Source organism: Nonomuraea rhodomycinica, from assembly GCF_013363995.1.
Lineage (GTDB): Bacteria > Actinomycetota > Actinomycetes > Streptosporangiales > Streptosporangiaceae > Nonomuraea > Nonomuraea rhodomycinica.
The window spans coordinates 1-55,389 of sequence record NZ_JABWGO010000005.1 but is presented as its reverse complement, the minus strand read 5'-3'; the positions used below and the strand labels follow the sequence as shown (position 1 = coordinate 55,389).

Here is a 55,389-nt window from a genome sequence, read left to right as displayed (position 1 = left end):
AGTCGGCGGGCTCGAACATGGCGTCCGCGACGCCCAGCTCGTACGCCTGCGCGCCCTTGATCATGCGGTTCTGCGACAGCGGGTTCTCGATGATCAGCTTGATCGCGTTGGCCGGGCCGACCAGGCGCGGCAGGAGCTGCGTGCCGCCCCAGCCCGGCACCAGGCCGAGGAAGCACTCCGGCAGCGCGACCGCCGGGACGCCCGAGGAGATCGTCCGGTACGCGCAGTGCAGCGCGATCTCCAGGCCGCCGCCCATGGCCGCGCCGTTGACGAACGCGAACGACGGGATCCCCAGCTCGCCCAGCCGCCGGAACACGTGGTGGCCGAGCGCGCCGATCGCGTGCGCCTCTTCCCGCGAGGCCACCGAGGCGGCGCCCTTGAGGTCGGCGCCGACGGCGAAGATGAACGGCTTGCCCGTCACGCCCACCGCCACCAGGTCGTTGCGGGCGGCGATCTCCGACAGCGCGCCGTTGAGGGCGAACAGGCCGTGCGGGCCGAACGTGTTGGGCCTGGTGTGGTCGAAGCCGTTGTCCAGCGTGATGAGCGCCATCGTGCCGGCGCCGTACGGCAGCTCGACGTCGCGCACCAGCGCCTTGGTGACCACCTCGTCGGTGCTGCGCTCGCTCAGCAGGGCGCGCCAGGTGTCGATGTTCGTCATGCCAGGTTCTCCCAGATCACGGTGCCGCCCATGCCCATGCCGACGCACATGGTGGTGATGCCGTAGCGCACGTCGGGACGCTCGGCGAACTGGCGGGCGAGCTGCGTCATCAGCCGCACGCCCGAGGAGGCCAGCGGGTGGCCGAAGGCGATCGCGCCGCCGTACGGGTTGACCCGGGGGTCGTCGTCGGCGATGCCGAAGTGCTCCAGGAACGCGAGCACCTGCACCGCGAACGCCTCGTTGATCTCGAACAGCCCGATGTCGGAGATCGACAGCCCGGCCAGCCGCAGCGCCCGCTCCGTGGACGGGATCGGTCCGACGCCCATGACCTCGGGGTCCACACCGGCGAACGCGTACGACACCAGCCGCATCTTGGCCGTCAGCCCCAGCTCCTCGGCGACGTCGCGGGCCGCCACGAGACAGCCGGTGGCGCCGTCGTTGATGCCGGAGGAGTTGCCCGCCGTCACATGCCCGTGCGGCCGGAACGGCGTCTTCAGTCCGGCCAGGCCCTCCAGGGTGGTGCCGGGGCGCGGCGCCTCGTCCTCCACCGCCAGGCCCCAGCCCTTCTCGGCCGTCCTGATCGCGGTCGGCACCAGGTCGGGCTGGATCTTGCCGTCCGCGTACGCCTTGGCCACCTTCTCCTGCGACAGCACCGCGTACGCGTCGGCGCGCTGCTTGCTGATCGCCGGGTAGCGGTCGTGCAGGTTCTCAGCCGTCATGCCCATGACCAGCGCGCTCGGGTCGACGAGCTTCTCCGACAGGAAGCGCGGGTTGGGGTCGACGCCCTCGCCCATCGGGTGGCGGCCCATGTGCTCGACGCCGCCCGCGATGGCCACGTCGTACGCGCCGAACGCGATGCCGCCCGCGACCGTGGTGACGGCGGTCATCGCGCCCGCGCACATGCGGTCGATCGCGTAGCCCGGCACGGACTTCGGCAGCCCGGCCAGCACCGCCGCCGAACGGCCGATGGTCAGGCCCTGGTCGCCGATCTGGGTGGTCGCGGCGATCGCGACCTCGTCCACGCGTTCCGGCGGCAGGGCGGGGTTGCGCCGCATGAGCTCGCGGATGACGCGGACGACCAGGTCGTCGGCGCGGGTCTCCGCGTACAGCCCCTTCGGCCCCGACCGGCCGAAGGGGGTGCGCACGCCGTCGACGAACACGACGTCACGAGAGGAAGGCACGGGGTTCGCTCCTCGTTGCTGGACTGCTGTCGCGCCTATGCTACTCGTCGGTAACTAGGACGTGGACGCGGGCGGGCGAGAGCCGTGAAACTCCTGGTGCCTATGAGGTTGAGAACAATCTACGAGCATGCTGTGAAATTTCCGGACAAAGGCGGGTCGAGTCTGTTAGGAAAGGTCGCGCACAGTTATGCACTAGAGAGGTCACAGAGTGTCGCGCGACGAGAACGATAGGTCGTACGAGGACGGTCAGGCACGGCCGATGAACCCGGAGCTGACCGGCGACGTGCTGTCACCTCGGTGGAGCACCGACGACACGGATGAGCAGCCCGCCATCGTGGTCTCGGGCAACGAGACGTACATCATGCCGTCGGAAGCCTCCCAGGACGCCTCCGCCGCGTACGCGTCGCAGGACGGCACGTCCTCGCCCGGCGGGCAGGAGGGTCCGTCCGCGTTCACCTCCCAGGATCCCGCGTCCGTGTACGCCCCGCAGGAGGGGACGGCGGCCACGTACGCCGACCTCCAGCACGCCGACGACCGCTACGCGGACGCCGAGAGCGGCGCCCACCGGTACGCGGACGCCGACAGCGGCGCCCACCGGTACGCGGACGCCGAGAGCGGCGCCCACCGCTACACCGAGGCCGACAGCGGCGCGCACCGCGTCCGCGACGCGGACGACCACGACGACCCCGACTACCTTCCCCTCGACCAGGGCTACGAGGGGGCTCACGGCGAGGAGGGCGGCGACTCGCGGCGCGGGTTCCTGGGCTCCGGCTGGACCGACACGAGCGGGGACGCCGGCGCCGGGGACAAGGAGGTGCGCCGCCGTACCAAGGTGCTGGTGGCCGCCGCGGCCGCCGTCGTCGTGCTCGGCGCGGGCGCCGGATGGATGCTGACCGGCACCTCCTCCGACGACCCCTGCGCGACGGAGCGCTGCGCCAGCGCCGGCCGCGTCAGCGCGCCGCCCGCCGAGACGGCCACCCCCGAGTCCGAGGAGACCGGCGAGGCCACGGAGGAGCCCGAGGGCTCCCCGACGCCCGAGCGGACCACGTCCCGCACCGCCGCCCCCACGCCGACCGCGGTGAAGGTCCGCGTCACGCGCACGCCCGAGCCGCGCGTCACGCGCACCCGCGTGAGCCAGCCGACGACCCGCGCCACCACCAGGGCCACCCGGCAGCCGACGACCGTCGACGACGGCGACACGACGCGCGACGACGAGGTGCGCACGAAGACCTCCGAACAGCCGCGCCAGCAGCCGACCGGCGAGGCGACGACCCAGGCGCCCGCCACCACCCAGGCGCCCGCCCCGGCCCCGTCGGAGACCCAGAAGGGGATATTCGACATCCTCTTCCCGTGGGCCTGACACCGCCGTCCCGCTGAGCCGACCGGCCTGTCGCGCCGACCGGCCTGTCGCGCCGACCGGCCTGTCGCGCCGACCGGCCTGTCGCGCCGACCGGCCTGTCGCGCCGACCGGTTCACGGAGAGGGCCGGCCCGTGAAGAGGATGGCTGTGGAGGGTCGGGGCGCGGAGAGGGAGTCCGGCCCGTGGAGGGGATCGGCCTGCCGGTCGACCGGCCGGGAGGGTAGGATCCGGGGCCGCCGGGGGCTGTAGGGTCCCGATCTGGCCTTACGGGGCCGGGCATGTAAGGATGCGGACCCGGGGACCGGTCTGCAAGACTGGGCAACCGCTTTCCGGGGAGGTCTCGTCGTGGTCACACTGGAGGACGTCGCCAGGCAGGCGGGTGTCTCGCTCGCGACCGCCTCGCGGGTGCTGAACGGCAGCACCCGCCAGGTGGGCGCCGACCTGCGGGCGCGGGTCGAGCGAGCCGCCGACGAGCTGGGCTACCGGGCCAACATGGCCGCCCAGACCCTGGCCAGGGGCGCCAGCAACGTCATCGGCATCGTCGTCCACGACCTGACCGACCCCTACTTCGCCGCCCTCGCCGACGGCGCCATGCGCGCCGCGGCCGGCGAGGGCCTGCTCGTCATGGTCGGCACGACGCACCGCGACCCCGAGCAGGAGATCGCCTACGTCGCCACCATGAACGCCCAGCGCGTACGGGCCGTCCTCCTGGCCGGCTCCCGCGTCAGCGACCCCGAGGTGACCGGCCGGCTCCGCCGCGAGCTGGACCGCTACCGCGCCAGCGGCGGCCGGGTGGCCTGCGTCGGCCAGGACCTGCTCGGGGTCGACACCGTGGCGCCCGCCAACTACGAGGGCGGCGCCGCCCTGGCCCGCTCGCTGGCCGGGCTCGGCCACACCCGCTTCGCCGTCCTTGCCGGGCCGCCGCACCTGATGACCGCCCGCGACCGGTGCGCCGGGTTCGTCGCCGCCGTCGAGGAGCTCGGGCTGCCCGAGCCGCGCGTCGTCCACGGCCCGTTCGACCGCGACGGCGGCTACGCGGCGGCCGCCGAGACGGGCGACGCGACCTGCGTGTTCGCCGTCAACGACGTGATGGCCGTCGGGGCGCTCGCCTCCTACCGCGACCGGGGGGTGCGCGTGCCGGACGACGTCTCCGTGGCGGGCTTCGACGACATCGCCACGCTGCGCGACCACGTCCCGGCGCTGACGACCGTGCGGCTGCCGCTGGCCGACATGGGCTCCCGCGCGCTGGAGCTGGCGCTGGCCGCGGGGGAGACGCCGACCGTGGACCACGTCCAGGGCGAGGTGGTCCTGCGGGAGAGCGTCCGGGACGTCCGGTGACGCCGCCGGACGTCGCATCCTGGTGCGCTGGAACTCGTCCTCGCCCGGGTGGCGCCCCGCTGCGACCGTGCCGGGGCGCCTCTGGTGACTCGGCGTCCGATGGCGCGGGACCAGGTGACCGGGGCCGATGGCACGGCCTCCGGCGGGCCCGCCGGCGCGGTGACCGGTGGGACGGCTGGCGCGGCGTCCGGCGAAACGGCGGTCAGTGACACGGCGACCGGTGGCGCGGCGACTGACGCTGTGGCGCGCACCCGCGCACCCGCGCACCCGCGTATCCGCGTGCCGGCGACGCACGTACACCAACGACATCTGCCACAGATGACGACATATCAAAACGGCACATGAGGGGGACGCGGTGAAGCTCGCGGTCAGCACGCTGGGAATGCCCGGGGACGGGCTCGACAGGGCGATCGAGGTGGCGACCGCGCACCGGTGCGACGGCCTCGAACTGCGCCTCCACCCCGACACCGGAGTCCACGGCGGGCTCACCCCCGAGGAGCGGCGCTCGGCCCGCGAGCGCGTGGAACGGGCGGGGCTGGAGATCTCCGCGCTGGCCGGGTACGTGCGGGTGTGCGAGCCGGGTCCGGACGAGCCCGTCGTGGAGGCGTTGCGCGCGGACCTGGAACTGGCCGCCGAACTGGGCGCGCCCGGCGTCCGGGTGTTCCCGCGCGGCGAGGACCCGGCCGTGGGCGCGCGCCGGCTCCGCGCGGTCTCCGGCACGGCCGCCGACCTGGGCGTCACGGTGCTGGTCGAGACCCACGACGCGATGGCGACCGGCGCCGCCCTGGCGCGGCTGCTGGAGACGGCCGACCGGCCCGGGACGACCGGCGCCGTGTGGGACCTCCTGCACCCGTGGCGCCACGGTGAGGCGCCGGCCGACACGCTGGCCGCGCTCGGGCCGTGGCTGCGTTACGTGCAGGTCAAGGACGCCGTCTCGGCCGAGGACACGACGCCGGTGCCGATGGGGACGGGCTCGGTCCCGCTGGAGGAGTGCGGCGAGCTGCTGCGCGCGGCGGGCTACGACGGGTGGGTGTCGCTGGAGTGGGAGCGCACCTGGTATCCGCAGGTGGCCCCGGTGGAGGAGATCCTGCCGGGCGCCGCGGACTGGGTCGCCCGCTTCGCCCCTGCCGGTGACGACCGGGCGAGGGACGCCGTATGAGGGACAAGGTGCTGGTCGTCGGGATGGACGGTCTGCGCTTCGACCGCCTGGTCGCCATCCGGCCGCCGGTGCTGTCGGCGCTGATGTCGACGGGCGCGTACGGGACCAGCACGCTCCCGTACGGTGAGCCGGAGGCGCCGCGGACCGAGTCGCCGGGCCAGGTCGTCCCCGAGGACCCCGCCGCGTCCCCGACGTCCGCTCCGCCGGAGGCCACGGCGACGCAGTACATCCAGGCGGCCGACGAGGAGTCGGTGCGGGTGATCCGGGCGCGGACGGACTCCGGGCCGGGGTGGGCGTCGATCGCGACCGGCGTGTGGCCGGACAAGCACGGCGTCGTGGACAACGGCTTCGCCGCCCCGCAGTTCACGAAATATCCGGACTTCCTGACGCGGGCCCAGGAGGCCCGCCCCGACCTCGTCACCGCCGCGTTCTTCTCGTGGGCCGCCCTCGCCGAGCACGGCGCGTTCGGCCCCGCCATCGGCACCCGGTTCGTGCTCGACGGCTACGCCCTCACCTGGAGCGTCGCCGACCGCCAGGTCGCCGACGCGGCCCGCGACCACCTCGCGAGCGCCGGCCCCGACCTGTCGTTCGTCTACCTGGGCGACACCGACGAGGTGGCCCACGCCCTCGGCCCGCTCTGCCCCGAGTACGCCGACGCGCTCCTGCTCCAGGACGCGTACCTCGGCGGCCTGCTCGACGCGATCCGCGCGAGGCCCTCGTTCGGGCACGAGCGCTGGACGGTCCTGGTCACCACCGACCACGGCCACGTGGACGCGGGCGGCCACGGCGGCGTGTCGGGCGAGGAGCGGACGGTGTTCGTGATCGGCGCGCGGCTGGGGGAGGACCTCGGCGGCGTGCGCCTGCAGGGTCCCCGGCCGGTGGACGTGGCGCCCACGGCGCTCGACCGGCTCGGCATCGCCGTGGACCCGGCCTGGGACCTGGACGGAGCGCCCCTGGCATTCTGACCCCTGCCCTGACCGGCCGAGACGTGCCCCGGCCGCGCCTCGCTCCACCCATGTTTCATCAGGTGTTGAATTTCTCGCCGCGAGGAGTGACACTCGTGTCGAGAAGCTGAACGCGAGGGTGATGCGCATGAGCACGGCACTGGAGTTCTCCGAGATCGACGCCTCCATGCTGGCCGAGGTGGGCGGAAAGGCCGCCAACCTGGGCGAGATGACCAGGGCCGGGCTGCCGGTGCCGCCGGGATGGGTGCTGACGACCGACGCGTACCGCCAGGTCGCCGAGGCCGCCGCGCTGGACGAGGTGATCGCCGAGGGCGGTCCCGGGCTGGCGTCGGCGGCCAGAGAGCGCGTGCTCGGGACCCCGGTGCCGGAGCCGGTGGCCAAGGCGGTCACCGCCGCGTACGAGCGGCTCGGCGGCGGGCCCGTCGCGGTGCGCTCCTCGGCCACGGCGGAGGACCTGCCGTTCGCCAGCTTCGCCGGGCAGCAGGACACGTACCTCAACGTCGTCGGCGTGGACGACGTGCTCGACGCGATCCGGCGCTGCTGGGCGTCGCTGTGGACCGACCGCGCCGTCGCCTACCGCGCCTCCAACGGCATCGACCACGCGTCGGTACGGCTCGCGGTGGTCGTCCAGGCGATGGTGCGGGCGGAGGTCGCCGGGGTGATGTTCACGGCCGACCCGCTGACCGGACGGCGGCACCGGGCGGTCATCGACGCGAGCCCCGGCCTGGGCGAGGCCGTCGTCTCCGGAGCCGTGAACCCGGACCGGTTCGTCGCCGACCCGGCCACCGGCGAGATCCTCGAACGCCGCGCCGGGGACAAACGCGTGGTGATCCGCCCCCTGCCCGGCGGCGGCACGGAGCGCCTGGACCGTGCCGGCTCGGCCGGGTTCTGCCTGACGGACGCGCAGGTGCGGGAGCTGGCCGCGCTCGGCGCGCGCGTCGAGCGGCACTACGGAGCCCCGCAGGACACCGAGTGGGCCGTCGACGCGTCCGGCACGCTCTGGCTCACCCAGGCGCGGCCCATCACCACGCTGTTCCCGCTGCCCGTGCCCGCCTGCGACGGGCTGCGGGTCTACTTCAGCGTCAACGTCGCCCAGGGCGTCATGGGCCCGCTGACGCCGATGGGCCTGGCGGGGTTCCAGCTCAGCGCGTCCGGCGCGGCGGGCCTGTTCGGATACGCGCCGGACGACCCGCGCCGGGGGCCGGCGTTCCTGTCCGTCGCGGGGGAGCGGCTGTGGCTCGACCTGACCACGGCCGTGCGCAGCCGGGCGGGCCGGGCCATCCTGCCCAGGGCGCTGACCCTGGGTGAGGCCCGCACCGCCGCCGTCCTGGACGGCCTGTTCGACGACCCCCGGCTGTCGGTCGTCCACCCCTCCCGCCGTCCGTTCCTGAGAGGACTGACCCGCTTCGCCCGGACCGTCCGCGCGCCGGTCCGGGTGCTGGAGGCGCTGTTCAGCCCGCGCGCCGCCCTCGCGTACACGCGGCGGCTGGGCGACGAGCTCGACCGGAGGCTGCGCGTGCCGGACGACGCCACCCCCGTCCAGCGCGTCGAGCACGCCGAGCGCATGCTGCGCGGCGCCTTCCCCGTGATCGTCTCGATCATGCCGATCGTGATCACCGGGTACGGGCTGTTCGCGCTGGCGTCGCGGCTGTCGGGGGTGCCGATCGCCGACCTGCAGGACGTCCTGCGCAGCCTCCCCGGCAACCCCACGACCGAGATGGACCTGGAGCTGTGGGACCTGGCCACGCGGATCGAACCCGGACCGTTCCGGGAGCTCCCGGTCGGGGAGCTGGTGCGCCGCTACCGGGCGGGCGAGCTGCCGCCGGAGGCCCAGCGGGGCGTCGAGGACTTCCTGCGGCGCTACGGCCACCGGGGCGTCGCCGAGATCGACCTGGGCGTGCCCCGCTGGTCGGAGGAGCCGGCGCACATCCTCGGCGTGCTGGCCAACTACCTGCGCATGGACGACCCCGGCGACCTCGCCCCGTCCGTCCTGTTCGCCCGGGGCGACGCGGCGGCGCGGCGCGCCGTCGAGGAGATCGCCGCCCGCGCCCGCCGCCGGGGCGTCCTGCGAGGGGCGCTCACGCGCTTCGCGCTGCGCCGCACGAGGCGGTTCGGCGGGCTGCGGGAACTGCCCAAGTTCTACCTGGTCAAGATCCTCGCCGGGGTACGGCGGAGCATGCTCGTGGTGGGGGAGCGGCTGGTGGCGGCGGCGCTGCTGGACGAGGCGGGGGACGTCTTCTTCCTGCGCTTCGAGGAGGTACGGGAGGCCTTGGCCGCCGTGGCAGGCGAGCCGGCCGACCCGGCCGTGCCCTCCCGGCTGCGCGACCTGGTGGCGGCCCGCCGGTCGGCGTACGAGCAGGAGGCGCGGCGCCGCCACGTGCCCCGGGTCATGCTGTCGGACGGCACCGAGCCCGAGGCCGTCGCCGCCGCCCTGTCCGGCTCGGCCGCCCCGTCGGACGCGCTCACGGGCACGGCCGCCTCGGCCGGCACGGTCACGGGCCGGGCCCGCGTCGTCCTCGACCCGGTCGGCGCGCACCTGGAGCCCGGCGAGATCCTGGTCTGCCCGTCCACCGACCCGGGCTGGACCCCGCTGTTCCTCACGGCGGGCGGCCTGGTCATGGAGATGGGCGGCGCGATGTCCCACGGCGCGGTGGTGGCCAGGGAGTACGGCATCCCGGCGGTGGTCGGGGTGGCCGATGCCACGCACCGCATCACCACCGGCCGGCAGCTGACCGTGAACGGCGCCTCCGGCACCATCACCCTCGGCTGACCCCGAGGAGGCTCTCGCGTGTCCCGAGTGCGGCTCTCCGGCCCGATGGACCAGGGCACCGAGCTCGCACGAAGCGGTGGGTTGGCAACGCGAGAGCCTCCCGGTAAGAAGGCAGGTGATCGACGACTTCCCTCGGCGTGATCACGAGCGCCTTCGCCGGATCCCAGGTGAGCCCATGAGCCGCATCGAAACACCCGGCGCCACCGGGTCTGGGTTCCCTTCGTCCTGGCCGCGCTCCTGGGCATCGCGGCCCTGGCCTGCGCTCTCCTCCTGCCGCGCTACGTGCTGGCGTGGGATCTGGGAACGGCGAAGCCGCCGGCGGACCACGCGACCGCCGTGAACAACATCCGCGCCACCTTCCTCCAGGCGGTCGGGGGCCTGGCGCTCCTGGTCGGCGCCTTTCTCACCTGGCGTCAGCTCCAGCTCAGCCGCCACGGACAGGTCACCGAGTCCTTCGCCGCCGCGATCGCGCATCTGGGCGACACCAGCGTGGACGTCCGGCTGGGTGGCGTCTACGCCCTGGAGCGCATCGCGCGCTCCTCCGCGGCCGACCGCCGGACCATCGGGGAGGTCCTCGCCGCGTTCATCGGCAACCGAGCCCGCGATCCACGGCGAGAGGCGCCCCACGCGCGTCGCGTGACCACGGCGCCCGGAGCGTCCGTCAACCTCTCCCTCCGCGCCCCTGACGTCCACGCGGCCCTGACGGTTCTCGGCCGCCGGGAACCGGTCCGAGGTCAGGTGCTCCGCCTCGATCGCGTGGCCCTGCCCAAGGCCGACCTCGCCTCCGCCCGGCTCGGCGATGTGGACCTGCACTTCAGCGACCTGACCGAAGCCTCCCTCGTCGGGGCCGATCTGACTCGTGCGGATCTCACCGGAGCACGGCTGACGAGGGCCATCCTCGCTGACGCGGTCCTCTACCAGGCCGATCTACGCGACGCGGTCCTGACCGGCGCCGTCGCCGAGGGCGTCGACCTCCGCGGCACCGATCTGAGCAGGGCGGATCTGCGCAACGCCAACCTGCGCGGCGCTCGCCTGGACTACAGCGATCTCCGCGGAGCCACGCTGAGCGGCGCCGTTCTGACCGGGGCCGCTCTGAGACGGGTCGTCTTCGACGAGAGCACCGTCTGGCCCGAGGGCTTCGACCCCTCCCTGATCGGACCACCACAGGCGCGCGAGTTGCCGCCCGTCCGCCCCCGGAGCTACGACCGATTCACCGTCGAGGCGGTTACCGCCGAGATCGACCCACCGGGCCAGCGCGAGTAGGTCTCGTCTCACCGGGGAGGCGGCGGCTGAGCACGGCGTCGTTCCGGGCCCAGACCAGGGGCCGCAGGTCGGCCGGCTCGGCGGGGGCGTCCCCGCTCGCGAGCACCTCCCGGCGGGAGACCCGCGCGACGGACACACGCCGGTGGTAGTCGAGGAACGTCTGCACCTCGCCCTCCCCGCGGCAGGTCCGCCACCCGCCCGTGCTGTCCAGTTCGGTGTACGACATGCCGTGCCAGACGTCCTCGCCCATCGTGGCGGTGTAGACCGCCCAGCGGCGCAGCAGGGACGGGGCGGCCCGCAGGCTGAGCACCCCGCCCAGGTGGCGCACGTCCGCGGCGCGCTCGTCGTCGCGGGCCCGGCTCGTCCGCGACCAGTCGGGGTCGGCGTACCGGCCGTGCCACGCCTCGACCGCGGCGGCCAGGCCCCAGGTCCGCCACAGGACGGTGCCGGACTGGCTGCCCGGTTCGGTGACGCGCCGGCTGAGGGCGCGGGCGGTGCGCGCGGGGAGATGCGTCAGGAGGGCGGGGACGAGGGCGATGGGATCGCCGGGGTCGGCGTCGAACGGGTTCGGGCCGATGAAGCGCCGGTCGAGGAGCACGACCGTGCCGGGCCGCCGCTGGAAGGACAGGCCCCACAGCAGGCGGCTCAGCAGCAGCGCGCCGTGCGGGTCGGACAGGATGTGCCAGGTCTGGTGGTGGTGGTTGGTGGAGAAGCGGGCCCTGGTGCCGGGCCGGAGGGTGATCACCGTGTAGTCGCGGCCGTCGGCCCGCACGTGGTGCCGGTGGAGCTTGAGGCGCTCCGCGATCGCGCGCGTGCCGGCCGGTCGGGGGTGCTTGCGTTCAGGCACCGCGCACCATGGTCTCTCCTCCCGCGCGTTTTGGTGATCTCCATGAGAGCGCGTCGGCTGCTCCGTCCTCAAGCGGATTTCCGGCGGGGCCGGAGCCGGGGAGGCCGCCCCAAGTCGCTCCGCGGGTTCAGGGGGACCCGCTCCAGGACCAGCCCGAAATCCTCCTGTTCCAGCCGGCGCCGCTGCTGCGACGAGCGGTCGAACGTCATGAGATCGAGGTCCCCCAGCATGGCGCGGGTGAAGGTGAGCGGCTCACTCGCCGTGTAGCGCTCGGCGATATGCGTGGCGCGGTCTCCCCTGTAAGATTAGTTAGGGGCATAACGTTATGCGCATAACGATCACTGAGGCAAGGGGGCCTGGTGGACTTCGAGCGTGCCGACGCACTGAATGGAGCAATCCGGACAATCGCCCTGAAGCACCGCGCCCGGGCCGCGGCGAAGCTCGCGGAGCTGGGTCTGCACCCGGGGCATGAGGCCGTCCTGCTGCTGCTCAGCGCCAAAGGCCCGCAGACCCAGCGGCAACTGGCCGCGGGAGCGGACTGCGAACCGCCCAGCATCACCCTCATGGTGCGCAAACTGGAGGCGGGCGGACTGGTCAGCCGCGTCCCCGCGGCCCGGGACGCCCGCGCGAACGTCGTACGCCTGACGGACGAAGGCCGCGAAGCCGTCGTGCGCGTGAAGGAGCTGTGGCGAGACCTCGCGGACGAGACCGTCGCCGGGCTGGCCGGCACCTCGGTGGACCAGCTCATCGAGGCTCTCACCGACCTCGCCCGCAGCCTCCAGGGCCAGGCTCCCGGAGCCGGCGCGAGCTAGGGCATGTCCGCTGAGGCCCATCGACACGCTGGGGGTGCTCCCCGCGAATCGCCGCCTGCTGACCTGCCGATGAAGGGCGCCGTTCAGATCGTGGAACGGGCGCGCTTGCATGCCATAGCGAGATTCTGTATTCAGTTCATATGAACTGTGTGCAAGAGGTCGACGTCGAGCGGGCTCGGACGGAGACGCCGGGATGCGCCCGGGTGACTCATCTGGACAACGCGGGCGCCTCGCTGCCGCCCGCCGTCGTGACCGACACGGTCATCGCCCACCTGCGCGCGGAGGCCCTGCGCGGCGGCTACCGGGCCGCGGCCGAGGCCGCGCCGCGCCTGGAGGCGGTGCGCGCGTCCATCGCCACCCTGCTCAACGCGGACGCCGGCGACATCGCGCTGACCGACAACGCCACCCGCGGCTGGCAGGCGGTCTTCTACGCGCTCCCGTTCGGGCCCGGCGACCGCATCCTGACCAGCCGCGCCGAGTACGCCAGCAACGCCATCGCCTTCCTCCAGGTGGCCGGGCGGACCGGGGCGCGCGTCGAGGTCGTCGAGGACGACCCGAGCGGGCAGCTCGACGTCGAGGACCTGCGGCGCCGCATGGACGAGCGGGTACGCCTGATCGCCATCACCCACGTCCCCACCCAGGGCGGCCTGGTCAACCCGGCCGAGGAGGTGGGCGGGATCGCCGAGAGCGCCGGCGTCCCGTACCTGCTGGACGCCTGCCAGTCGGCCGGGCAGCTCGACCTCGACGTCGAACGGCTGCGCTGTGACGCCCTCAGCGCCCCCGGCCGCAAGTACCTGCGCGGCCCCCGCGGCACCGGCCTGCTCTACGTCCGGCCGCGGCTGCGCGAGCGGATCACCCCGGCCGTGCTCGACCTGCACGCCGCCACCTGGACCGCCCCCGACCGGTACGAGGTGGAGGGCACGGCGCGGATGTTCGAGACGTGGGAGCGCGACGTCGCCGCCGTCCTCGGGCTCGGTGCCGCCGTCGACTACGCGCTGGCGTGGGGGCTGCCCGCCATCGAGGCGAGAGTGGTCGCGCTGGCGGCCCGGCTGCGCGACGCCCTCCGCGAGGTCCCCGGCGTGCGCGTCCACGACCAGGGGGTACGGCGGTGCGGCATCGTCACGTTCACCGTGGCGGGACGGCCGGCGGCCGAGGTCCACGGCCGGCTGGCGGAGATCGGCGTCAACACGTCGGTCTCGCTGTCCCGCTACGCCCAGTACGACCTGCCCGCGCGCGGGCTGCCCGACCTGGTGCGGGCCTCCGTCCACTACTACAACACCGACGAGGAGCTGCACCGGCTCGTCGAGGCGGTCCGGGAGATGGCCGGGTGACGATCGACGGCCGTCACGGCGCCGGTGTCGACGGCGGCCTTCGGCTCGTCCCGGGTGAGGAGCGCGGTCCGGATTCCGCCTCCGAGAGAAACGGACTATAGTCCGGCTATGGCCAAGGACGACATCGGACCGAAGTCCGCTTCTGCGAGGTCGCTCGAACTGCTCATGACCCGCCCGCCCAAGGAGCGGGCCGACGCCTCGCGCAACCGCGCCGCCGTGCTGGACGCCGCCGCCCGGCTGTTCGCGGAGCACGGGGTGGAGGGGGTGTCCATGGACCAGATCGCCGCCGCGGCCGGTGTCGGCAAGGGCACGTTGTTCCGCCGCTTCGGCGACAAGGCGGGGCTGGCCGTGGCGCTGCTGGACGCCCGGGAGCGGGTGCTCCAGGAAGGGATCCTGCACGGGCCGCCCCCGCTGGGGCCGGGCGCGGAGCCCGCCGAGCGGCTGGCGGCCTTCGTCAGCGCGTACCTGGACTACCTGCTGGAGCACCTGGCCGTGATCCGCATGTCGGAGTCGAGCTCGCCGGGGGCCCGCTACCGGCTGGGCGCGTACCGGTTCTGGCACCGGCACGTGGCGATCCTGCTCGACGGCTCACCCGACCCCGACCACGCCGCCCACGCGCTGCTGGCCGCGCTGTCCGCCGTGCACGTGACGGCGCTCCTGCCCGAGCTCGGCGAGCGCCGCATCCGGGAGGGTGTGCTCCGCCTGGCCCGCGTCCTGCGGTGACCTGAACCCCTCAGCGGGCCCTCGGCAACCCCTCAGCCCAGGGCGGAGAAAGTGGCCTCCGGCTGCCTCCGCTCGGTCAGCAGGCCCCAGGCGGCCTCGGCGATCTCGTCGGGGTCGAGGGTCCTCGCCGCGAGGTCGCCGAACGTGCCGGGGCTGGAGGTGATCATCCGGTGGATGTCGCCGCGCTCGACCAGCCCGCCGATGGTCAGCAGACCCGCGTACACGCCGGTGCCCGCGAGCCCCGCGTTCAGGGTCAGGACGTAGCCGCGCAGCGCCGCCGAGGAGACGGCCAGCGCCCCGAGCGGCGGCATGGGGACGGCGCCGCTCAGCCCGCCCGCGAACAGCAGCCCGCCGCGCCCCCGTTCGAGCATGCCCGGCAGCACCTCGCCGACCGCGGCGACGGCCGGGTACACCCAGCCCTCCACCGCCTCCCGGACCCCTTCGACGTCGGCCCGCGTGATCGGCTCGGGCATGGCGGCCGGGTCGGCCGCGCCGGGGCCGAAGTAGAGCACCTCGACGGGCCCGTGCCGGTCGGCGACCGCGTCCAGGGCGGCGGAGAGGGCGTCGAGGTCGCGCGCGTCGGCGGCGTGCGCCGAGGCGTCCACGCCCTCGGCTGCCAGCTCGGCCACGTATCCCGGATGCCGGGCGGCGTTGCGCGACACCAGTGCCACGGTGTGGCCCGCGCGACCGAGCCGCCGGGCGACGGACATGCCGAGCCCGGGGCCGGCTCCGACGACGACGGCCGGGCCGGGGGAGGGGGATGTGGACATGGGGTGTCCTTTCTGCGCGTCTGTGGCCACACGGGATAAGTTGAGGAGTGCCTCAAATTGAGTGGCATGCGGACGCTAACACGAACTTGAGGACATCCTCAAGTTTTTCGGCGAACCACACCCCGAGGCCCCGGCTCCGAGGAGTGTCAGGCGAGCGTGAAGTGCAGGCGCGTCGAGGTGCCGCCCGCGTGGGAGTGCCGGCGCACCAGGTCGGTGATCTCGTCCACGAGCATCAGCCCGTGCCCGCGCGACTCCAGACCGGGCGGCGGCACCCGGGCCGCCTCGCCGAGCCGCCCGTCGCCGCCGAGCCGCCCGTCGTCGAGCCGCCCGCCGCCGAGCTGCCCGTCGTCGAGCCGCCCGTCGTCGTCGATCTGGCACACCAGCGTGCCGGACTCGACCCACATGGTGATCTCGCAGCCGCCCGTGGCGTGCTCGAAGGAGTTGGTCGCCACCTCGTTGGCCGCGAGGACCACGCGTTCGACGCGCAGGCCGGGCAGACCGGCCGACCGGGCGACGGCCGTGACGAAGGCCCGGACGTCCACCAGCTCGCCGACGGTCTCGAAGGCGCGCCTGCGCGCGGCGGCGGGAGGCGGGGGGAGGGGCCGGCCGGACCTCGCCGCCGTCGTCCCGGGGATCGGGTTCACGCCGGGCTCCTGGTGACGCAGGCCGCGCGGGCCCGGGCCGGGTCGATCATCGCCAGCAGCTCGGCCAGCGCCGGGCGCGCCCCGCGCAGCACGAGCCGCCCCGGCGCGGCGGCGGCGGAGCCGGCCAGCAGGCGGGCGACGGCGATGTCGGCGAACGTCAGCTCCGCCAGGTCCACGACGAGGGGCGCGGCCCCGTCCGGCAGGAACCCGGCGTCGGACACGAGGGCCTGCAGCACGCTCGCCAGCGCCTCGCTGTTGCTGCGGTCGGCGGCCCCGGCCAGCCTCAGCCCCTCGGGATCGCGGCGGACGCGCAGCATCGGCGCCCACTCCTCGTGGGCGCCCGCCCCCGCCCGCGCGGTGGCCGGGTGCGCGGCGCTGATGCGGTCCAGCTCGGCGCTGGTGAACAGCCGCCGGTCGTAGCAGCACAACGCCATCACGTAGCCGTCGGCGAAGATCCGGTTGGCCTGCGCCTCGTACCAGGCCAGCCGCTCGACGCCGGGAGCGGCGCGGACCGTCCAGCCCATGTCGGCGGCGACCCGCAGCGCGCTGTAGCCCTGCCCGCGCGCCCGCGCGATCGCGGCCCGCCAGCCGTCCAGGGCCCGCTCCGCCTGGAACGCGCCGCCCGCGAGGTAGGACCGTTCGGCGGTCGTCACCTGGAGCTGGCCGGTGCGCTCGGGCTCGCGCACCTCCACGCCGTACGCCTGCGCCGCCGCCAGGAACGCGTCGGGCAGGAAGGTGTCGGTGAGGTACAGGACCTGCTCGCCCCGCGCGAGACCTCCGCGCAGGAAACGGACCAGGGCCGACAGATGCCGCTCGTGGTCGTCGAACGTCCAGCAGACGTGATCTCCGGGGAGGAGACTGTCGACCGTTGTGGGATGTGCCATGAACCGCGTCTCGCCTTCGGGGGTGCGGCAGGACGCTCAGGCGTCAGGGGAGCCTGGCGGCCGCAGCGGGTTCCTGCCCGCCCACACCCTAACAACTCCTCCCGGCCCTCCACCCTCCTCGTTCCCGCGCGTCACGACGTCGCCGGCGCCGCCCCTGAGCGGGACGGCGCCCCGGACGGACGGGCCGTCAGGACCGCAGGACGACCTCGGCGTACCGCGCCTTCATGGTGGACAGCACCTCGTCCGGGTCGGCCGCCCAGACGTCGGCGTTGAAGATCTCGACCTCCACGTCACCCGTGTAGCCGGCCTCCAGCACGGCCCGCGTGATCGGCGCGAAGTCGATCACGCCGTCGCCCATCATGCCGCGTCCGAGCAGCACGTCGGCCGGCAGCGGGTGCAGGAAGTCGCACACCTGGTACGAGGCGATCCGCTCGCCGGCGCGGGCGATCTGCTCGAACAGCCGCGGATCCCACCACACGTGGAAGGTGTCGACCACCACCCCGACCTGCTCCACCGGGTACGGCAGGCACAGGTCCACGGCCTGCTCCAGGGTGGACAGGACGGCCCGGTCGGCGCAGTACATCGGGTGCAGCGGCTCCAGCGCCAGCTTCACGCCCCGCTCGCCCGCGTACGGCGCGAGCTCGGCCAGCCCCTCGGCCACCCGCTCCCGGGCGCCAGCGACGTCCCGGGACACCGGGCCGGACAGCGGCTCGCCCGGCACCACCCCGGGCAGCCCGCCCACCACCATCACCAGGCAGGCCGCGCCCAGCTCCGCCGCCTCGTCCACGGCCCGCCGGTTGTCGTCCAGCGCCGCGGCGAAGGCCCGGCGGCCCTGCTCGCCCGGCAGCCCGCCGGCCGTGAGGAAACCGCCCCGGCACAGCGACGAGACCCGCAGCCCGGCCGCGCGCACGAGCTTGACCGACTCGGCCAGGCCCTGTGCGGCGACCTCCTGCCGCCACAGGCCGATGGCCTCCAGGCCGTGCCGCACGCACCCGTCGACGGCCTCGGCCACCGTCCAGCGCCGGGTGGTCCACTGGTTGAGGGAGAGGTTCACCGCCCGTTCACCGCCAGCAGCGCCGTCATGCGGCGCACGGCCAGCTCCGGATAGGCCAGCAGCCCGGCCCGATCGGCCAGCCGGAACACCTCCGACAGGTGCGTCAGCGAGCGGGCCGACTGGGCGCCGTTGACCATGGCGAACGCGTCCTGGTGGCCGTTCAGCCAGGCCAGGAAGACGATGCCGGTCTTGTAGTGGTACGTCGGCGTCTCGAAGATCTTGCGCGACAGCGGGACCGTCGGCTCCAGGATCTCGTCGTAGCGGGCCAGCAGCCGCTCACGCTCCTCGCCGGTCGCCGCCTCGGCGGCGTCCAGCGCCCGCAGCGCCGCGGCGGCGGCCGGGGCGATCGCGTCGAAGATGCCGAGCAGCGCGTGCGAGCCCGACTTGATCAGCGACGGGTAGTTGAAGTCGTCGCCGGTGTAGAGGCGCACGCCCTCCGGCAGCGCGGCCCGCAGCCCGACCTCGTGCTCCTCGTCCAGCAGCGACACCTTCACCCCGTCCACCTTGTCCGGGTGGGCGTGGATCAGCTCCAGGAACGCGCGCGTGGCCTCGGCCACGTCGCGCGAGCCCCAGTAGCCGGCCAGCTGCGGGTCGAACATCTCGCCGAGCCAGTGCAGGATCACCGGCCGCTCGGCCAGGCCGAGCAGCTCGCCGTACACCTGGTGGTAGTCCTCGGGGCCGGCCGCCGCGCGGGCGAGCTGGCGCGAGGCCATGACGATCACCCCGGCGCCGGCCGCCTGCACGGTCTCGATCTGCTCGGCGTACGCGGCGGTGATGGCCTTCAGGTCGTCCGCGCCGGGGGCGTGGTCCGTGCCCGCGCCGCAGGCCACCAGCTCGGCCGGGTCGCCGAACGCGCGCGCCTCCTCGGCGCTGCGCCGGATGAGCTCCTTCGTCGCGGCCCAGTCGAGGCCCATGTTGCGCTGCGCGGTGTCCATCGCGTCGGCGACGCGCAGGCCGTGCGACCACAGGTGGCGGCGGAAGCGCAGCGTGGCGTCCCAGTCGACGGCGGCGGGGGAGCCGGGCGTGTTGTCGCCGAGGGGGTCGGCCACCACGTGCGCCGCCGCGTACACGACGCGGCTCGCCGCCGGGCCGTCCGGCACGGGCCAGGTGACCGGCTCGCGCAGCTCGTACGCGCCCCCGGGCAGGTCGATCCTCACAGCTGCGGCACCTCGATCCGGCGGCCCTCGGCCGACGAGCGCAGGCCCAGCTCGGCGAGCTGCACGCCGCGCGCGCCGGCGGCGAAGTCGTACGGGAACGGCGCGTCCTCCAGGACGTGCCGGATGAACAGCTCCCACTGGATCTTGAAGCCGTTGTCGAACTCGGCGTTGTCCGGCACCTCCTGCCAGCCGTCGCGGAAGCGGGCCGTGACGGGCAGGTCGGGGTTCCAGACGGGCTTGGGCGTGGCGGCGCGGTGCTGGACCCGGCAGTTGCGCAGCCCGGCGACCGCGCTGCCCTCCGTGCCGTCCACCTGGAACTCCACCAGCTCGTCCCGGTTCACGCGCACGGTCCAGGAGGAGTTGATCTGCGCGATCACGCCGCCCTCCAGCTCGAACACGCCGTACGCGGCGTCGTCGGCCGTGGCCTGGTACGGGTGGCCCTTCTCGTCCACCCGCCGCGGCACGTGCGTCACGGCCTGGGCGTAGACCGAGCGGACCTTGCCGAACAGGTTCTCCATGACGTAGTGCCAGTGCGGGAACATGTCGAGCACGATGCCGCCGCCGTCCTCGGCCCGGTAGTTCCACGACGGGCGCTGCGCCTCCTGCCAGTCACCCTCGAACACCCAGTAGCCGAACTCCCCGCGCACCGACAGGATCCGGCCGAAGAAGCCGCCGTCGATCAGCCGCTTCAGCTTGAGCAGGCCCGGCAGGAACAGCTTGTCCTGGACCACGCCGTTCTTCACGCCCCGCGCCGTGGCGGCCTCGGCCAGCGCCACGGCCTCCTCCACCGACTCGGCCGTGGGCTTCTCGGCGTAGATGTGCTTGCCGGCCTCGATCGCCTTCAGCACGGCCTTGACCCGGGCCGAGGTGACCTGGGCGTCGAAGTAGACGAGGTTGTCGGGGTCGGCCAGCGCGGCGTCCAGCTCGGTCGTGTGGTCGGGGATGCCGTGCCGCTCGGCCAGCTCGGCCAGCTTGGCGGCGTTGCGGCCGACGAGGACCGGGCGCAGCTTGACCCGGCTGCCGTCCGAGAGCGTGACGCCGCCCTGCTCGTTGATGGCCAGCACGGACCGGACCAGGTGCTGGCGGTATCCCATCCGTCCGGTGACGCCGTTCATCACGACGCCGATCGTGCGCACGCTCATGGGGATCCTTTCGGGGAAAGCGCTTTCCCGAACGGTAAGGCCGAGCCGCCGGAGGCGTCAAGTGCCGTCGGCGGCCGGTGTTGGAGCTGTCCCGGTGTTAGAGCTCGCCCTTGGTCTCCAGCCGGGCCAGGGACCGGGCCAGCGGCCGGGCGGTGAGGGAGAGCTGCCACTCGCGGGCGCCGAGCTCGCGCAGCCGCTCGGCCACGCTCTCCTCGGTGATCTGCTTCGGCGGCTCCCAGGTGAGCCGGCGGACCGCGTCGGGCTGCAGGAGGTTCTCCGTCGGCATGCGGTGCTCGTCGGCCAGCGCGGCGACCACGGCGCGGGCCGCGGCCAGCCGCTTGGCGGCGGCCGGGTCGCGGTCGGGCCAGCGGTTGGCCGGCGGCGGGCCGTCGCCCGGCGTGCTCGGCTGCGGGAGCTGCCCGTCGGGCAGCGCCCGCGCCCGGCTGACCGCGCTCAGCCACTCGCTCATGTAGCGGCGGGCGCTGCGGCCGGTGAACGGCGCGATCTCCGTCAGCGCCTTCTTCGTACGCGGCACGTCGAGGGCGGCGGCCACGATCGCCGAGTCGGGCAGCACCCGGCCGGGCGCCAGGTCGTTCTCGCGGGCGATCCGGTCGCGCATCGTCCACAGCTCGCGCACGATCGCCAGCGCGCGCACGTTGCGCACCTTGTGGATGCCGGACGTGCGCCGCCACGGATCGGAACGTGGGACGGCGGGCGGCGTGCGCAGCACGGCGGCGAACTCCTCGCGCGCCCACTCCAGCTTGCCCGCCTCCTCCAGCTCGGCGTGCAACCGGTCACGCAGCTCGACGAGGACCTCCACGTCGAGCGCGGCGTAGCGCAGCCAGTCCTCCGGCAGCGGCCTGGTCGACCAGTCGGCGGCCGAGTGGCCCTTCTCCAGCCGCAGCCCCAGCACCATCTCCACCATCGTGCCGAGCCCCACCCGCTCGTAGCCGAGCAGCCGGCCGGCCAGCTCGGTGTCGAACAGCGCCCGCGGCCGGAACCCGACCTCCAGCAGGCACGGCAGGTCCTGCGATGCGGCGTGCAGCACGACCTCGGCGTCCGCCACGGCCTCGTCCAGGCCCGACAGGTCGGGGCAGGCGATCGGGTCGATCAGCGCGGTGCCCGCCCCGGCCCGGCGCAGCTGCACCAGGTAGGCGCGGTTGCCGTAGCGGTAGCCGGAGGCGCGCTCGGCGTCGACGGCCACCGGCCCGCTGCCGCGCGCGACCGCCGCGACCACCTCGGCCAGCGCGGACGCGTCCGACACGACCGGCGGTATGCCCTCGCGCGGCTCCAGCAGCGGCACGACCGGGCGCTCCGCGCCGGTGGCGAGGCCGCCGCTGTCCACGGTTCTTTCTTCTGTCATGAGTTCACCGCTCTCATGACGCGGATGACGTGTCGACTGGTGCCCTCACTTCGTACGGTCACTCTCCGGATCTTCGCGCCTGCGGGGGAGGGGCGCCACATCGGGCGGGAGCGGCGGGATCCCCGCGGCCACGCACATGAGGTCGCACCAGGCGGCCACGTGGCCGGAGAGGTCTTCCTGGGTGGGGGACCAGGAGGCCCGCAGCTCCAGCTCGGTGGTGACCGGATCATCGGCCTTGTTGCCGAACCCCTCGGACACTGCTCTTGTCACCGTACCGCCGGCCGCCGAGTAGTCGGCGTGATGGGCGTCCAGGGCCTCGGTCAGCCAGCTCCACGCCACCGGGCCGAGCAACGGGTCGGAGGTGATCTCCGGCTCCATGTCGGCGCGCACGTAGGCCACCAGCCGGAACGGGCCGTCCCAGCCGCGCTGCCCGTCGGGGTCGTAGAGCAGGATCAGCCGGCCCACGGCCAGCTCGTCGTCGTCGCGGTAGACCGACGCGCCGACGGCGGCGGACCAGGGCGCCAGCCGCTGGGGCGCGGGCAGGTCCTCCAGCTCGATCTCCGGCCTGACCTCGACCTGGCGCAGGCTCTCGGCCGCGCGCCTGAACGCCGGGGGAGCCGGCGGCCGGTCACTCGAGGTCATGGTCGCAGCGTAGGCCGGGGCCTGGGGGAACGGGACCACGGGGGTGCTCATCGTGCCTGCTCAACCCGCTGCCGCAACCCGCTGGCGGGCGGACGCGGACGGGGTGCGCCACGACCCGGCGGCGGCGCCGGTCACAGGCCGGGGCGTGGCATGGGGGACGGCACTGGGGACGGCGCCTGCGGCGGCGCCGGTCATCGCACCTGTCATCGCAACGGGGCCTTTCTTCGGATCGTGGCTCCGACGTTGGCACGCCTGACCGACAATTCCCCGCAACGCGCTCGGCGTGTCCCGAAAGTGGATGCTGAATCGGTGCCGCGCGGTCGCTTGGCGAACATTTGGTCCAGTCAAGACCGGCATTCTGGTCGCCCATGGGGTGTGTTCGACCCGCGTGAGCGGCCAGGGCCCGGTCGGCCGGTAAACCTCCATCTGACTATTCGATCATGATTTGGGGTGTTCAATGCATACTTTTCCGACAGCTCATGCCGATGCGGGGACCGGCCCGAGGCCGTGGCACCCTTGGAGGGTGAATCTCGCCGACTCAGCGTTCCTGCGCGCCTGCCGCCGCCAGCCCGTCCCGCACACCCCGGTGTGGTTCATGCGGCAGGCCGGCCGGTCGCTGCCCGAATACCACAAGGTCCGCGGGGGCGTGCCGATGCTCCAGGCGTGCGCCACGCCCGACCTCGTCGTCGAGATCACCATGCAGCCGGTCCGCCGCTACGGCGTCGACGCGGCCGTCTTCTACAGCGACATCGTCGTGCCGCTCAAGGCCATCGGCGTCGACCTCGACATCAAGCCCGGCGTCGGGCCGGTCGTCGCCCAGCCGATCCGCGACGAGGCGGGCCTCGGCGCGCTGCGCCCGCTGGAGCCCGACGACGTCCCCTACGTCACCGAGGCGATCCGGGCGCTGACCGGCGAGCTCGGCGGCACGCCGCTCATCGGCTTCGCCGGCGCGCCGTTCACGCTCGGCTCCTACCTCATCGAGGGCGGCCCGTCCCGCCACCACGACCACACCAAGGCCATGATGTACGGCGAGCCGCGCCTGTGGCACGCGCTGATGGACCGCCTGGCCGGCATCGTCCTCGCCCACCTGCGCCTCCAGGTCGAGGCGGGCGCCTCGGCCGTCCAGCTCTTCGACTCCTGGGTGGGCGCCGTCGCCCCCGCCGACTACCGCGAGTACGTGCTGCCCTACACGCGCCGCATCTTCGAGGGCCTGGCCGACCTCGGCGTGCCCCGCATCCACTTCGGCGTCGGCACCGGCGAGCTGCTCGGCCTGCTCGGCGAGGCGGGCGCCGACGTGGTCGGCGTCGACTGGCGGGTGCCGCTCGACGAGGCGGCCCGCCGGGTCGGGCCCGGCAAGGCGCTGCAGGGCAACCTCGACCCGGCGATCCTGCTCGCCCCGTGGGAGGCGGTCGAGCGCAAGGCCCGCGAGGTGCTGCGGGAGGGGCGGCAGGCCGAGGGGCACGTGTTCAACCTCGGGCACGGCGTGCTGCCCTCCACCGACCCCGACCAGCTCAAGCGGCTGACCGACCTGGTCCACGAGTCCTGACCGGCGCTCACGACTCCGCGGGCGCCTCGGGCCCCGCGGGCGGTGCGGCGTCCTCCGGCCGGGCGGACGGGGCGGCGTCCTCCGGCCGGGCGGACGGTGCGGCGCCTTCCGGCCGGGCGGGCGGGGTGGCACGTCGGCGGCCGGCGCGGCGCGCCAGGAGGACGACCAGCGCGACCACCGGCGCCACGAGCAGCAGCCAGGGCAGCAGCACGCCCAGCACGGTGAGCGCCACCTTCGCGAACGACACCAGCGCCCGCCAGCCCGTCGCCAGCCCGCCGAGGAAGCCCGGCGGGTCCTCCGACGGCGGCTCGACCACCGTGACCGGGCCGACCACGGCGAGCGTGAGCGTGGCCATGCTCACCTGAGCCGCCAGCTCCTTCTGCTGCGCCTGCAGCGACTCCAGGTCCGCCTCGCGGGCCGCGATCTCCCGCTCCACCTCCAGCACCTGGCCGATCGTGTTCGCCTTCTTCAGCAGCGTGCGCAGCGAGTCCAGCGCCTGCTGGGCCGACCTGAGGCGGCTGTTGACGTCGGCCACCTGCATGGTGACGTCCTCGGTGCCCTGGTTGAGCGAGAGCTGCTTGCCGAGGTCCCGGCCCAGGCTCGCCAGCACCTCCGCGTACCGCGCCGGCGGGATCTTGAACTCCAGTTCGGCGCTGCCGTCGCCGCCGTCGGACGCGTTCGTCTGCTCCTTCGCCAGGTAGCCGCCCGCGCCGGTGACGATCTGCTTGGCCTTCTGGACGGCGGCCGTGACCTCCTTGGCCCGCACCGTCATCCTGGCGACGTAGACGACCTGCCGCTCCTGGGCGGTGACTGTGACGTCCGAGGCGATGTTCTTGCCGGCCGTCCGGCCGCCCTCGTCGCGGGCCCCCTCCTGGGCCCCGTCCAGGGCCTTGGCCCGGACACTCGACTTCGCGGCGCCGTCCGCGGCCACGGCCGGGGCGTCCGCCGGGGCCTGGAGGGACTGCGTGCTCGCCGTCCCGCCGCCGCCACAGCCCGTCAGGCCGGTCAGCAACAGGGCCGCGCACGCGGCCGACAGCGCCGTGCCGTACTGGAATCTCCTCATGCCCTTGTGACGGATCGCGTCCGGGAGGGGTTTGATCGGATCCGTCACGGTACGGTCACGTGCTCGCGTCGGCGACGAACCTCCCCAGGAGCCGGCGACCGGGCCGGAGCCGGCGGCGCCCGGCCGCATCGGTCCGCGCCCCGGGCGGCCGGGCGGACCGCGGAGACGGTACCGTCTGGAGGCGTGGAACGGAATCGGGCGCACGTGGTCGTCGTCGGCGGCGGGATCTCCGGTCTGGCCGCGGCCTGGCACCTTGGCCAGGCGGGCGGCGATCGCATCAGGGTGACGGTCCTCGAAGGCGGCCCCCGCGTCGGCGGCAAGCTGCACGCCTCCGAGGTCGCCGGGATCAGCGTCGACGCGGGAGCCGAGGCCGTCCTGGCCCGGCGGCCCGAGGGCACGGAGCTGGCCAAGGCGGTGGGGCTCGGCGACGACCTGGTCAGCCCCAGCTCGGCGCGGGCCGCCGTGCTCAGCCGGGGCTCGCTGCGGACCATGCCCAAGGCCCAGGTCATGGGCGTGCCCGCCGACCTCACCGAGCTGGCGAAGTCCGGCATCGTCTCGCCCGGCGGGCTGCTGCGGGTGCCGATGGACCAGATCCTGCCGCCCACCCTCGTCCGCACCGACGTGTCCGTGGCCGCCTACATCCGCGCCCGCATGGGCGGCGAGGTGCTCGACCGGCTCGTCGAGCCGCTGCTCGGCGGCGTCTACGCGGGCCGCTCCGACCGGCTGTCGCTGGAGGCGACCATGCCCCGGGTGGCCGCCGCCGCCCGTTCCGAGCGGTCGCTGCTCAACGCCGCCCGGCAGATCGTCGAGGAGGCGCCCAGCGCCGGCGGGCCCGTGTTCGCCACCCTGCGCGGCGGCCTCGGCAGCCTGCCCGAGGCGGTCGCCAAGGCGTCGGAGGCGGAGATCCGCACCGGCGTGACCGTGCGCGAGCTGCACCGCACCGCCGAGGGCTGGCGGCTGGTGACCGGCCCCGTGCCGCGGCCCGAGGTGGTCGAGGCCGACGCCGTGATCGTCGCCACGCCCGCCACCGCTGCCGCCCGCCTGCTCAAGACCGAGGTGCCCAAGGCGGCGGCCGAGCTGTCGCGCATCGAGTACGCCAGCATGGCCATCGTCACGCTCGCCTACGCCGCCGAGGCGTTCCCCGAGCCGCCCGGCCGGAGCGGCTACCTGGTGCCGCCCGTCGAGGGCAGGCCGGTCAAGGCCGTCACGTTCAGCTCCGTCAAGTGGCCCCACCTGGCCGGTGACGGCCTCGTGCTGCTGCGCTGCTCCATCGGCCGCGTCGGCGAGGAGCACCTGCTCCAGCGCGACGACACCGAGCTGGTCGCGCTCGCCATGGCCGAGATGGCCGAGGTCATGGGCGTGCGCGGGCTTCCCCTCGACACCCGGGTCACCCGCTGGGGCGGCTCCCTGCCCCAGTACAACGTGGGCCACCTCGACCGGGTCGCCCGCGTCCGCGCCGCCGTCGCCGTGCAGCCCGGGCTCGCGGTGTGCGGGGCCGCCTACGACGGTCTCGGCGTCCCGGCCTGCGTGGCCACGGCCCGCACGGCCGCCGCCCGGATTCTGGACCACCTGTCCCTGCGGGGAGAATAGGGGCATGACAGAGGGCGCACCGCGGCTCAAGGCCCGCGATCTCAACCAGGTGATCCGCTACACGATGTGGTCCGTCTTCAAGGCGTCCGGGCCCCTGCCCGCCGACCGCGAGGGCATCGGCGCGGAGGTCGGCGAACTGCTGGAGCAGGCTGCGCTGAAGGACGTGGTCACCCGCGGCGTCTACGACGTGGCCGGGTTCCGCGCCGACGCCGACTACATGTTCTGGTGGCACGCCCCCACCCCCGAGGACCTGCAGGACGTCTACTCCCGCTTCCGCCGCACCGAGCTCGGCCGCCACAGCGAGCCGGTCTGGTCGGCCATGGCGCTGCACCGTCCGGCCGAGTTCAACAAGTCGCACATCCCCGCGTTCCTCGCCGAGGAGCAGCCCCGGGCGTACGTGAGCGTCTACCCGTTCGTCCGCTCCCTGGAGTGGTACCTGCTGGAGGACTCCGAGCGGCGGGCCATGCTGGCCGAGCACGGGCAGATGGCCCGCGGCTACCCCGACGTGCGGGCCAACACGGTCGCCTGCTTCGCGCTCAACGACTACGAGTGGATGCTCGCCTTCGAGGCCGACGAGCTGCACCGCATCGTCGACCTCATGCGCGAGCTGCGCGCCGCCCAGGCCCGGCGGCACACCCGCCTGGAGATCCCGTTCTACACCGGCGCCCGCAAGCCGATCAGCGAGCTGGTCGCCGCGCTGCCGTAACGGTCAAGGGGAAGTTGGCGATCCCCCTGCATTGATCTACCTGCTTTGTCAGACTCGGGGCTGACGGTGGGTTGTCACGTTCCAGGGGGGCGCCTTGACCATGGGCTGGGGCAGGCACGGAAGGCATCCGTACGGTGACGGTCCGTGGGAGGAGCTCCCGCCGGGGCTGTTGCCCGAGGACCTTCCGTACGGCGACGATGAGGCGGTGGCCAGGGCGTGGGACCGCCTCGTCGTGGGGTGGGGGCGCGGAGCGGGCGCGGCGGGGGAGGGGTGGCCCGGAGCGGGCGGTGCGCCCGGCTCGGAGGGGGACGCGGCGACCGTGCCGTCCCGGCACCCGTTCGACGAGACCGGGCGACATGACCAGGATGGGCGACATGGCCAGGCTGGGGGGCACGACGAGGCCGGGCCACGCGACCAGGCTGGGGGACGCGACGAGGCCGGGCCACGCGACCAGGCTGGGGGACGCGACGAGGCCGGGCCACGCGACCAGGCCGCGCCGCCCGACCAGGCCAGACGGCGCGACCAGGCTGAGAGACATGGCCGGGCTGGGGGGCACGACGAGGCCGGGCCACGCGACCAGGCCGGGCTACACGACGAGGCTGGGCGACACGACCAGGCCGCGCCACGCGACCAGGCCGGGCGGCACGATCAGGCTGGGCGTCATGAGAGGCGTGCGACTGGCCGGATCGCCCGCCGTGTCGCACGGCGGGTCAGCCGTCGGGCCGGTCAGCGCGGCGGTCAGCGGCGCGAGAGGCCGGGGTGGGCACGGTGGCGCGCCGGTGAGGGCGCGCACGCGGCAGACGGCGGACGCGCGAGTGAGGGCGGGCTCCGGTCAGGGCGTGGGGCTGGGAGTGAGGGCGGCCTCCGGTCAGGGCGTGGGGTTGGGAGTGAGGGCGGGCACGCGCGGCCGGCCGGGGCGCGAGGGCGGCGGGGCGTGGCGCGCAGGGCGTGGCTGGTGTGGGTGTCGGCCGGTTCGGTGGTGCTGGCGGGCGGGGTGACCCTGCTCGGCGGCGGGCCTCTCGACGGCGTCCTCGCCACGGCCGGGGAGGGCGGCAGGGGCGACGGTGACCGAGGGGCCGCGCCCGGCGTGAGCCGTACCGCGGCCCGAGCCCTGAGCCCGGAGACGGGCGACGCCCCGCACGGGGCGACCCCCGGCTACGGCCCGCATGGCGCCACGCCGGGCTACGGTCCGCGCGACGCGACGCCCGGCTATGGCCCGTACGGCGCGACGCCGGGCGACGGCGGGCTCGCGCGACCCGAGGCCCGTTCGACCGCCTACATGGCGCCCCCTCCCGCGGCCCCGCGGGGGCATGGCGCATCCGACCGGCCCGCCGCCGACCCGGCGACCGGCTCCACGGCGGACCGGGCGGACCCGGCGGGCGGCTCCACGGCGGACCCGGCGGACCCGGCGGCCGGCGCCCTCGCCCGCCCGGCGGCCACCTCCACCTCTCGTTCGGCGCCCCGTCCGGCCTCCCCCTCGGCCGCCAGGACACCGGCGACCCGGCCGTCCGCCGCCACACCCCCGGACGGAGGGGCCCGCAGCGCCGCCGCGGCAGCCGAGCCGGGCGGCACCGCGACGACCGCTCAGAGCGCGACCGAGTACTTCCGCGCCCGATGGGGCTCCGGGGACGACGCGGCGCACCACCTGACGGACATCCGCACCATCGGCGGCTATCTCCGCATCTACACGGACCTGCCCGAGTCGGCCGCCAACTCCGCCACCGCCCTGACCCTCTGCTACCGGGGCCTCGAATACCTCCGCCGCACGGGCGCGGCGCACCCCGTGGTGTTCGTCCAGGCGAGGTTCGGCGAGAACGGCAACCCGGTGCTGGCCAACATCCTGGGCCCCGGCGACGCGAGCTGCCGCGTCACCCACCCCGACCCAAACTGAAACAGCCGATCCCGGACGCCGGTCCGGGTCAGCGGGCGCCGGCCCGGGTCAGCGGACGCGGACGCGGGTCTTCCAGCACACCCGGCAGCGCTGCGTGACGACCCGGCCGATGGCCTCGACCGTCACCCAGCGGTGACGCAGATGCGCAAGGGTCACCACGCGCTCCTACCCGTGCCGCGCGAGCGGTACGCGCCGTCGCCGCCCGGTCAATCCTTGGGCTGGAGCCGCAACGACACGGAGTTGATGCAGTAGCGGTCGTCGGTCGGCGTGGGGTAGCCCTCGCCGTGGAAGACGTGGCCGAGATGCGAGTCGCACCGGGCGCACCGCACCTCGGTGCGGACCATGCCGAGGCTGCGGTCCTCGATCAGCCGCACGGCGTCCGAGTCCGACGGCGCGAAGAAGCTCGGCCAGCCGCAGTGCGACTCGAACTTGGTGTCCGACCGGAACAGCTCGGCGCCGCACGCGCGGCAGGAGTACACGCCCTCGGTCTTGGTGTCGACGTACTCCCCGGTGAACGGCCGCTCGGTGCCGGCCTCCCGGAGGACGTGGAACTCCTCGGGGGAGAGCTGGACCCGCCACTCGGCTTCGCTCTTGACGACCTTGTCCATGTGTCCAGCGTACGAGATGCGGCAAAAAGAGATCTCCGTTGGGGGAAGCATCCGTTCTGGGGGGTATTCGCGTCTTTGTAGGCAAGGGGGTGTCATCGCCTCCTGCTCAGGGTGGGATCACTCGCTGATCGCCCGAGCGGCACAGCCCACGCCCGTGCTGGCGCCGCGCGGTGCGGTCCGCGCTTGTCCGGGCGGCGCGCCAGCGCCCGTACGAGCCGCGCACGCGGGTGATCTTGAGGTCCGTCCCGTCGAGCCCTCGGTCCCGCCACCGAGGCGGGCTCCGGGACGGACCCGCCCACCTGAGGGTTCGCGGGCTTTGTCGGTCGCCCGGGGTAGGTTCGGTGGCATGGCATCGCCGTACATTGAGCTCCAGGTGGGGGAGCGGACCGTCAAGGTCACCAACCCCGACAAGGTGTACTTCCCGGAGATCGGGGTCACCAAGCGCGAGCTGGTCGAGTACTACGTGAGCGTCGGCGACGGCGTGCTGCGGGCGCTGCGTGACCGCCCGACCAACCTCAAGCGCCATCCCGACGGCATCCACACCGACGCGATCTACCAGAAGCGGATGCCCCCGAAGCACCCCGACTGGCTGCGGACCGTGACGGTCACCTTCCCCAGCGGGCGCACGGCCGACTCGCTGCGGGTGACCGAGGTCGCCGCCGTCGCCTACTGCGCCAACCTCGGCACGGTCGACTTCCACCCGTGGCAGGTGCGCGCCGCCGACGTGGAGCACCCCGACGAGCTGCGCGTCGACCTCGACCCGCAACCGGGGCTCGGCTTCGACGCGGCGCGCCGGGCCGCCTACCTGACCCGCGAGGTGCTCGCCGACCTCGGCATGACGGGGTTCGTGAAGACCTCCGGCAACCGCGGCGTGCACATCGCGGTCCGCATCGAGCCGCGCTGGGACTTCGTGCAGGTGCGGCACGCGGGCATCGCGCTCGCGCGGGCGGTCGAGGAGCGCGCCCCCGACCTCGTCACCACCGCGTGGTGGAAGGAGGAGCGGGGCGAGCGGGTGTTCATCGACTTCAACCAGAACGCCCGCGACCGCACGGTCGTCAGCGCCTACTCGGTGCGGGCCCGGCCCGCCGCCACCGTCTCGGCGCCGCTGACCTGGGAGGAGCTGGAGGACGCCGACCCGGCCGACTTCGACGTGCGCACCATGCCGGCCCGCTTCGCCAAGCTGGGCGACGTGCACGCGGCCATCGACGACCGGGCGTACTCGATCGAGCCCCTCCTGGAGCGGTACGCCGAGGACGGCCGGGGCGACATGCCGTACCCGCCGAACTACCCGAAGATGCCCGGCGAGCCGCGGCGCGTGCAGCCCAGCAAGGCGCGTCCCGGCGGCGACTGACCGCGGCGGGCGCCCGGCCCGCGCGGCGAGCGCCGTTCCGCACGGCCGGCCCCCTCCGTCCGCCGGGGCGTTCGGGCTCCACCGGCCGTGCGGCCTTTCCGTCGCGCCCGGGCGTGCGGGCGCGTGCCTGGAAGGTAACCCGGCGTCCGGGATTACGGAGGCTTGCCTGGGTTGAGAGACCTTCTACCGAGAAGGACAAACTTCTCCCCACCGGTGGGGTTATCTCCTCCCGGGAGGGTCAGGAGTCGCCGAACTCCAGGCGCAGCGCCCGGGTGAAGTCCTCGACCGCCTCCTCGTGGCGCTCCAGGTCCTGGAAGATCTCGCCGCGCACCCGGAACGCCCAGACGTACTCGGGGTCCAGCTCGATCGCCCGGTCCAGGTCGCGCAGGGCCGCCTCGTCGTCGCCCAGCTCGCTCAGCACCGCGCCCCGGCTGCCCAGCGCCCGGTCGTTGTCCGGGTCCAGCTCGATCGCGCGGTTCAGGTCCGCCAGGGCCTCGTCGTAGCGGTCGATCATGCGGTACGCCTCGCCGCGCCTGCTGAGCGCCCGCGCGTAGCCGGGGTCCGCCCGGAGCGCGCGAGTGTAGTCGTCGATGGCCTCGGCGTAGAGCTGGAAGCGCTGGTACAGCTCGGCCCGGGCCAGCCACGGGTACGCCTGGTCCTGGTTGAGCGCGATCATGCGGGCGTGCACGTCCAGGGCGTCGGCCATGCGGCCGAGGTCGGCCAGGGCGTCGGCCTTGCCCTCCAGCACCCAGAACGACTCGGGCGTCAGCGTCAGCGCGTGGTCGAAGTCGGTCAGCGCCTCCTCCAGCCGGCCCAGCGCCGCGTACACCTGGCCGCGCGAGCCCAGGGCGTAGGCGCTGTCCGGCTCCAGGCGCAGCGCCTCGTCGAAGTCGGACAGGGCCGCCTCGAACCGCTCGACCAGCCGATGGCTCTCACCCCGCAGCCGCCACGCGCGGGCGCTGTCCGGATCCAGGGCGATCGCCTCGGTCAGGTCCGCGATGGCCGCGTCGTGGCGCGACAACGCCATGTAGGACTCGGCCCGGCTGCGCAGCACGGACGCCCGCGAGCGCGCCGCCTCCTCCGACAGCTCCGGGGGCGCCGGTAAGCCCGGGGCCGTGGCGCCCGTCCCGGTGGGCTCGCCGCCGATCTCCTCGCTGATGATCCCCTCGCTCATGGCCGGGAATCTATCTGACTACATCTGAATGACGGCGGCCTTTTCCCGGGTGTACTCCAGGACACCGTCGTGCCCGTACCCGCTGTCCTTCACGCCGCCGAACGGCAGGCCCGGAGGCATCTGCCGGAACGTGTTCACCCACACGGTCCCGGTCCGCAGATCCCGGACGAACCGGTGGGCCCGTCCCAGGTCACGCGTCCAGACGCCGGCCGCCAGCCCGTACGGGGAGTCGTTGGCGACGCGCAGCGCCTCCTCCTCCGTCTCGAACGGGATCGCCACCGCGACCGGGCCGAAGATCTCCTCCTGGCAGACGCGCAGCCCGTTGTCCGTGGTCGTGTAGAGCGTGGGCGACACCCAGTAGCCGCCGGGCAGGTGCGGCACCACCTCGGCGCCCCTCCTGCCGCCGAAGACCAGCTCGGCGCCCTCCTTCTCGGCCAGGTCCAGGTACGAGGTGACCCGCTCGTACTGGCCGCGCGAGACGATCGGCCCCATCGTGGTGTCCAGGTCGAGCGGGTCGTCGAGGACCAGGCCGGACGCGACGCGCTCCATCCGCTCCAGCATCTCGTCCCAGATCGAGCGGTGGATCAGCATCCGGGAGCCGGCCACGCAGACCTGTCCCGCGTTGCCGGTGTAGACGGAGTTCACGGTCAGGCCCTGGGTGGCGGCGTCGAGGTCGGCGTCGGGGAAGACGATGTTCGGGGACTTGCCGCCCAGCTCGAACGTCATCGGCTTGAGCGCGTCGGCCGAGGCGCGGGTGATGACCTGGGCGGTGGCCGTGGAGCCGGTCAGGCTGATCTTGTGCACGCCGCGGTGCCGTACGAGGGCGTCGCCGACCTCCTCGCCCACGCCGCTGACGATGTTGAGCACGCCGGGCGGGAGCACCTCGGCCAGCAGCTCGCCCAGCCGCAGCACCGACACGCTCGCCTGCTCGGCCGGCTTGACGATCACGGTGTTGCCCGCCGCCAGGGCGTAGGCGGCCTTGGCGGAGAACGTGGAGATCGGGGAGTTCCACGGGATGACGCACAGCGCCACGCCGTACGGCTCGCGCCGGGTCATCCCGAGCGTGTCGGGGCCCAGGATGACGGTGTCGCCCCGGACGGCGTCCAGGCACTGGCCCGCGGCGAGCTGCCACAGGTGCGCCATGCCGGGCAGGTCCCTGGTGAGGGTGTCGCGCAGGATCCGGCCGTTGTCGCGGGTCTCCAGACGGGCCAGCTCCTCGGCGTGCTCGGTGAAGACGGCGCCCACGCGGCGCAGGACGTGCGCGCGGGCCAGGGCGGGCAGGGCCGCCCAGCGGGGGAACGCCTGGCCCGCCGCCTCCACGGCCGCCTCGGCGTCCCGGGGGCCGCTCGCGGGGACGCGGGCCCACACCTCCCCGGTGGCGGGGTTGACGGAGTCCATGGTCCTGCCGTCGGCCGCGGGGACCAGCCGGCCGCCGATGAGGTTGCGATAGTCGTTCACCTGACCAAGCATATGCTTGCTTGAGTACGGGTGCCAGCGGGAGCGGCCGTCAGCGGGCCGTCCCCGTGGACGGCGGCCAGCCGGCGGCCTGCACGAAGTGGACGTCGTAGCGCTCCTGGACCGGCAGCAGGCCGTCGAAGGGCTCCAGGCCGTGCTGGACCCGCCCGAGCCGCCGGAAGTAGCCGAGCCGGTCGACGCCCGGTGTCAGCACGGCCAGCAGGTCGGTCCGCCCCCGGCGCCTGCCCCTGCCCGACCGGCACCCGGCGGCGGGTCGCGCCGAGATCGGGCTCCACGACCTGGCCGACCTCCCCCTCCGGCTGTCACCCCGCGAGGACAACCCGCCCTTCCACCACCTGATCGCCGACGCCTGCCGGGCGGCCGGGATCGCCCCGCCGCCCGGTCCGCCCTTCACGACGTTGCAGGAGACCCTGACCGACATCGGCGTCGCCGACCCCTCCTGGACGGTCTTCTACGAGGTGGCCGGCCTGCCGGACGTCCCCCGGGTGGCGGTCCGGCCGCTCGCCGGGGCCTCGGTGACCACCTCGCTGGCCGTCCTCCCGGGCACGCCCCCGCCCGCCGTCCGCCACCTTCTGCACGCCCTGACCCGGGTCGCCTGACCCCGCCGCCCGGCGCGCCGGGACCGCACTAGGATCAAGGGCATGGAGCTGGCGCCGGGGGTCCACGTCGCGTTCACCGACCGCCACGGGGGCGTGAGCGCGCCGCCGTACGCGTCGCGCAACCTCGGCGGCATGGTCGGCGACGACCCCGAGGCCGTGCGCGCCAACCGCGCGGGCGTGGCCGCCGAGCTGGGCGTGCGGGCCGTGGTGTTCATGCGCCAGGTCCACAGCGCCGACGTCGCGTACGTGAGCGAGCCCTTCGGCGACGACCCGCCCCCGCTGGACGGCGTCTTCACCACCGAGCCCCGCCTCGCCCTGGCCGCCCTCGGCGCCGACTGCCCGGCCGTGCTGGTGGGCGACCCCGAGGCGCGGATGGTGGGGGCCGCCCACTCCGGCCGCCCCGGCACCGAGGCGGGCGTGGCCACGGCGCTCGTGGAGGCCATGAGCGCCAAGGGCGCGACGCCCGGGCGGATGACGGCGATCGTCGGGCCCGGCGCGTGCGGCCGTTGCTACGAGGTGCCGGCCGAGCTGCGCGAGCGCGTCGCCTCCCGGGTGCCCGCCACCTGGTCCACGACCTCCTGGGACACCCCGGCGCTCGACCTGCGCGCCGGCATCGAGGCGCAGCTGCGCGCCGCGGGCGTGACGGACGTGCGCCACGACGCGCGCTGCACGATCGAGTCGCGGGAGCTCTACTCCCACCGCCGCGAGCAGCCCGGCGGCCGCTTCGCCGGCCTCATCTGGCTGGCCTAGCCATACCCGACCGGCCGCCCACGAGCCCGGCCACTCGCGAGCCTGGCCGTCCGCGAGCCTGGCCGTCCGCGAGCCCGGCCGCCCGGGCGTCTCAGGCGCGGCAGCGCGGGTACGCCTCAGGGGCCCGACAGGGCGGGAGCGGCGCGCAGGACGTCGCGCGCCAGCCCCAGGTCGCCCTCCAGCTCCGCCGCGAACGACTCCGGCTCGCCCCGGCCGCCCAGCAGGAAGCAGAACTCCACCACGTCCGCCGTGATCCGCGCCTGCGGCTCCCGCGCCCCGGTGTCGGCGACGCCGAGGGGAACGTGCCACTCGCCGCCGCCGGGCCCCGTCAGCGTGAGGTGCAGCGCCCGGCCGGCGCCGTCGAGCCCCGACAGCAGCATCGTCCACGGCAGCAGCCGCGCGCACAGGTCAGCCGTCGGGTGGATGTGCTCCGGCACCGGGTGCGGCAGCCGCACCCCGGCCGCCCGGGCGGCGTCGTCGGCGTGGATCCACGTCTCCAGGGCCCGGGCCAGCGCGTGGTCGCGCACCGCCGTCTCCATGCCGTCGAGCGTCGCCGGCGCCTCGGGCGCGAGCGCGGCGAGATGCCGGCACAGCGCGTCGGCCTGGGCGCGCCAGTCGCGCCGCGTCTGCTCCGGGCTGCGGGCCCGCTCGTGCGCCTGCACGTCGGCCGTACGGCCCAGCGCGTCGGAGGCCGTGATCGGCGGCCCGAGGACCGGGGCGCCCACCGCGGCGGCGAGCAGCCCGTCCTTGGCGGCGAGATGGGCGACGAGCTCCTGCAGGTTCCAGCCCTCCACCACGACGCGCGACCAGTCGTCGTCGCCGGCCGAGGCGAGCAGGGCATCCATGGCCGCCACCCGCCCCGCGTACGGCCGGGCCCAGGCGGCGGTGGGGGCGGCCGGGCGGCGCCGGGCGCGGGCGCCGGCGAGCAGCTGCGGCCGCAGCGAGCCGGCCGGCACCTCGGCGTCCGCCGCCAGCGCGTCCAGGTAGAGACGGTCCACCGGCTCCATCACACCTCCTCCTCTGCCAGGGCGTCGGCCAGGCGCCGCAGCGCCAGCCGGATCCGTGACTTGGCCGTGCCCTCCGGCACGCCCAGCTCCTCGGCCACCTGCCGGTAGGTCCGGCCACCGTAGTAGGCCAGCTCCACCGCCTGTCTCAGGCCGTCGGGCAGCGCCGTGACCGCCCGCCGCACCCGTTCGGCCTCGTCGGCGGCGAGCACCGTCTCCTCCAGCCGCGGGGGCGGCGGCTCGACCAGCCGGGGGCCCAGCGTGGAGACCCGGCGGCGCTCCTCGGCCCGCACGTGGTCGACCGCGCGGCGGTGGGCGATCGTGGCCAGCCACGCCCGCAGCGTGCCCCGGCCGGGGTCGTAGGCGAGGGGACGCTCCCAGAAGATCAGGAACACCTCCTGCGTGATGTCCTCGGCGATCACCCGGTCCCTGGTGACGCGCAGCGACAGACCGAAGATCAGCGCGGAGAGGCGGTCGTAGACCTCTCCGAGTGCGGCCTCGTCGCCGCCGACCACCCGCTGGTGCAGCAGGCGGTCGTCGTCCGGCGCCTCCACTGGCACCACGCTCCCGACGATCTCCCGATGATCCGGACTGAGGCGGCCGGTGCGCCGCGACCCGAGCATGCCATCATTCGCCGCGGAACGTGAGCCGGACGAACCCGGCCGGACCCGGTGCCCCGGCTCCGGCCAGGGGAGGGACGAGCTCACGGTAGGGTCGTAAGTCCACCAACGAGAGGGAGGAACCGTCATGGCAACCACCCGCACCGCCACCACGCAGTGGAAGGGCGCCCTGCTCGACGGCTCGGGCACCGTGTCGCTCGACACGTCCGGCGTCGGCACGTTCGAGGTCTCCTGGCCCTCGCGCGCCGAGGCGGCCAACGGCAAGACCTCCCCTGAGGAGCTCATCGCCGCGGCCCACTCCTCCTGCTTCTCGATGGCGCTCTCCCACGGTCTGGCCGGCGCCGGCACGCCGCCCGAGTCGCTGCGCACCAGCGCCGACGTGACCTTCCAGCCGGGCGAGGGCATCACCGGCATCGTCCTCACCGTGCAGGGCCAGGTGCCCGGCATCACGGCCGAGCAGTTCCAGGAGGCCGCCGAGACGGCCAAGGCCAACTGCCCGGTGAGCAAGGCCCTCGCGGGCACGACGATCACCCTGAACGCCCAGCTCGTCTAGCGAGAACGTGATCGCGATCGCTCTGGCGTGATCGCGGTCGCGTGCGACAATCGAGTCACATGCGAGATGTCTGGCCGGGCGAGCCGTACCCACTCGGCGCTACCTGGAATGGCGTGGGCACCGGATTCTCGGTGTTCTCCGAGGTGGCCGAGCGGGTAGAGCTGTGCCTCTTCCACGATGACGGGTCCGAGGAACGCGTCGACCTGCCGGAGGTCGACGGGTTCGTCTGGCATGGCCACCTTCCGGGGATCATGCCGGGACAGCGCTACGGCTACCGCGTCCACGGGCCCTACGAGCCGTCCCGCGGCCACCGCTGCAATCCGGCCAAACTGCTGCTCGACCCCTACGCCAAGGCCATCGACGGCGACCTGACCTGGAACGAGGCGCTGTTCTCCTACGAGTTCACCGACCCGGCCCGGCTCAACCTGACCGACAGCGCCCCCTTCATGCCGAAGAACGTGGTGGTCAACCCGTTCTTCGAGTGGGGCAACGACCGGCCGCCGCGCATCCCGTACCACCAGACGGTGATCTACGAGGCGCACGTGCGCGGCCTGACCATGCGGCACCCGGCGGTGCCGGAGCCGCTGCGCGGCACCTACGCGGGCGTGGCGCACCCGGCGATCATCGACCACCTGCTGTCGCTCGGCGTGACGGCGGTCGAGCTGATGCCGGTCCACCACTTCATGCCCGAGCACTTCCTGGTGGCCCGCGGGCTGACCAACTACTGGGGCTACAACACGGCGGCCTACCTCGCGCCCCACGGCCGCTACTCCAGCGCCGGCACGCGCGGCGAGCAGGTGCTGGAGTTCAAGGCCATGGTGCGGGCGCTGCACGAGGCGGGCATCGAGGTGATCCTCGACGTGGTCTACAACCACACCGCCGAGGGCGACCACATGGGCCCGACGCTCGGCTTCCGCGGCATCGACAACTCGGCCTACTACCGGCTGCACGACGGCGACCGCCGCTACTACCTCGACTACACCGGCTGCGGCAACTCCCTCAACGTCCGCTCGCCGCACGCCCTCCAGCTCATCATGGACTCCCTGCGCTACTGGGTGCTGGAGATGCACGTCGACGGCTTCCGCTTCGACCTGGCCTCCGCGCTGGCCCGCGAGCTGCACGACGTCGACCGGCTGAGCGCGTTCTTCGACCTCATCCAGCAGGACCCGGTGATCTCGCAGGTCAAGCTCATCGCCGAGCCGTGGGACGTCGGGCCCGGCGGCTACCAGGTGGGCAACTTCCCGCCGCTGTGGACCGAGTGGAACGGCAAGTACCGCGACATCGTGCGCGACTTCTGGCGGGGCACGAACTCGGCGCTGCCCGAGTTCGCCTCGCGGCTGACCGGCTCGGCCGACCTGTACGCCACCTCCGGGCGCCGGCCGGTGGCCTCCATCAACTTCGTCACCTGCCACGACGGGTTCACCCTCGCCGACCTGGTCTCCTACGACCGCAAGCACAACCTCGACAACGGCGAGGACAACCGCGACGGCACCGACGACAACCGCTCCTGGAACTGCGGCGCCGAAGGGCCGGTCGAGGACCCCGAGATCGTCCGGCTCCGCCACCGGCAGCGCCGCAACTTCCTGACCACGCTGTTCCTGTCGCAGGGCGTGCCGATGCTGTCGCACGGCGACGAGATCGGCCGCACCCAGCGCGGCAACAACAACGCCTACTGCCAGGACAACGAGATCGCCTGGATCGACTGGTCGCTGGTGCACACCGAGACCGACCTGCTGGAGTTCGTCCGGATGCTGTCGCGGCTGCGGCGCGACCACCCGGTCTTCCAGCGCCGCCGCTTCTTCCACGGCCGTGACTCCGAGGACGGCCGGCGCGACCTGGTGTGGCTCACGCCGGCCGGGCGGGAGATGACGGCCGGCGACTGGCACACCGGCTACGCCAAGTCGCTGACGGTCTACCTCAACGGCGAGGGCATCACCGAGCCGGGCCCGCGCGGCGAGCGCATCGTGGACGACTCGTTCCTGCTGCTCGTCAACGCCCATCACGAGGACATGACGTTCAAGCTGCCGGGCGAGGAGTACGGCGCGACCTGGCTGCCGGTGCTCGACACCAGCTACGAGCCGCGCCAGGACGAGCCGTTCCCGGACGAGGCCCGGCAGCCGGGCTCGCTGGTGGCCGTGACCTCGCGCTCCATCCAGGTGCTGCGCCAGCCGCAGGGCTCCTGAGCCGGCCGCCCGCGGCCGGGCGGTCAGTGGCCCGTCAGGGCCGCGGTGACCAGCGCCAGCGCGAACGTGACGACCCCGCCGAGGCCGTGCAGCGCCACGGCCAGCACGGGGAAGCGGCGCTCGGCGCCCCTGGCGTGCCGCCCGCCGCCGAGCCAGCGGGTGAACATGACGAAGCCCAGCAGGGCGGCCAGCGCCAGCACCCCGAAGGCGGTCCACGCGAGCGCCGCGGACCCGGTCAGCAGGTACCCGAGCCAGCAGGCCAGCGCCCCGGCGGCCAGCGTCGGATGGGAGAAGACCAGCGCGGCCGGGAAGCGGGTGACCTTGGTGGCCTGCTGCCGCAGGCCGCCGCCCGACAGCCACACGTACAGCAGGTACGCCCCGGCGATCGCGGTGCAGATCCATGTCACGGCAGTGGCGAGCCCCACCCGGGCCTCCTTCGGTCCCCGACCCCAGACGACACGTTAGGCGCATTACTCCACGTATGCCATTCGTTACGCCAAAGTGCGATGTCTCGGGCAAAGGCCGCCGTCGCGGCTGGTTGTCGGAGGCGTGTGCCAAGGTAGAGGAGTGCGTCGCATCTACCCGGACATACAGGACGATCCACCCATCGAGCTGGCCTACGCCTATCCGCCCGGCCGGCCGTGGCTGCGCGTCAACATGGTCGCCAGCGCCGACGGCGCCTCCTGGATGAACGGGCTGTCGGGCGGGCTGTCGAGCAAGGGCGACCGGCGGATCTTCGGCGTGCTGCGGGGGCTCGCCGACGTCGTCGTCGCCGGTGCCGCCACCGTGCGCGCCGAGGGCTACGGCCCCGCCCGGCCGCGCGAGTCGTGGCGGCCGCTGCGCGAGGGGCGGCCCGAGACGCCGCCCGTCGCCGTCGTCAGCCGCAGCCTCGACCTCGACCTCGACGGCCCGCTGTTCACCGAGGCGCTCTCCCGCACGATCGTCGTCACCTGCGCCTCCGCGCCGGCCGACCGCCTCGCCGCGGCCAAGTCCGTCGCCGACGTCGTCGTCGCGGGCGAGGAGACGGTGGACATGGAGACGGCCGTGCGCGAGCTGCACGAGCGGGGGCTGACCCGGGTGCTGTGCGAGGGCGGGCCGCGGCTCAACGCCCAGCTCGCCGCGGCCGGGCTGCTCGACGAGCTGTGCCTGACGATCAGCCCGCTGCTGCTCGGCGGGGGCGCGGCGCGCATCCTGAACGGCGAGGCGGCGCTCGTCGGCCTCCGCCTCGGCCAGGTCCTGGAGGAAGACGGCGTGCTGTTCTGCCGGTACACGAGGGAGCCGAACCATGACTGACCCCACCGACCTCCCGGCCGCCGCCCCCGGGCCCGAGGCCGAGCCGGAGCCGGTGCCCGACCTGCCGGTCCGGCCGCCCGTGGCGCCCATGCTGGCCAAGCCCGTCAAGGCCATGCCCAAGCAGGACGGCACCCTGTTCTACGAGCCCAAGTGGGACGGCTTCCGCTGCATCGTCTTCCGCGACGGCGACGAGGTCTACCTCGGCAGCCGCAACGAGCGGCCGTTCACCCGCTACTTCCCGGAGCTGGTCGAGGCGGTCAAGGCCGAGCTGCCCGAACGCGTCGTGGTCGACGGCGAGATCGTGCTGCCGCGCGGCTCCCAGCTCGACTTCGACGCGCTCCAGCAGCGCATCCACCCGGCCGCCTCGCGGGTCAGGATGCTGGCCGAGCAGACGCCCGCCTCGTTCGTCGCCTTCGACCTGCTGGCGCTCGGCGACGAGTCGTACCTCGACCTGCCCTTCGCCGAGCGCCGCGCCCGCCTGGAGGCAATCTTCGGCCGGGCCGGCCACTCGGTGCGGCTCACGCCGGTCACGCGCGACGACGGGCAGGCGGGGGAGTGGTTCGAGATGTTCGAGGGGGCGGGGCTCGACGGCATCATCGTCAAGCCCGGCGACCAGCCCTACGTCCCCGACAAGCGCACCATGTTCAAGGTCAAGCACGAGCGCACGGCCGACGTCGTGGTGGCCGGCTACCGCGAGCACAAGACCGGGCCGATCGTCGGCTCGCTGCTGCTCGGCCTGTACGGGCCCGACGGGCGGCTGCACCACGTGGGCGTGGCCGCCTCGTTCCCGATGGCGCGCCGGGCCGAGCTGGTGGAGGAGCTCAAGCCGTACGTCGCCGACCTCGGCGAGCACCCGTGGGGGCACTGGGCCGAGCAGGCGGCGGCCACCGTCGGCCAGCCGGCGGCCGGGCCGGCCACGGGCGGGCAGCGGGTCCCCGGCGCGATCTCGCGGTGGAGCGCGAAGAAGGACCTGTCGTTCATCCCGCTGCGGCCCGAGCTGGTCATCGAGGTGGCCTACGACCAGATGGAGGGCGACCGGTTCCGGCACACCGCCCACTGGCGCCGCGCCCGGCCCGACCGCACGCCCGAGTCGTGCACGTACGAGCAGCTGGAGCGGCCGGTCTCGTACAACCTGGACGACATCCTGGCCCGCTGAGTCGCGGCTGTGCCTTGCTGGGGCGGACACAACGCGCTATATCTCGACATATGAGCACCGGTGATGAGCTCCGTGCCGCCGTGGCCGCCCGCCGCGACCTCGGCCCGGACTTCGAGGACGCCCTGATCGAGTCGTTCCTCGACAAGATGGGCAAGGAGGTCGAGCGGCGGGTGGACGAGCGGCTGGCCGCCGTCCCGAAGGCCGAGGACCTGGCCGGACAGGCCAAGGCCGCCTACGGCCAGCGGCTCGCGCTCGCGATCGTCTCGCTGAGCCTGGGCACCGTGGCGACGATCGCGCTGAGCCTCTCGGACACCTCCGCGTGGGTCGTCCTGGGGATCTGGTTCGCGATCGTCGCGGTCAACGGCATCTTCGGCACCGAACGCCGCCCCTGACCCGGCGCCGGCCGGCGCCGGGCGTCAGGCGTCCGGGGTGAGCTTGCGTCAGGCGTCCGGAGTGAGTTTGCGTCAGGCGTCCGGAGTGAGCTTGGCGCGGGCCTCGGTGACGAGGTCGCGGGCATAGTCGTCGTCGCTCTCGGCCAGCACCCGCTCGACGCCCCGCGCCGCCCGGGAGTCCCCGCGCTCGGCCAGGCCGCGCGTGGCCTCGGCGACCGTCCGCAGGTCCGTGTCGTCCAGGCGGGCCGCCAGCGCCTCGCGCAGCTCCGGCGTGTCGGCCTCCAGCGAGGCCAGGCCCGAGGTGGCCCAGTCGCGCACCTCCTCGTCGTCGTCGCGGGTCATGGCGACGAGCAGGGCCAGCCCCTCGGCGTGGTCCGGCGGCAGCACGTCGGCCAGCGCGATCGCGTCGGTCATCGTCCGCCGGTGCCCCGGCCGGTTGACGATGTCGAGCACCTGCGGCAGCGCGCGCGGGTCGCCCTGGTGGCCGAGGGCCGACAGCACCGACCTGAGCACCTGCGGGTCGCTCTCCGTGGTGGCCATCCGCTGCAGCAGCGGCAGCGTGCGCTCCAGGTACGGCTTGCCGCCGTCCTCGCCCACGCCGAACTGGGCGATCGCGTCCACGCCGAACTCCCGCTCCCGGGCGTCCTCGCTCGCGCACAGCCGGGCCAGCGCCTCGTAGGTCTCCTCGTCGCCCCGCCGCCCCAGCGCGTCGGCCACGATCCACCAGGTCTCGGCGTCCTCGTCGGTGTCGCGGTGCGCCAGCGCCCGCGCGACCAGCCGGTCCACCGGCGCGTGCACGCCGGTGGCCTCCTCCAGCAGCGTGGCGATCGCCGCGTGCCCGCGCTGCGCCTGCACCTGCTCGCTCTGCGAGCCGTCGGCGGAGCGGCCCGCCACGGTCACCAGCTCGGTGCCGTCCTTGGCGAACTGCCGGGCCACCACGTACTCCCAGTCGTCCTGCCCGATCTGGTCGAGCAGCGCGCTCTCCAGGTGCACGCCCACCCAGTCGGCCGCCACGTCGAGCGGGGTGTCGCCGTCGCCGTCGTACTTGGCCGCGTCGGCGCCGCTGTCCAGCAGCGCCCGCACCACGCCGAGGGCGCCGCGCCGGGCGGCGAGCGTGAGCGCCGTGTCACCGTCGTCGTTCGTGACGTCCACCTCGGCCCCGGCCTCCACCAGCAGCCGGACGGTGTCGGCGTGGCCGTTGGCCGCGGCCCACAGCAGCGCGGTCCAGCCGCCCTCCTCGCGGCCGTTGACGTCGGCCCCGGCGGCCAGCAGCGCCTGGGCGGCCTCGACCCGGTCCCACGCGGCCGCCGCGCACAGCGGCAGCCCCTCGTCCTCTCCCTCGCTCGGCCGGTTGGGGTCGGCGCCCCCGGCGAGCAGCTCGCTCACGGTCTCCGACTCGCCGTTCAACGCGGCCCGGTAGAGCTTCTCCTCATGCATGCAACGGACACTAGCCCAGCTCAACCCCCACCCCGGACCGCCGTCGCCGGGCACGTGGTTCGAAAGGGGCATGACGGACGGCGGTGTTCCTCCTGGGGGAGGAGGAGACGGCCGGCAAAACGCGATATGTTGCGTCTCATGACTGACCCTGGAGGAGTGCGCGCGTCCGACGCCGAGCGCGAGGCCGTCGTGGAGCGACTCCGCGTGGCCTCCGTGGAGGGCCGCCTCTCGCTGGCCGAGCTGACCGACCGCACCGAGGCCGCCTACAGCGCCGTCACCCATGCCGAGCTCGCCCTGCTCACCCAGGACCTGCCGGGTGCCGGGCAGCCCGCGGCGTTCCCCGCCGCCCCGCGGCCGGCCCAGCGCGGGCGGCGCTGGTTCGTGGGCGTGATGGGCGACACCAAGCGGCGCGGCGCCTGGCGGATCGACCAGGAGCTGGGCGCGGTGGCCGTGATGGGCGACGTGCTGCTCGACCTGCGCGAGGCCGAGGCCCGCACCGACGTGGTGGACATCACGGCCGTCTCCGTGATGGGGGACGTCAAGATCATCGTGCCGGACGGCGTGCACGTGGACCTCGACGGCATGGCGGTCATGGGCGACAAGCGGGTGGACGTGCAGCAGGCCGCCCCGGGCATGAACGTGCCGGTGGTGCGGGTCCGCGCGTACGCGGTGATGGGCGATGTGAAGGTGGTCGGCGACTCGCGCGCGGAGCCGGTGCGGCGCGGGCTCGCGGCCTGGCGCGAGCACTGGAGGCGGCTGCACGGCGACGACTGGCGCGACGGCAACCGCCGCCTGCCCGGCGACGACGGCCGCCGGGGCATCCACGGCCACTGAGCCGGCGGCGGCTCCTCAGCACGCCGTGGCAAGCCGGTGACGGCTCAGGAGGCCGCGGCCTCGGCGGGGGCGCGCAGGGCGGCGTCGTAGCGTTCCAGCAGCACCCGCGCCACCTCGGGCGCGGGACCGAGCACGTCCGCCACCACGTCGGCGCCCGCGGCGAGCGTCGCCCGGCGCACCTTGTCGGCGAACAGCCCCGGAGCCAGCAGGTACGGCGCGACGGCCACGCGCGGCGCGCCCGCCTCCCGCAGCAGCCGCACCGCCTCCTCCGGCGTCGGCGACGCGGCCGACGCGTACGCCGGGACGGCCCCCCACCAGCCGCCCGACAGCGCCCACTCCCCGGCCACCCGCGCCACGACGGCGTTGGCGCGAGCGTCGCTGGAACCGGCCGACACCAGCACCACGGCCGTCCCCGGGTCGCGCGGCGCCACCCCGGCCTCGGCCAGGCGCCGCTCCAGCGCGCCCACCAGCAGCGGGTGCGGCCCGAGCGTGGCGCCGTAGCGGACGCGCAGCCGCGGCTCGCGCGCCCGCACCTCGTTCAGCGCCGACGGCAGGTCCACGCGCGAGTGGTACGCCTCGGTGAGCAGCAGCGGCAGCACCACGGCCGCGCCCAGACCGGCCAGCGCCTGGCCCAGGCTCGGCGCAGCATGGTCCAGGTACGCCGAGCGGACCGGCAGGCCCGGCCGGGCCCGCCGTACCTCCTCCAGCAGCGCCTCCACGACGGCCGCGGCGCGCGGGTCGCGCGAGCCGTGCGCCACCGCCACCAGAGGCGGGCGCTGGCCCGCCCCGTCTGCCAACGGGGCGGGCCACATGCCGGGGACTACAGGTGAATGCCGCATTCGACCTTCCCCAGCCCCGCCCAGCGCCCGCTGCGCGGGTCCTCGCCCTCCGCGACCTGCCGGGTGCAGGGGGCGCAGCCGATCGAGGGGTAGTTGTCGTAGTGGAGCGGGTTGATGAGCACCCCGTTGTCGGCGATGTAGTTGTCGACCTCTTCCTGGGTCCACCGGGCGATGGGGTTGACCTTGACCATCTGCCGCTTGGCGTCCCACTCGACGACCTTGGTGCCGGCCCTGGTGGGCGACTCGTCGCGGCGGATGCCGGAGATCCACGCGAGGTAGGGCTCCAGCGCGCGGTTGAGCGGCTCGACCTTGCGCAGGTAGCAGCACAGGTCGGGGTTGCGGCCGAACAGGCGCGGGCCGAGGTCGCGCTCCTGCTCCTCCACCGTGCGCGACGGCTTGATGTCGATCACGTTGACGTCGTAGACCTGCCGGACGGCGTCCCGGGTGCCGACCGTCTCGGCGAAGTGGTAACCCGTGTCGATGAACAGCACGTCCACACCGGGCTTGACCCGGCTCACCAGGTCGATGAGCAGCGCGTCGCTCATCGACGAGGTCAGGCACAGCCGGTCGCCGAACGTCGCCGCCGCCCAGCGGATGATCTCGCGGGCGGGCGCGTCCTCCAGGAACACGGCGGCCGACTCGACGATGTCCTGCAGGTCGAGGGTGCCGCGCTGACTCCGGAGTCCGACCTCGATGTCCACCAGCGTCACAGGTTCACTCCGATCCCCAGGAACTTCAGCTTGAAAGCGCGGGCGCAGGAGCGGCAGTACCAGCCCCCGTCGCCCTCGTACGGTTCGAGGTCCTCGTCGCCGCAGTACGGGCAGTGGAACGGGACGGCGCGCTCGCTCATCGCAGGTCCGCCTCGTCCGCGCGCTGCACCCAGTCGGCGAAGGACTCGCCCTCCTTCTTCTGGGTGTCGTAGTGGGTGACGACCCGCTCCACGTAGTCGGGCAGGGCCGCGGCCGTGGTCTTCAGGCCGCGCACCTTCCGGCCGAAGCCGGAGTTGACGCCGAGCGAGCCGCCGAGGTGGATCTGGAAGCCCTCGACCTGGTCACCGTTGTCGTCCACGACGAGCTGCCCCTTGAGGCCGATGTCGGCCACCTGGATGCGGGCGCAGGAGTTGGGGCAGCCGTTGACGTTGATCGTCAGCGGCTCCTGGAAGCCGGGCAGCCGCCGCTCCAGCTCGTCGACGAGGTCGGAGGCCGTGGCCTTGGTCTCGACGATGGCGAGCTTGCAGTACTCGATGCCGGTGCAGGCCATGGTCTGGCGCCGGAACGTGGAGGGGTTGACCTGGAGGTCGTTGGCCTCCAGCTCGGCCACCAGCGACTCGACCCGGTCGGGGGCGACGTCGAGGATGACCATCTTCTGCTCGACCGTGGTGCGGACGCGCCCGGAGCCGTGCCGCTCGGCGATGTCGGCGACCAGGTGCAGCTTGTCGCCGTCGAGGCGGCCCACCCTGGGCGCGAAGCCGACGTAGAAGTTGCCGTCCTGCTGCGGGAAGACGCCGACGTGGTCGCGGCGCGAGCCGCGCGGCTGGGCCGGCGCCGGCCCGTCGGGCAGGGGCTCCTTGAGGTACTCGGTCTCCAGCACCTCGCGGAACTTCTCGGGTCCCCAGTCGTTGACGAGGAACTTGATGCGCGCCCGGTGGCGCAGCCGCCGGTAGCCGTAGTCGCGGAAGATGCCGGCCACGCCGGCCCAGACCTCGCCCACCTGGTCGGGGCGGACGAACACGCCGATCCGCTTGCCGAACATCGGGTTGGTGGACAGGCCGCCGCCCACCCACAGGTCGTAGCCCTTCTCGCCGCCCGGCAGCTCGACGCCGACGAACGCCACGTCGTTGATCTCGTGGACGGTGCAGTGGGCGGGGCAGCCGCTGATCGCGGTCTTGAACTTGCGCGGCAGGTTGGAGAAGGCGGGGTCGCCGATGAACCGGTCGTAGACCTCCTGGATCTGCTCGGTGGCGTCGATCACCTCGTCGGTGTCGATGCCGGCCAGCGGGCAGCCCAGGATGACGCGCGGGGTGTCGCCGCACGCCTCGGTGGTGGACAGGCCGACGGCCTCCAGGCGCTCCCAGATGTCGGGCACCGACTCGATCTCGATCCAGTGCAGCTGGATGTTCTGCCGGTCGGTCAGGTCGGCGGTGCCGCGGCCGTACAGGTTGGAGATGTCGGCGATCGCGCGGAGCTGGCGCAGGTCGAGCTGGCCGCCGTCGATCCTGACGCGGAGCATGAAGTAGCGGTCGTCCAGCTCCTCCGGCTCCAGGATCGCGGTCTTGCCGCCGTCGATGCCGGGCTTACGCTGGGTGTACAGGCCGTACCAGCGCATGCGTCCGCGCAGGTCGGCCGGGTCGATCGAGTCGAAGCCGCCCTTGGAGTAGATGTCGATGATCCGCTGGCGGACGTTGAGCCCGTCGTCGTTCTTCTTGTTCTCCTCGTTCTTGTTGAGCGGCTCACGGTAACCGAGAGCCCACTGACCCTCGCCGCGCGGGCGCTTGTGGTGCCGGCTGGCAGGAGTGCTCATGGCGCGTCCTTCGCATCATGGGCGCGCGCGTACTTCCTCCCGCCTCGTCGTCGAGTGCGGGGGTTGCGAAGAGGAGTGCGACGCCCTCAGGTGAGAGAAATCTGGGGATGATCAGCGGGCGTCACGACAGATGGCGCTGCGGACACGCTGAAGGTCGACGTGGCGTCGGCCGACGAGCATGGGGTCCGCTGGCATGTATACGAAGATACTCGGGCTGTCCGGGATGTCCAACATCGGTCCAGACTCTGGACGTGATCACCCCTGGCGGGGCCAGTCCAGCGGGGACTCGTCCTCCTTGCTCTCCGTCTGATGCTGACAGTCGCACCACGACCCGCCGCGGCACTCCTCGTGCCGCCGCTCCTTGCAGCTCTCGCAGATCACGTTCCGCATTATTCCCCGTAGAACGTCGTTCGGTTAGGGTGGCGGCCATGGACCTCATGGGCGAGCTGCTCGCCGACCTGCGCGCGGAGACCGACTCGCTGGAGGCCCTGCTCACCCCGCTGGGCCCCGCCCAGTGGGAGCTGCCCACCCCCGCCGAGGGCTGGGCGGTGCGCGACCAGGTCGCCCACCTCGCCTGGTTCGACGACGCGGCCCGCACCGCCGCCACCGACCCCGCCGCGTTCCGCGCCTCGCTCGAAGGGTTCGCCATCGAGGCGGACACGGTGGACGAGCTGGCCTTCCGCTCGCGCGGCATGCCCGCCGCCGAGCTGCACGCCTGGTTCCGCGACGCCCGCGCCCGCAGCCTGGAGGCGTTCGCCCGGCTCGGCGCGCGCGACCGGATCCCCTGGTACGGGCCCGACATGTCGGCCGCCTCGTTCGTCACCGCCCGCCTCATGGAGACCTGGGCACACGGCGAGGACGTGGCCGCCGCGCTCGGCGTCACCCGCGAGCCGACCGCCCGGCTGCGGCACGTGGCCATGCTCGGGGTCAGGGCCCGCCCCTACGGGTTCGCCGTGCGCGGGCTGCCCCTCCCGGCCGAGCCCGTACGGGTGGAGCTGACGCCTCCCGGCGGCGGCGAGCCGTGGACCGCCGGCCCGGCGGACGCCCCCGACGTGGTGCGCGGGCCCATGCTCGACTTCTGCCTGCTCGTCACCCGGCGCGTCCACCTCGCCGACACCGCCCTGGAGATCACCGGCCCCGCCGCCCGCGCCTGGGCGGAGGTGGCCCAGGCGTTCGCCGGTCCCCCCGGCGAGGGACGTGCGCCCAGGTCGGGGTAGGTTCAGGGGCATACCGGATGCCGCGTGGCGCACGCCCGGTGACAAGCTGTAGCCATGCGCACGGTTCTCAACGTCATCTGGCTGGTCTTCGCCGGCATCTGGCTTGCCCTCGGGTACGCCCTGGCGGGGATCGTCTGCTGCATCCTCATCATCACGATCCCGTTCGGCATCGCCTCGTTCCGGATCGCCGCGTACGCGCTGTGGCCCTTCGGCCGCACCGTCGTGCGCGACCCCCAGGCCGGGGTGTTCTCGCTGATCGGCAACATCATCTGGTGCGTGGTCGCCGGGATCTGGCTGGCCATCGGCCACGTCCTGACCTCGATCCCGCTGTTCCTGTCGGTCATCGGCATCCCGCTGGCCGTCGCGAACCTCAAACTGGTGCCCGTCTCGCTGCTGCCGCTCGGAGCGCGCATCGTCGACAACGACCAGGGCAGGGTCATGGGGACATAAGCTGTCCGGAAGAGTCACTGCGAAAGCTTGGTCCTGGTGCCATGACCTCCACCGACCTGCCCACGCGGGCGAGGAAGCGCATCGCCTCCAACGTCCGCGCCGGGCTGAGCCGGGCACGCGACACGAAGGCCTGGGCGATCCTGCGCGACGCCGTCGACGCCGGCGTCACCTACCGGGTCACCGGGCTGGCGGGCGAGGCGGCCTTCTTCGCCCTGCTGTCGCTGCCCCCGTTCGTGCTGGGCGTCATCGGCGTCATCGGCAAACTCGGCACCTGGCTCGGCCAGGAGACGGTCCAGCAGGTGCGCGCGTGGGTGGTCGAGCAGGCCGGCGTGCTGTTCACCCAGGACGCCATCGACCGGGTCGTCAACCCGCTCATGAACGACGTGCTGCGCGACGACGCCAGCAAGGTCTCCATCATCTCCCTGGGCTTCCTGCTGTCGCTGTGGTCCGGCTCGCGGGCCCTGTACGTGTACGTCGACCTCATCTCCGTGGCGTACGGGCTGGGCGAGGCGCGGGGCATCGTGCGCACCCGCCTGATGTCGTTCGGCCTCTACGTCGTCGGCCTGGCCGTCGCCATCGTCGTCATGCCCATCCTCGTCATCGGCCCCACCCTGCTCAAGGACGCCCTGCCGGCCCAGTTCGGCGTCCTCATCGACGTCCTCTACTGGCCCGTGGTGATCATCGGGTCGGTGGCGTTCCTCACCGTGCTGTACCACGTGAGCGTGCCGGTGCGCACCAAGGTCTACCGGGAGCTGCCGGGGGCCGTGCTGGCGCTGTTCCTGTGGATCGTGTGCGCCGCCGTGCTGCGCGCCGTGCTCGCCGAGTGGTTCTCGCCCGTCTCCGTGTACGGCTCGCTGGCCGCGCCCATCGCCGTGCTGCTCTGGCTGTACATCACGGCGCTGGCCGTGCTCATCGGCGCCATCCTGAACGCGGAGGTGGACAAGTGGTGGCCGGGCACCGGCCGGGCCCGCCCGGGCGACGCGGAGGACACAGCAGTCACGCTGGACGCGGCAGCCACGCGCGAGTGAGCCGGGAGCACCACTTCCGCTATCGTCTGTAGGGTCGCGACTGGCGCATGAGGTGGGCTCACCACCGGGGAGCGGAAGGGAGCGGAGGCCGTGCGCCTGGGTCTTCGCCGGATGTCAATGATGACAGGGGAGTCATGAGTTCTCTCGCTAGCGTCGACCCGCGGATCGCCGAGCTCATCCAGGCCGAGGAGCGCCGCCAGGCCGACACCGTCAAGCTGATCGCCTCCGAGAACTACGTCTCCAAGGCCGTCCTGGAGGCGACGGGCACCGTCCTGACCAACAAGTACTCCGAGGGCTACCCCGGCAAGCGCTACTACGAGGGCCAGCAGGTCATCGACCAGATCGAGACCCTGGCGATCGAGCGGGCCAAGGCGCTGTTCGGCGTCAACCACGCCAACGTCCAGCCCTACTCCGGCTCCCCGGCCAACCTCGCCGTCTACATGGCGTTCCTGCAGCCGGGCGACACCGTCATGGGCATGGGCCTGCCGTTCGGCGGCCACCTCACCCACGGCTGGTCGGTCTCGGCCACCGGCAAGTGGTTCACCCCGGTCCGCTACGGCGTGCGCAAGGACACCGGCCGCGTCGACCTCGACGAGGTCCGCGAGCTGGCCCTGGAGCACCGGCCGAAGCTCATCTTCTGCGGCGGCACCGCCATCCCGCGCACGATCGACTTCGAGGGCTTCGCCGCGATCGCCCGCGAGGTGGGCGCCGTGCTCGCCGCCGACATCGCGCACATCGCCGGTCTCGTCGCGGGCGGCGCGCACCCGTCGCCGGTCGGCCACGCCGACGTGATCTCCACGACCACCCACAAGACGCTGCGCGGCCCGCGCGGCGCCATGCTCATGGCGACCTCCGACGAGCACGCCACCGCGCTCAACAAGGCCGTCTTCCCGGGCCTGCAGGGCGGCCCGCACAACCACACGACCGCCGCCATCGCCGTCGCCCTGCACGAGGCGTCCACCGACGCGTTCAAGGCGTACGCCCACCAGGTGGTCGCCAACGCCAAGACGCTGGCCGACGAGCTGGGCAGCCGCGGTTTCGACCTCGTCTCCGGCGGCACCGACAACCACCTGATCCTGCTCGACCTCACGCCCAAGGGCATCGGCGGCAAGCCCGCCGCCCAGGCGCTCGACCGGGCCGGCCTGGAGACCAACTACAACACGGTCCCGTTCGACACCCGCAAGCCGTTCGACCCGTCGGGCATCCGCATCGGCACCCCGTCGGTCACCTCGCGCGGCATGGGCGAGGCGGAGATGCGGCAGATCGGCGCCTGGATCGACGAGGTCGTCACCGCCCTGGCCAAGGGCGACGCCGAGGACGTCATCACGCGCGTCCACCACGAGGTCAGCGAGCTGACCGCCCAGTTCCCGGCGCCGGGCCTGTCCTAGCGCCTCCCGGGCGCCGGGCCTGTCCCGGCGCCTTTCGCCGGGCCGGTCATGACGCCGCGCGTCGCGCGGCGCACGACCGGCCCACCTGGATCAGTCAGCGGCTCGGACTGCACGCGCGTCCGGCCCATCCTGGCCGCCCGCGTCTCGGCGCCCACGTCTCGGCGCCCACGTCTCGATGCCCACATCTCGGCGGCCTCGGTGAACGCCGTTTCGGCGAACGCGGCCTCGTCACCTCGCCCTCCGGCCCCAGCAGGGTCTCCTCGACCCCGTCGGCGTTGTCTGACAGCGCTGTCAATCGCCCGGCTTGACCAAACCGGACCAGAGTCCGTATCTTGTCGTCATCCAACAACCGGACCATAGTCCGCTAAATTGAGGAGCCGGCACACCATGGGCAAGCTGCTGCACATCTCCGCCTCACCCCGTGGGGAGGCGTCGGAGTCGTTGCGGATCGCGCGGGTCTTCACGGAGACCTACCAGGAGGCGCACCCCGGTGACGAGGTAGAGCACTGGGACCTGTGGGACGGGTCGCTGCCGGACTTCGCCGTCGGGGCCAGGGCGAAGATGACGGTGTTCGGCGGGAAGGAGCCGCAGGGCGCCGAGGCCGAGGCGTGGGCCGCGGCCCGCAGGACGTTCGAGAGGTTCGACTCCGCCGACCGGCTGCTCTTCAGCGTCCCCATGTGGAACGCGTCGGTGCCGTACGTGCTCAAGCAGTTCATCGACGTCGTCAGCCAGCCCGGCTGGATCTTCACCGTCGACCCGGTGACCGGGTACGGCCACCAGCTGGCGGGGCGCGGCAAGCGGGTCGCCGTCGTCTACACCAGCGCGGTATGGGGACCGCCGCTCGGCCCGGAGTTCGGCAGCGACTTCCAGTCGACGTTCTTCGACGACTGGCTGCGCTGGACCGGGCTGACCGACATCCAGGACATCCGGTTCCACCCCACCCTCGCCGGCGACTGGGACGAGGCGCGGCGCGAGGCCGACGCGCGGGCCCGCGACATCGCGAAGGTCTTCTGATGGCCCTGTCCGAGGAGGAGGGGCTGCGACTCGTCCGGGAGTACGGCGCGGCGGACCGGTGGCTCGCGGTGCTCGTGACGCTGCGCCCGGACGGGCAGCCCTCCGTCAGCGTCGTCAACGCCGGGGTCCTGCCGCATCCGACGACCGGGGCCGCCACGGTCGCCTTCGTGGCCCGCGGGGGCACCGCGAAGCTGGCGAACCTGCGCCGGGACCCGCACGCCACGCTCGTCTTCCGCGCCGGATGGGAGTGGGTCGCCGTCCGGGGAGCCACCGAGCTCGCGGGACCCGACGATCCGCTCCCGGGGATCGGCCCCGACCGGCTGCCGGGGCTGCTGCGCGACATCTACCACGCGGCCGGTGGGCATCACTCTGACCTGGCCGAATACGACCGGGCGATGGCTGAGGAGCGCCGTACGGCCGTGCTGCTGCGGCCTGCCCGATTCACCACCAATCCCTCCGGGACCGAACATCAGGAGCACGGATGACAACAGACGCTTCCGCGACGCCGCCCGTCGCGGCCGGCACCGTGCAGGTCTGGTCGGACCTGCTGTGCCCGTTCGCCTACGTCGGCCTGCTGCGGCTGCGCCGGGCGCGCGAGCGACTCGGACTGGACGGAGCCGTGCGGCTGGAGCACCGGACGTTCCCCCTGGAGCTGTTCAACGGCCCGCACCCCCGCCGCGGCACCGACACCGAGGCCGTCGGACTGGGGCAGATCGAGCCCGAGGCGGAGTTCCGGGTCTGGACCGCCGCCGACGACCTCTACCCCCACACCGTGCTGCTCGCCGCGGAAGCCGTGCACGCCGCGAGCGCGCAGAGCCTGGAGGCCGCAGAGGAGCTCGACCTCGCGTTGCGCCGGGCGTTCTGGACCCACTCCCGGTCGATCAGCCACCGGCAGGTCATCCTGGAGGTCGCGGGCGAACTGGCGGACGGCGTCGTCGACGTGACCGAGCTGGCCGCCGCGCTGGACAGCGGCCGGCACCGGGCCGACGTCATGCGCGACTTCGCCATCTCGCAGACCGACGCCGTTCCCGGCAGCCCGACGTTCCGCCTCCACGACGGAACCGCCGTCCACAACCCCGGCATCCAGGTGCGCTGGGAGGGTCCATGGGCCGCCGGCTTCCCCGTCGTCGGCTCCCACGACCCCGGCGTGTACGACGACCTGCTCGAACGAGCCGCTCAGCCGTGACCGTCGAAGCCGTGCTGCGGCGGGTCGTCGTCGGCGTGCTGGAGACCAACTGCTGGATCCTGCACGCCCACGGCGATCGCCGGGCGCTGGTCGTGGACCCGGGAGACGATCCGGGTCGCGTCCTGGACGCCGTGGCCGACCTTGACGTGGTCGCCGTGGCCCTCACCCACGCGCACTTCGACCACGTCCTGGCCGTGCCCGAGGTCGTGGACGCGCTGGGCGTCCCGGTCCTCGCGCACCCCGCCGACCAGCCCGTATGGCCGAACGAGGTCGCGACCGCCCGCCGCACCGGCCACTGGGACGCGGGCACCGCGACGGCCGACATCCTCGCGCGCGATCCCGCTCGGCTGGCCTTCTCCGGTGACGCCCGGCTGTGGGACGGGGTGACCGTACCGGTCCTGGACGGCGAGATCCTCCCTGTCGGCCCCCTGCGGGTCCGTGCCCTGCACACCCCTGGACACACCCCGGGAGGGCTGACCCTGGCCGTGGACTCGCACCTGCTCACCGGCGACACCCTGTTCCCCGGCGGGCCGGGGCTCACCGGCCCGCCGCTGTCGGACTTCACGGTCGTCATCCGGTCCGTACGCAGGCTTCTCGGGTTCCCCGGCGCGACCCTCGTCCATCCCGGGCACGGCCCCGACACCACCGTCGCGACCGAACTGCCGCACCTCGACGAGTGGATCGCACGCGGTTGGTAGCCTCCGCGCCGCCGGAGACGGGGCTCAGCCGTAGTAGTCGCGGATCTCCCAGAAGCGGGAGGGGTGGCCGTCGCAGGTGTACTGGACGGCCTCGACGTTGTTGTCGGTGCTGACGCCGCCGGCGATGGTGAGGCACTTGCCGGTCTGGACGTTCCGGAACTGGACGTGCTGGCCGACCTGATCGCCGAGCGCCCAGTAGCGCGAGGGGTGGCTGTCGCAGGTGTACTGCAGGGCGACGACGTTGTTGTCGGTGCTGACGCCGCCGGCGATGGTGAGGCACTTGCCGGTCTGGCGGTTCCTGATCTGCAGGTACGCGCTGGAGTAGCCCCAGACGTCCCAGCGGCGGGAGGGGTGGCTGTCGCAGGTGTACTGGACGGCGTGGACGTTGTTGTCGGTGCTGACGCCGCCGGCGATGGTCAGGCACTTGCCGGTCTGCCAGTTCACGAGCTGGACGTTCGACGCCGCTCAGACGGCCGTGGACGCCGCCGCCGCGGATGCCGGGGTGGTGGTGGTCGCGCCGAGGGCGAGGAGCGGGGCGATGACGACTGCCGCGCGAAGAGCGTGTGACTTCATGGGACCCAGCGTGCGGGCGTGGGGCCGGGACGGCCTGAGTACCCCGTACTCAAGGCGTGGTCCCGGCCACCTGGCGCGGGTCACAGGCTGCGGGCGGTGATGTCGCCGTGGGAGGTGGTGGCGTGGATGTCGAGCTCGGGGGCGCCGTCGTTCTTGAGGGCGTTGCTGATGCGGCCGTGGGTGGTGGC

General features: G+C 73.7%; 57 protein-coding genes and 1 riboswitch (1 of these 58 only partly in view). Of the genes, 30 read left to right on the top strand and 27 right to left on the bottom strand.

Translation table 11 applies throughout. The features are described 5' to 3' along the window. Positions 1–658, bottom strand: partial view of a 3-hydroxyacyl-CoA dehydrogenase NAD-binding domain-containing protein gene (locus HT134_RS21825; protein WP_175602312.1) — the start only. 1,436 nt of this gene lie to the left of the window's left edge; 658 of the gene's 2,094 nt are visible here — the first part of the coding sequence; its start codon is at positions 656–658; its stop codon lies beyond the left edge, outside the window. Next, positions 655–1,818 carry a thiolase family protein gene (locus HT134_RS21820; RefSeq protein WP_175602667.1) on the bottom strand — a complete coding sequence of 388 codons (1,164 nt, stop codon included), beginning with the start codon at positions 1,816–1,818 and terminating at the stop codon, positions 655–657. The genes HT134_RS21825 and HT134_RS21820 overlap by 4 nt, the downstream gene beginning before the upstream one ends. Before the next feature lie 280 nt (positions 1,819–2,098). Here HT134_RS21820 and HT134_RS21815 point away from each other — a divergent pair, with 280 nt between their 5' ends. The 6 genes from HT134_RS21815 (at position 2,099) to HT134_RS47690 (ending at position 10,693) form a co-directional block, all read left to right on the top strand. Continuing rightward, positions 2,099–3,199 carry a hypothetical protein gene (locus tag HT134_RS21815; protein ID WP_175602311.1) on the top strand — a complete coding sequence of 367 codons (1,101 nt, stop codon included), beginning with the start codon at positions 2,099–2,101 and terminating at the stop codon, positions 3,197–3,199. Between the two features lie 344 nt (positions 3,200–3,543). Further along, on the top strand, positions 3,544–4,536 hold the full coding sequence (locus tag HT134_RS21810; protein ID WP_175602310.1) for a LacI family DNA-binding transcriptional regulator: 993 nt from the start codon (positions 3,544–3,546) through the stop codon (positions 4,534–4,536). A gap of 355 nt (positions 4,537–4,891) precedes the next feature. After that, the gene (locus HT134_RS21805; RefSeq protein WP_175602309.1) at positions 4,892–5,695 is read left to right on the top strand and encodes a sugar phosphate isomerase/epimerase family protein; all 804 of its coding nucleotides are present in this window, start codon (positions 4,892–4,894) and stop codon (positions 5,693–5,695) included. Further along, positions 5,692–6,660, top strand: coding sequence for an alkaline phosphatase family protein (locus tag HT134_RS21800; protein ID WP_175602308.1), 969 nt, complete (start codon positions 5,692–5,694; stop codon positions 6,658–6,660). The genes HT134_RS21805 and HT134_RS21800 overlap by 4 nt, the downstream gene beginning before the upstream one ends. Positions 6,661–6,787: 127 nt before the next feature. After that, positions 6,788–9,430 (top strand): PEP/pyruvate-binding domain-containing protein, encoded by a 2,643-nt coding sequence (locus tag HT134_RS21795; protein WP_175602307.1) that lies wholly within the window; start codon positions 6,788–6,790, stop codon positions 9,428–9,430. 336 nt (positions 9,431–9,766) lie between these two features. After that, positions 9,767–10,693 carry a pentapeptide repeat-containing protein gene (locus HT134_RS47690; protein WP_175602306.1) on the top strand — a complete coding sequence of 309 codons (927 nt, stop codon included), beginning with the start codon at positions 9,767–9,769 and terminating at the stop codon, positions 10,691–10,693. On the opposite strand, the gene HT134_RS21785 is transcribed toward HT134_RS47690, so the two are convergent. Beyond that, a complete protein-coding gene (locus HT134_RS21785) occupies positions 10,656–11,540 on the bottom strand; it encodes a hypothetical protein (protein ID WP_175602305.1) in 885 nt (294 codons plus the stop codon). The two genes, HT134_RS47690 and HT134_RS21785, sit on opposite strands and share 38 nt — an antisense overlap. Before the next feature lie 359 nt (positions 11,541–11,899). On the opposite strand from HT134_RS21785, the gene HT134_RS21780 reads away from it, so the two are divergent. The 3 genes from HT134_RS21780 (at position 11,900) to HT134_RS21770 (ending at position 14,406) form a co-directional block, all read left to right on the top strand. Further along, the gene (locus HT134_RS21780) at positions 11,900–12,352 is read left to right on the top strand and encodes a MarR family winged helix-turn-helix transcriptional regulator (protein WP_175602304.1); all 453 of its coding nucleotides are present in this window, start codon (positions 11,900–11,902) and stop codon (positions 12,350–12,352) included. 203 nt (positions 12,353–12,555) lie between these two features. Continuing rightward, positions 12,556–13,683, top strand: coding sequence for an aminotransferase class V-fold PLP-dependent enzyme (locus tag HT134_RS21775; protein ID WP_312888312.1), 1,128 nt, complete (start codon positions 12,556–12,558; stop codon positions 13,681–13,683). 108 nt (positions 13,684–13,791) lie between these two features. Then, the gene (locus HT134_RS21770) at positions 13,792–14,406 is read left to right on the top strand and encodes a TetR/AcrR family transcriptional regulator (protein ID WP_175602302.1); all 615 of its coding nucleotides are present in this window, start codon (positions 13,792–13,794) and stop codon (positions 14,404–14,406) included. 32 nt (positions 14,407–14,438) lie between these two features. On the opposite strand, the gene HT134_RS21765 is transcribed toward HT134_RS21770, so the two are convergent. The 8 genes from HT134_RS21765 to HT134_RS21730 all read right to left on the bottom strand — a co-directional run bounded on the left by HT134_RS21765 (position 14,439) and on the right by HT134_RS21730 (position 22,062). Continuing rightward, positions 14,439–15,176, bottom strand: a complete 738-nt coding sequence (locus tag HT134_RS21765; protein ID WP_175602301.1) for an SDR family NAD(P)-dependent oxidoreductase — start codon at positions 15,174–15,176, stop codon at positions 14,439–14,441. Between the two features lie 146 nt (positions 15,177–15,322). Next, positions 15,323–15,820: an ATP-binding protein gene (locus HT134_RS21760; RefSeq protein WP_175602300.1), complete on the bottom strand. Its 498-nt coding sequence runs from the start codon at positions 15,818–15,820 to the stop codon at positions 15,323–15,325. Further along, on the bottom strand, positions 15,817–16,704 hold the full coding sequence (locus tag HT134_RS21755) for an MEDS and STAS domain-containing protein (protein WP_175602299.1): 888 nt from the start codon (positions 16,702–16,704) through the stop codon (positions 15,817–15,819). Before HT134_RS21755 ends, HT134_RS21760 begins: the two co-directional genes overlap by 4 nt. A 187-nt stretch (positions 16,705–16,891) precedes the next feature. After that, on the bottom strand, positions 16,892–17,758 hold the full coding sequence (locus tag HT134_RS21750) for a sugar phosphate isomerase/epimerase family protein (RefSeq protein ID WP_175602298.1): 867 nt from the start codon (positions 17,756–17,758) through the stop codon (positions 16,892–16,894). Continuing rightward, on the bottom strand, positions 17,755–18,915 hold the full coding sequence (locus tag HT134_RS21745) for a dihydrodipicolinate synthase family protein (protein ID WP_175602297.1): 1,161 nt from the start codon (positions 18,913–18,915) through the stop codon (positions 17,755–17,757). The genes HT134_RS21750 and HT134_RS21745 overlap by 4 nt, the downstream gene beginning before the upstream one ends. Next, on the bottom strand, positions 18,912–20,057 hold the full coding sequence (locus tag HT134_RS21740) for a Gfo/Idh/MocA family protein (protein WP_175602296.1): 1,146 nt from the start codon (positions 20,055–20,057) through the stop codon (positions 18,912–18,914). Before HT134_RS21740 ends, HT134_RS21745 begins: the two co-directional genes overlap by 4 nt. Positions 20,058–20,154: 97 nt before the next feature. Next, a complete protein-coding gene (locus HT134_RS21735; protein WP_175602295.1) occupies positions 20,155–21,420 on the bottom strand; it encodes a ribonuclease D in 1,266 nt (421 codons plus the stop codon). 45 nt (positions 21,421–21,465) lie between these two features. Next, positions 21,466–22,062, bottom strand: a complete 597-nt coding sequence (locus HT134_RS21730) for a DUF3000 domain-containing protein (RefSeq protein WP_175602294.1) — start codon at positions 22,060–22,062, stop codon at positions 21,466–21,468. Positions 22,063–22,585: 523 nt separating this feature from the next. On the opposite strand from HT134_RS21730, the gene hemE reads away from it, so the two are divergent. Next, positions 22,586–23,608, top strand: a complete 1,023-nt coding sequence (gene hemE / locus HT134_RS21725; RefSeq protein ID WP_312888311.1) for a uroporphyrinogen decarboxylase — start codon at positions 22,586–22,588, stop codon at positions 23,606–23,608. 7 nt (positions 23,609–23,615) lie between these two features. Here hemE and HT134_RS21720 read toward each other — a convergent pair whose 3' ends face one another. Continuing rightward, positions 23,616–24,671, bottom strand: a complete 1,056-nt coding sequence (locus HT134_RS21720; protein ID WP_175602292.1) for a DUF4349 domain-containing protein — start codon at positions 24,669–24,671, stop codon at positions 23,616–23,618. A 183-nt stretch (positions 24,672–24,854) separates the two neighbouring features. Between HT134_RS21720 and hemG the strand changes: the two genes are divergently transcribed. Continuing rightward, positions 24,855–26,261, top strand: a complete 1,407-nt coding sequence (hemG, locus tag HT134_RS21715) for a protoporphyrinogen oxidase (RefSeq protein WP_175602291.1) — start codon at positions 24,855–24,857, stop codon at positions 26,259–26,261. 4 nt (positions 26,262–26,265) lie between these two features. Next, entirely contained in the window at positions 26,266–26,967 is a 702-nt protein-coding gene (gene hemQ, locus HT134_RS21710) for a hydrogen peroxide-dependent heme synthase (RefSeq protein ID WP_175602290.1), read from the top strand. Positions 26,968–27,553: 586 nt separating this feature from the next. On the opposite strand, the gene HT134_RS21705 is transcribed toward hemQ, so the two are convergent. Further along, positions 27,554–27,760, bottom strand: a complete 207-nt coding sequence (locus tag HT134_RS21705; protein ID WP_175602289.1) for a hypothetical protein — start codon at positions 27,758–27,760, stop codon at positions 27,554–27,556. Positions 27,761–27,901: 141 nt separating this feature from the next. On the opposite strand from HT134_RS21705, the gene HT134_RS21700 reads away from it, so the two are divergent. Continuing rightward, positions 27,902–28,858, top strand: a complete 957-nt coding sequence (locus tag HT134_RS21700; protein ID WP_175602288.1) for a hypothetical protein — start codon at positions 27,902–27,904, stop codon at positions 28,856–28,858. Positions 28,859–29,064: 206 nt separating this feature from the next. On the opposite strand, the gene msrB is transcribed toward HT134_RS21700, so the two are convergent. Further along, positions 29,065–29,466: a peptide-methionine (R)-S-oxide reductase MsrB gene (msrB, locus tag HT134_RS21695; protein WP_175602287.1), complete on the bottom strand. Its 402-nt coding sequence runs from the start codon at positions 29,464–29,466 to the stop codon at positions 29,065–29,067. A gap of 346 nt (positions 29,467–29,812) precedes the next feature. Between msrB and ligD the strand changes: the two genes are divergently transcribed. Beyond that, a complete protein-coding gene (gene ligD / locus HT134_RS21690; protein WP_175602286.1) occupies positions 29,813–30,817 on the top strand; it encodes a non-homologous end-joining DNA ligase in 1,005 nt (334 codons plus the stop codon). A gap of 238 nt (positions 30,818–31,055) precedes the next feature. On the opposite strand, the gene HT134_RS21685 is transcribed toward ligD, so the two are convergent. The 3 genes from HT134_RS21685 to HT134_RS21675 are packed head-to-tail and all read right to left on the bottom strand — an operon-like array spanning position 31,056 to position 33,861. Further along, the gene (locus HT134_RS21685; protein ID WP_175602285.1) at positions 31,056–31,991 is read right to left on the bottom strand and encodes a tetratricopeptide repeat protein; all 936 of its coding nucleotides are present in this window, start codon (positions 31,989–31,991) and stop codon (positions 31,056–31,058) included. Positions 31,992–32,009: 18 nt separating this feature from the next. After that, positions 32,010–33,449: an aldehyde dehydrogenase family protein gene (locus tag HT134_RS21680; protein WP_312888309.1), complete on the bottom strand. Its 1,440-nt coding sequence runs from the start codon at positions 33,447–33,449 to the stop codon at positions 32,010–32,012. 49 nt (positions 33,450–33,498) lie between these two features. Further along, the gene (locus tag HT134_RS21675) at positions 33,499–33,861 is read right to left on the bottom strand and encodes a hypothetical protein (protein WP_175602283.1); all 363 of its coding nucleotides are present in this window, start codon (positions 33,859–33,861) and stop codon (positions 33,499–33,501) included. Here HT134_RS21675 and HT134_RS45785 point away from each other — a divergent pair. Together HT134_RS45785 and pgeF are read left to right on the top strand one after the other, a co-directional pair. Then, the gene (locus HT134_RS45785; RefSeq protein ID WP_246365033.1) at positions 33,746–34,066 is read left to right on the top strand and encodes a hypothetical protein; all 321 of its coding nucleotides are present in this window, start codon (positions 33,746–33,748) and stop codon (positions 34,064–34,066) included. The two genes, HT134_RS21675 and HT134_RS45785, sit on opposite strands and share 116 nt — an antisense overlap. Before the next feature lie 42 nt (positions 34,067–34,108). Continuing rightward, positions 34,109–34,816, top strand: coding sequence for a peptidoglycan editing factor PgeF (gene pgeF, locus HT134_RS21665; protein ID WP_175602281.1), 708 nt, complete (start codon positions 34,109–34,111; stop codon positions 34,814–34,816). 116 nt (positions 34,817–34,932) lie between these two features. Here the strand turns inward: pgeF and HT134_RS21660 are convergent, their stop codons facing one another. Further along, positions 34,933–35,823 carry a maleylpyruvate isomerase family mycothiol-dependent enzyme gene (locus HT134_RS21660; protein WP_175602280.1) on the bottom strand — a complete coding sequence of 297 codons (891 nt, stop codon included), beginning with the start codon at positions 35,821–35,823 and terminating at the stop codon, positions 34,933–34,935. Next, on the bottom strand, positions 35,823–36,383 hold the full coding sequence (locus tag HT134_RS21655; RefSeq protein WP_217708197.1) for a sigma-70 family RNA polymerase sigma factor: 561 nt from the start codon (positions 36,381–36,383) through the stop codon (positions 35,823–35,825). The genes HT134_RS21660 and HT134_RS21655 overlap by 1 nt, the downstream gene beginning before the upstream one ends. A 184-nt stretch (positions 36,384–36,567) precedes the next feature. Between HT134_RS21655 and HT134_RS21650 the strand changes: the two genes are divergently transcribed. Further along, positions 36,568–36,993 carry an OsmC family protein gene (locus tag HT134_RS21650; RefSeq protein ID WP_175602278.1) on the top strand — a complete coding sequence of 142 codons (426 nt, stop codon included), beginning with the start codon at positions 36,568–36,570 and terminating at the stop codon, positions 36,991–36,993. A 59-nt stretch (positions 36,994–37,052) separates the two neighbouring features. Then, positions 37,053–39,176, top strand: a complete 2,124-nt coding sequence (gene glgX / locus HT134_RS21645) for a glycogen debranching protein GlgX (RefSeq protein ID WP_175602277.1) — start codon at positions 37,053–37,055, stop codon at positions 39,174–39,176. A 23-nt stretch (positions 39,177–39,199) separates the two neighbouring features. Here the strand turns inward: glgX and HT134_RS21640 are convergent, their stop codons facing one another. Beyond that, positions 39,200–39,601 (bottom strand): hypothetical protein, encoded by a 402-nt coding sequence (locus HT134_RS21640; protein WP_175602276.1) that lies wholly within the window; start codon positions 39,599–39,601, stop codon positions 39,200–39,202. Positions 39,602–39,743: 142 nt separating this feature from the next. On the opposite strand from HT134_RS21640, the gene HT134_RS21635 reads away from it, so the two are divergent. From HT134_RS21635 to HT134_RS21625, 3 genes are read left to right on the top strand one after another with little or no spacing between them, the layout of a single operon-like run. After that, positions 39,744–40,469, top strand: coding sequence for a pyrimidine reductase family protein (locus HT134_RS21635; RefSeq protein WP_175602275.1), 726 nt, complete (start codon positions 39,744–39,746; stop codon positions 40,467–40,469). After that, positions 40,462–41,625 (top strand): ATP-dependent DNA ligase, encoded by a 1,164-nt coding sequence (locus HT134_RS21630; RefSeq protein WP_175602274.1) that lies wholly within the window; start codon positions 40,462–40,464, stop codon positions 41,623–41,625. The genes HT134_RS21635 and HT134_RS21630 overlap by 8 nt, the downstream gene beginning before the upstream one ends. Before the next feature lie 50 nt (positions 41,626–41,675). Beyond that, entirely contained in the window at positions 41,676–42,017 is a 342-nt protein-coding gene (locus HT134_RS21625; protein ID WP_175602273.1) for a hypothetical protein, read from the top strand. Between the two features lie 72 nt (positions 42,018–42,089). Here HT134_RS21625 and HT134_RS21620 read toward each other — a convergent pair whose 3' ends face one another. After that, complete coding sequence (locus HT134_RS21620) at positions 42,090–43,454, bottom strand: ankyrin repeat domain-containing protein (RefSeq protein ID WP_246364956.1); 1,365 nt, start codon at positions 43,452–43,454, stop codon at positions 42,090–42,092. A 138-nt stretch (positions 43,455–43,592) separates the two neighbouring features. Between HT134_RS21620 and HT134_RS21615 the strand changes: the two genes are divergently transcribed. After that, a complete protein-coding gene (locus HT134_RS21615) occupies positions 43,593–44,288 on the top strand; it encodes a DUF1707 SHOCT-like domain-containing protein (RefSeq protein WP_175602272.1) in 696 nt (231 codons plus the stop codon). Positions 44,289–44,332: 44 nt separating this feature from the next. Here the strand turns inward: HT134_RS21615 and HT134_RS21610 are convergent, their stop codons facing one another. From HT134_RS21610 to HT134_RS48115, 5 genes are all read right to left on the bottom strand, one after another. Then, positions 44,333–45,100 carry a sirohydrochlorin chelatase gene (locus tag HT134_RS21610; RefSeq protein WP_175602271.1) on the bottom strand — a complete coding sequence of 256 codons (768 nt, stop codon included), beginning with the start codon at positions 45,098–45,100 and terminating at the stop codon, positions 44,333–44,335. A gap of 8 nt (positions 45,101–45,108) precedes the next feature. Then, positions 45,109–45,837, bottom strand: a complete 729-nt coding sequence (locus tag HT134_RS21605) for a phosphoadenylyl-sulfate reductase (RefSeq protein WP_175602270.1) — start codon at positions 45,835–45,837, stop codon at positions 45,109–45,111. Beyond that, entirely contained in the window at positions 45,834–45,977 is a 144-nt protein-coding gene (locus tag HT134_RS21600) for an Insertion element protein (protein WP_175602269.1), read from the bottom strand. Before HT134_RS21600 ends, HT134_RS21605 begins: the two co-directional genes overlap by 4 nt. Continuing rightward, positions 45,974–47,647 (bottom strand): nitrite/sulfite reductase, encoded by a 1,674-nt coding sequence (locus tag HT134_RS21595; RefSeq protein ID WP_175602268.1) that lies wholly within the window; start codon positions 47,645–47,647, stop codon positions 45,974–45,976. Before HT134_RS21595 ends, HT134_RS21600 begins: the two co-directional genes overlap by 4 nt. 111 nt (positions 47,648–47,758) lie before the next feature. Then, positions 47,759–47,842, bottom strand: a complete 84-nt coding sequence (locus HT134_RS48115) for a putative leader peptide (protein ID WP_350809452.1) — start codon at positions 47,840–47,842, stop codon at positions 47,759–47,761. Positions 47,843–48,075: 233 nt separating this feature from the next. Between HT134_RS48115 and HT134_RS21590 the strand changes: the two genes are divergently transcribed. From HT134_RS21590 to HT134_RS21555, 8 genes are all read left to right on the top strand, one after another. Further along, the gene (locus tag HT134_RS21590; protein WP_175602267.1) at positions 48,076–48,864 is read left to right on the top strand and encodes a TIGR03084 family metal-binding protein; all 789 of its coding nucleotides are present in this window, start codon (positions 48,076–48,078) and stop codon (positions 48,862–48,864) included. A gap of 54 nt (positions 48,865–48,918) precedes the next feature. Further along, positions 48,919–49,314: a YccF domain-containing protein gene (locus HT134_RS21585; protein ID WP_175602266.1), complete on the top strand. Its 396-nt coding sequence runs from the start codon at positions 48,919–48,921 to the stop codon at positions 49,312–49,314. A 41-nt stretch (positions 49,315–49,355) separates the two neighbouring features. After that, the gene (locus HT134_RS21580) at positions 49,356–50,342 is read left to right on the top strand and encodes a YihY/virulence factor BrkB family protein (RefSeq protein ID WP_175602265.1); all 987 of its coding nucleotides are present in this window, start codon (positions 49,356–49,358) and stop codon (positions 50,340–50,342) included. Between the two features lie 26 nt (positions 50,343–50,368). Next, a riboswitch (ZMP/ZTP riboswitch) is annotated at positions 50,369–50,451 on the top strand. A 25-nt stretch (positions 50,452–50,476) separates the two neighbouring features. After that, positions 50,477–51,730 carry a serine hydroxymethyltransferase gene (glyA, locus tag HT134_RS21575; RefSeq protein ID WP_175602264.1) on the top strand — a complete coding sequence of 418 codons (1,254 nt, stop codon included), beginning with the start codon at positions 50,477–50,479 and terminating at the stop codon, positions 51,728–51,730. Between the two features lie 387 nt (positions 51,731–52,117). Further along, positions 52,118–52,744 (top strand): FMN-dependent NADH-azoreductase, encoded by a 627-nt coding sequence (locus HT134_RS21570; RefSeq protein WP_175602263.1) that lies wholly within the window; start codon positions 52,118–52,120, stop codon positions 52,742–52,744. Further along, positions 52,744–53,229 (top strand): TIGR03618 family F420-dependent PPOX class oxidoreductase, encoded by a 486-nt coding sequence (locus tag HT134_RS21565; RefSeq protein ID WP_175602262.1) that lies wholly within the window; start codon positions 52,744–52,746, stop codon positions 53,227–53,229. Before HT134_RS21570 ends, HT134_RS21565 begins: the two co-directional genes overlap by 1 nt. Next, positions 53,226–53,930 (top strand): DsbA family oxidoreductase, encoded by a 705-nt coding sequence (locus HT134_RS21560; RefSeq protein ID WP_175602261.1) that lies wholly within the window; start codon positions 53,226–53,228, stop codon positions 53,928–53,930. Before HT134_RS21565 ends, HT134_RS21560 begins: the two co-directional genes overlap by 4 nt. After that, complete coding sequence (locus HT134_RS21555) at positions 53,927–54,628, top strand: MBL fold metallo-hydrolase (protein ID WP_175602260.1); 702 nt, start codon at positions 53,927–53,929, stop codon at positions 54,626–54,628. The genes HT134_RS21560 and HT134_RS21555 overlap by 4 nt, the downstream gene beginning before the upstream one ends. 24 nt (positions 54,629–54,652) lie before the next feature. Here the strand turns inward: HT134_RS21555 and HT134_RS21550 are convergent, their stop codons facing one another. After that, positions 54,653–55,072 carry an RICIN domain-containing protein gene (locus HT134_RS21550; RefSeq protein WP_175602259.1) on the bottom strand — a complete coding sequence of 140 codons (420 nt, stop codon included), beginning with the start codon at positions 55,070–55,072 and terminating at the stop codon, positions 54,653–54,655. Positions 55,073–55,389 lie beyond the last annotated feature (317 nt).

What these genes read in the sequence shown, in the direction of transcription:
- HT134_RS21585 (WP_175602266.1), top strand. Translation starts at nt 48,919, where the DNA reads ATGCGCACGGTTCTCAACGTCATCTGGCTGGTCTTCGCCGGCATCTGG.
- HT134_RS21815 (WP_175602311.1), top strand. Translation starts at nt 2,099, where the DNA reads ATGAACCCGGAGCTGACCGGCGACGTGCTGTCACCTCGGTGGAGCACC.
- HT134_RS21765 (WP_175602301.1), bottom strand. Translation starts at nt 15,176, where the DNA reads ATGTCCACATCCCCCTCCCCCGGCCCGGCCGTCGTCGTCGGAGCCGGC.
- HT134_RS21620 (WP_246364956.1), bottom strand. Translation starts at nt 43,454, where the DNA reads ATGCATGAGGAGAAGCTCTACCGGGCCGCGTTGAACGGCGAGTCGGAG.
- HT134_RS21735 (WP_175602295.1), bottom strand. Translation starts at nt 21,420, where the DNA reads ATGACAGAAGAAAGAACCGTGGACAGCGGCGGCCTCGCCACCGGCGCG.
- HT134_RS21795 (WP_175602307.1), top strand. Translation starts at nt 6,788, where the DNA reads ATGAGCACGGCACTGGAGTTCTCCGAGATCGACGCCTCCATGCTGGCC.
- HT134_RS21755 (WP_175602299.1), bottom strand. Translation starts at nt 16,704, where the DNA reads ATGGCACATCCCACAACGGTCGACAGTCTCCTCCCCGGAGATCACGTC.
- HT134_RS21630 (WP_175602274.1), top strand. Translation starts at nt 40,462, where the DNA reads ATGACTGACCCCACCGACCTCCCGGCCGCCGCCCCCGGGCCCGAGGCC.
- HT134_RS21610 (WP_175602271.1), bottom strand. Translation starts at nt 45,100, where the DNA reads ATGTGGCCCGCCCCGTTGGCAGACGGGGCGGGCCAGCGCCCGCCTCTG.
- HT134_RS21800 (WP_175602308.1), top strand. Translation starts at nt 5,692, where the DNA reads ATGAGGGACAAGGTGCTGGTCGTCGGGATGGACGGTCTGCGCTTCGAC.
- HT134_RS21570 (WP_175602263.1), top strand. Translation starts at nt 52,118, where the DNA reads ATGGGCAAGCTGCTGCACATCTCCGCCTCACCCCGTGGGGAGGCGTCG.
- HT134_RS21770 (WP_175602302.1), top strand. Translation starts at nt 13,792, where the DNA reads ATGGCCAAGGACGACATCGGACCGAAGTCCGCTTCTGCGAGGTCGCTC.
- HT134_RS21720 (WP_175602292.1), bottom strand. Translation starts at nt 24,671, where the DNA reads ATGAGGAGATTCCAGTACGGCACGGCGCTGTCGGCCGCGTGCGCGGCC.
- HT134_RS21600 (WP_175602269.1), bottom strand. Translation starts at nt 45,977, where the DNA reads ATGAGCGAGCGCGCCGTCCCGTTCCACTGCCCGTACTGCGGCGACGAG.
- HT134_RS21565 (WP_175602262.1), top strand. Translation starts at nt 52,744, where the DNA reads ATGGCCCTGTCCGAGGAGGAGGGGCTGCGACTCGTCCGGGAGTACGGC.
- HT134_RS21590 (WP_175602267.1), top strand. Translation starts at nt 48,076, where the DNA reads ATGGACCTCATGGGCGAGCTGCTCGCCGACCTGCGCGCGGAGACCGAC.
- HT134_RS21625 (WP_175602273.1), top strand. Translation starts at nt 41,676, where the DNA reads ATGAGCACCGGTGATGAGCTCCGTGCCGCCGTGGCCGCCCGCCGCGAC.
- HT134_RS21595 (WP_175602268.1), bottom strand. Translation starts at nt 47,647, where the DNA reads ATGAGCACTCCTGCCAGCCGGCACCACAAGCGCCCGCGCGGCGAGGGT.
- pgeF (WP_175602281.1), top strand. Translation starts at nt 34,109, where the DNA reads ATGGAGCTGGCGCCGGGGGTCCACGTCGCGTTCACCGACCGCCACGGG.
- HT134_RS21740 (WP_175602296.1), bottom strand. Translation starts at nt 20,057, where the DNA reads ATGAGCGTGCGCACGATCGGCGTCGTGATGAACGGCGTCACCGGACGG.
- HT134_RS21660 (WP_175602280.1), bottom strand. Translation starts at nt 35,823, where the DNA reads ATGGAGCCGGTGGACCGTCTCTACCTGGACGCGCTGGCGGCGGACGCC.
- hemQ (WP_175602290.1), top strand. Translation starts at nt 26,266, where the DNA reads ATGACAGAGGGCGCACCGCGGCTCAAGGCCCGCGATCTCAACCAGGTG.
- ligD (WP_175602286.1), top strand. Translation starts at nt 29,813, where the DNA reads ATGGCATCGCCGTACATTGAGCTCCAGGTGGGGGAGCGGACCGTCAAG.
- HT134_RS21730 (WP_175602294.1), bottom strand. Translation starts at nt 22,062, where the DNA reads ATGACCTCGAGTGACCGGCCGCCGGCTCCCCCGGCGTTCAGGCGCGCG.
- HT134_RS21650 (WP_175602278.1), top strand. Translation starts at nt 36,568, where the DNA reads ATGGCAACCACCCGCACCGCCACCACGCAGTGGAAGGGCGCCCTGCTC.
- HT134_RS21615 (WP_175602272.1), top strand. Translation starts at nt 43,593, where the DNA reads ATGACTGACCCTGGAGGAGTGCGCGCGTCCGACGCCGAGCGCGAGGCC.
- HT134_RS48115 (WP_350809452.1), bottom strand. Translation starts at nt 47,842, where the DNA reads ATGCCAGCGGACCCCATGCTCGTCGGCCGACGCCACGTCGACCTTCAG.
- msrB (WP_175602287.1), bottom strand. Translation starts at nt 29,466, where the DNA reads ATGGACAAGGTCGTCAAGAGCGAAGCCGAGTGGCGGGTCCAGCTCTCC.
- HT134_RS21560 (WP_175602261.1), top strand. Translation starts at nt 53,226, where the DNA reads ATGACAACAGACGCTTCCGCGACGCCGCCCGTCGCGGCCGGCACCGTG.
- HT134_RS21685 (WP_175602285.1), bottom strand. Translation starts at nt 31,991, where the DNA reads ATGAGCGAGGGGATCATCAGCGAGGAGATCGGCGGCGAGCCCACCGGG.
- glgX (WP_175602277.1), top strand. Translation starts at nt 37,053, where the DNA reads ATGCGAGATGTCTGGCCGGGCGAGCCGTACCCACTCGGCGCTACCTGG.
- glyA (WP_175602264.1), top strand. Translation starts at nt 50,477, where the DNA reads ATGAGTTCTCTCGCTAGCGTCGACCCGCGGATCGCCGAGCTCATCCAG.
- HT134_RS21580 (WP_175602265.1), top strand. Translation starts at nt 49,356, where the DNA reads ATGACCTCCACCGACCTGCCCACGCGGGCGAGGAAGCGCATCGCCTCC.